The sequence below is a fragment of the Alteromonas sp. ALT199 genome (genome assembly GCF_018619335.1).
GTDB lineage: Bacteria > Pseudomonadota > Gammaproteobacteria > Enterobacterales > Alteromonadaceae > Alteromonas.
The window spans coordinates 1-57,671 of record NZ_JAHHDX010000117.1 but is presented as its reverse complement, the minus strand read 5'-3'; the positions used below and the strand labels follow the sequence as shown (position 1 = coordinate 57,671).

Sequence of the window (57,671 nt, the reverse complement as noted above, 5' to 3'; positions counted from 1 at the left end):
ATTGTAGTGCTTTTATTCGGAACTAAACGGCTTAAAGGCATTGGCACTGACTTAGGTGGTGCAATTAAAGGCTTCAAAAAAGCGGTCAGCGAAGAAGAAAAAGACGCAGACTTCGAACAAAAGAAGCAAGTTGAAGAAAAATCAGCTGCAGAGCCTGTTTCAACGCAGACGCAGAGCGACGTTAAAGAAAAATCCTAATGTTCGATATTGGCTTTTGGGAGCTATTGGTTATTGGCGTATTGGCCCTTCTTGTTTTGGGGCCAGAAAGATTGCCAGGTGCCATGCGCTCAACTATAAATACAATTCGTAGTGTACGAAATGTGGCAACGGGCTTTAAGCAAGAAGTTGAGCATCAGTTGCGCGTGCATGAATTGCATGACAACTTAAAGAAAGCTGAGCAACAAGGGCTTAAAGATCTTTCACCTGAACTTGAACAAAGTGTCGATGAGCTTAAAAAAGCTGCAGAGTCGGTTCAAGAACCTTACAAAAAGCAATAGATGTCTGACGCTAACAACTTAATTTCTCATTTGATTGAACTTCGCAGTCGTATTCTCAAAGCGCTTTTGAGTGTACTGATTGTATTTCTTTGTCTAGCTGCATTCGCTCAAGACCTCTACCAACTTTTGGCTATGCCACTGCTTGAAGCTTTACCTGAAAATTCAAGTATGATTGCAACCGACGTTGCATCGCCGTTTTTTGCACCGTTCAAGCTTACGCTGGTTCTGTCTTTTTTTATCGCCATTCCCTATGTTCTTTATCAAATCTGGGGCTTTGTTGCGCCAGGGCTCTACCGTAATGAAAAGCGTTTGGTTGCGCCACTTTTGCTTTCCAGCACCCTACTGTTCTACGCAGGCATGGCCTTCGCCTATTTTGTGGTTTTCCCAATTGCGTTTGCCTTCTTTACAAGCGTTGCTCCAGAAGGGGTTACGGTAAGTACTGATATTTCCAGCTACTTAAATTTTGTTTTGAAACTGTTTTTTGCTTTTGGGGTCTCATTTGAGATACCAATAGCCATCATTTTAATGTGTTGGACAGGTGTAACTGATGCGAAATCGCTACGAGCAAAGCGACCATACGTGGTTGTTGGCGCTTTCGTAGTAGGTATGCTGCTAACGCCACCAGATATCATTTCTCAAACTTTGTTAGCTATCCCAATGTGGATACTGTTTGAAGTTGGCGTTATCGTAGGCGGCTTCTATGCGGGCAAAAAGCCACAGGAAGAGACGTCAGCAGAAACGTCTGACAACACATAAAAGTTATAAAAAGAAAGGAATAACAATGAAAATACGACTGCTTTCTCTTGCCACTTTATTGTGTGCGTTTGGCGCAATGAACGCACAGGCTGAATCTATCGGCGATGCAATGGAGAAATGCCGAAATACAGATAACAGTTTAAAACGTCTAATGTGCTTCGACAAAGTAGCAAAGTCGCTTAGCCAGTACGATGGGGTAAACGCTGAAATCGGCCAGTTACAAACTTATAGAGGGGCGGCTAATAATAGCAAAGCGACACCTCCCGCGGCAAAGCCATCGCGTCTTACCTCTCAACCAGAAAATGAATTTGGTTTGGAGCACAAGCGAGACCTTACAAAAGAAGCGTCTGAAATTTTGGTTAGCATTAAGTCACTTAAGAAAAGTCTTCGTGATAAGTACGTTATTTCGTTTAGTGACGGTTCTGTATGGCAACAAACAGATGACACCTACATGAAGCTTAAGGAAGGCCAGCCTGTCGCTGTGGAACGAGGGCTGTTAGGGGCTTTCTTCTTAAGTGTAGAAGGTCTTAACAAGCGCATGAAAGTGAAGCGCGTTAAGTAAGTGCCATGGTTTGATGCGGGCGTCAATTTGCTTGATAAGCGTTTTGACGCCGACGATGTTATAAGCCGTGCGCAAGAAGCCGGCGTTGAAAAGCTATGCATTATCACTACTCATCCTAACGAGTGGGACGAAGCAATTGCACTTTATAAAAAGTACCCCAGCCAATGTTGTTTCACTATTGGTGTACATCCGCACAATGCTAAAGATGTTACTGAGAGCGACTACCTTCGACTAAATGAACTTGCACAACACCAGGGGTGTGTAGCCATTGGTGAATGTGGTTTGGACTTCAATCGCAACTTTTCACCCCAAGACGTTCAATTAGCGGTGTTCGAAGCGCAGTTGAAAATAGCCGCTTCGTTGCATTTGCCCGTGTACTTACATGAAAGAGATGCGTTTAACCAACAGATTGAGTTATTAAGCCAATACATGCCTCGTTTAAAAGGTGGAATTGCTCACTGCTTTACAGGTACCAGTGAACAGGTGAAGCAGTATTTATCGCTAGGGCTTTATATCGGCATCACAGGGTGGGTATGTGACGATAAGCGCGGTGAAGATTTACGCGAAGCTGTGAAACATATTCCGTTAGAGCGACTTATTCTTGAAACTGATGCGCCGTATTTATTTCCAAAAACATTACGTCCTCGAAAGCGCAACAACGAGCCTGCTTTTCTACCGCATATAGCTCAGCAATTAGGCGAATATCTGCAAGTAGAGACTGATAAATTGTGTATTAGCAGTTATGCTAATAGCTGTGAGTTGTTTTCTCTTAGCTAAACATAGGTTTGTATGCAGACGAATTTGAAAGCGATACGCAATTATGATGCGGGTCTAATCCTTATCACAGTGCTTGCTGTTGTTGCATTTATCTTTGTTTTACTTAACCTTTCTTCAACGACAAATCTTTCGACTCGTTTTTCGCAGTTAACCTATTTAAAAGAAACTGAAGGGGCATCACTCGACTTCAATAGTGTTATTGAAATCCCGGCAAGTGAGTGGGCTCATATATCTTCCCCAGTAAATTTAGGAATGGAAACTGACGTTTATTGGTTTTCAATGATGATTGAACCGACACAAAGCAACCAAAGTCGGTTTCTCTTACACATAGATTACCCACTTTTAGACAATCTTGATGTAGCTGTTTATAACCACGTTGGCAGCAAACCTGTTGTTACCTATTTTAGCGGTGATCGCCGTAACTTTGGCGATTGGCCCGTCGCGCATGTTGAGCCTTTATTTCCTTTACCCGTAAGTGCACAGTCACAGCGTGTCATTATAAGGTTGCAAACGTCTGGGAGTATCCGCCTTCCAATTCGAATTTGGGAGGAAACAGAGTTTATTGAATACACAGCCAGTAGAAACTTAGCGCTAGGTATCTTTTTCGGAATTTTGGTTGCGATGGGCGTAAGTAATGCGTTTTTGACAGTAACAACTAAAAGTGTGTCCTTTCTGTTTTATTCTGGTTATGTCATTAACCTAGCCCTTATCTTAATGACCTTGCACGGTTATGGCTTTTCCCACATTTGGCCTGGAAGCACGTGGTTTCAAAGTAAGGCTATTATCGTTTTTGCGAACGCTACCATTATGTTTGCGGCATTATTTACTCGCAGCCTTTTGCCTATAAAGCGTTACAGTAAAAAGCTAGATAAAGTGACGAAGTCTATTAGCTGGATTTGTGGCCTAAGCATCATCGTTGGTCTCTTTGTACCTTATTGGCTAATGATAAAAGCCCTTCTTTTGCTGTTGAGCCTAGTTGTTATTTTTATTTTATCCCTTGGCGTTTGGTTATCACTTAAAGGTGAGGTGGTGGCGCGCTATTTCACTATTGCTTGGGGTTTTTTACTCGTCAGTGGCTTATGTGCAAGCCTTGATAACGTGAACATTATCCAATTAAACATATCATCTAATAATTTATTAGTGATTGGTGGAGCGGTAGAGACATTAATATTAGCACTTATTCTCGCCATTAATTACAGTCACAGTCGAGACGATTTAATTGATGCGCAACACTTCGCACTTGAGCAAGAGAAGCAAGCTAGCACAGCTAAAGAACGTTTGTTGGAAGTGCAAAAGCGCTACCAAGATGATTTAGAATACAAAGTTCAGGAGCGAACGCTCGAATTAGAGATAACCCTGCGTGAACTCTCTGAAGTGAATCAAGAGCTAGAGAGGCTTAACGCTATAGACCCGCTCACAGGGGCGCATAACCGTCGCCACTTCGATAAGCGGTTGCGCTCAGAAGGAAGACGAAGCCGCCGTGAGCAAACGCCGTTATCACTCATAATTGTTGACGTGGATCATTTCAAGAAAGTTAACGATGAATACGGGCATGATGGCGGAGATGCGTGCCTAATCCACGTGACAAATGTGTTTCAAAAGCTCATCCACCGCCCAACAGATGATTTGTGTCGCATAGGTGGTGAAGAGTTTGCCATTATATTGCCTAATACTGCCTTAGACGGCGCTTATCACGTTGCAGATAGTATGCGCCATCACTTAGAGGTTAATCCCCTTGAATATGAAGGGCAAAACATTAAGCTAACCGTAAGTGCAGGTGTGTCTTCAGCTATTGTTACTGATGAAAACCACGCACAGAGCTTATTTAAACAAGCTGATGAGTGCCTTTATGAAGCCAAGGCTTTGGGGCGTAACACAGTAATACACAAACATTTACAGGAAAAACTATGACGTCTTCACCTTTCCCTCATCGTCGTATGCGTCGACTGCGTTATAAAGATGCGTTAAGAGGGCTTGTGGCAGAGCACCATTTAACAACAGACGACCTAATCTATCCAGTATTCGTACTGCCAGGTGAAAACATGCGTGAAGCTGTTCCTTCCATGCCTGGTGTTGAAAGGCTTTCTGTCGATTTACTTGTGCATGAAACGGCGAAATGGGTAGAGTTAGGCATTAAAACCATCGCGCTTTTCCCTGTTACACCGATGTCGCTTAAAACTGAATGCGCTAGTGAAGCATTTAACAGCGAAGGGCTTGCCCAGCAGGCTATGAGAGCGCTAAAAAAGGCATTTCCTGAAGTGATGCTGATGTCTGATATAGCATTAGATCCTTTCACATCTCATGGGCAGGATGGCCTTTTAGACGACACTGGCTATGTGATGAACGACGAGACTGTAGAGGTACTTATTAAGCAAGCGCTTTCTCATGCTGAAGCTGGGGCAGATATCGTAGCGCCTTCAGACATGATGGATGGTCGTATTGGCAGCATTCGTAAGGCGCTAGAGGAAGCGGGGCACATCAACACGTGCATTATGGCCTATTCAGCGAAGTACGCATCGGCATACTATGGTCCATTTCGTGACGCAGTTGGCTCTGCTGCAAACATCAAAGGAGGCAACAAGAAAACGTACCAGATGGATCCTGCAAATACCAACGAGGCGCTTCATGAAATTGCCCTTGATATTGAAGAGGGTGCGGACATGGTAATGGTGAAGCCAGGAATGCCGTATTTAGATGTTGTTCGCCGCTGTAAGGATGAGTTTAAAGTACCAACATTTGCTTATCAGGTAAGTGGTGAGTATGCGATGCACCAAGCTGCCTTCGCTAACGGATGGCTTAACGAAGAAGCGGTGATCTTAGAGTCTTTACTTGCGTTTAAACGTGCTGGCGCAGATGGGATTTTAACCTACTTTGCGCCTAAAGCCGCTGAGTTGCTAATAAAGCAAAATGGTAAATCGTCGTCTTAACTATGGGAAAGTGAGTTGTCATCCACAGTAAAAAAGCCGTGCTAAGCACGGCTTTTTTAGTCTTCGCTAAAAAATTGGTGTGAGTACTTACACACATACAAGTTCGCATCCGGCCTTATGTTGTAACCAGCACTCATTAGCTAGCTCTGCATTAATCAATGGATGTGACTTTAGCCATCCATCAGGAAATGTAAGTGTCCACTTGCTATCTTCACAGCTCAATGATACTTCAGGTATATGCTTGTTTTGGCGTCTCAGACATAAAACCACGGCAATCCTCAACACTCGAAGTAAGCCTTTTAGCATTGGCCTGTAGTCTTCGTGATACTTTTCCAGAATTTGCGTATCAATAGTTAAACGATGTTGCGCTACTAGATCGCGAATTGCAGAACGTTGTAAACGAGTGAAGCCGGGTAAATCTATATGACTTAAAATATATTCACCGTGCTCGTGGTGGCGCTTGTATTCGATATGCAGGCCAATTTCATGTAACTGTGCAGCTGCTCCTAAAATGGTTTCCGTATCTAGGTGGCAAATGTTTTGTTGTGCACAAAGTTGGTGGCATAAAGCTAGTGCGACATGGCGAACCGAGTTCGCGTGATTTTTGTCAATATGATAACGCTGTTTTGCTTGATTAAGCGTTTGCTGACGACGGTCGTTTTCTGTGACGTTATCTAACATACCGTAGATAAGTCCCTCACGCAGGGCTCCACCAGAAATATTCATGTGCTTAATACTTAGCGCTTCAAACAAGCTGATCAGAATAGCCAAGCCAGAAGGGAAAATAGCTTTTCTATTATCTTCTAAGCCATCGATATCAAGGGTTTTGATGCTCCCGCATTCGATACACTGCTTTTTTAAGTGATAGAGGTAATCTAAGCGAATAGCATCGCTTATACCTTGTGCGACTAGAATTTCGGTAATTGCTTGTGGTGTACCTGAAGCACCTAAACAATTTTCCCAGTCAAAGCACAAAAAGGCGTTCGATACGTCGGCAATCAGCGTATGTGCCGCTTGTTTGGCGTTTTCGAAATTTTCTTCGGTAATTTTGCCACCGGTGAAGTAGCGCTCCATAAAGGTAACGCAACCCATATCCAAACTTTTAAGGTGGATAGGCTGCATGTCATTGCCAATAATGATTTCGGTACTAGCACCGCCAATATCTATAACCAAGCTATTACCTTGGTTAGCTGACGTATAAGCTACGCCAAGATAGATTTGTCGTGCTTCTTCTTCACCGCTTATTACATCAAGCTTGTGATTGAGAATTTCTTCCGCTTTGCGAATGAAAATATGAGCATTGGTTGCTAGGCGTAGTGTAGCGGTGGCAACAATTTTAATATTTGACGGAGGAATATCCTGCAGGCGCTCTGAGAAAACTTGCAGGCACTGCCAGCCGCGTTCCATACTTACGTCATCAAGTGCGAAATCATCATTTAAACCTGCTGCTAAGCGCACTTTCTGTTTAATTTTCCCTATTATTTGCACACTGCCGTTAACAACGTGAACAATCACCATGTGAAAGCTGTTAGAGCCTAAGTCTACGGCGGCGTAATATTCGCCGTAGGTTTGTGCGTCGTGCTGGAGTTCTGCCTGCATAAAATCTCGATTCTTATTAAATATCTTTACGCCTTATTATTTCGCTGCTGCGGCTTGCCGCGGCCTCTAGTATTTCCACGTCGTGAACTATTACGGTTGTTCGGTGTGCGTCTTCTGCGAGGCTTTGGAGGCGTCACATCGTCAATTAACGCACTACTGTCATAGTCTGTAACCGGAATTGCTTGTTGAATGTACTGTTCGATAGCAGGTAGGTTTAGCGCGTATTTCTCGCAGGCAAAGCTAATGGCAACGCCGCTTTGTCCAGCACGCCCAGTACGACCAATACGATGTACATAGTCTTCCGCATCATCTGGCAAATCGTAGTTAAATACGTGTGTTACTGCATCAATGTGGAGACCCCGAGCAGCTACATCAGTAGCAACTAAAATATCCAGTTTACCCTTAGTAAAGTCTTCTAATATACCCAAGCGTTTCTTCTGGGGTACATCGCCACTTAGCAAGCCCACACGATGACCATCGGCGGTTAGCCAATCAGTGACTCTTTCACAGCTGTTCTTTGTATTTGCAAAAACAATCGCTTTTTCAGGCCATTCTTCTTCAAGTAAGGTGAGAAGCAGCAGCATTTTGTCATCGTCGGAAGGGTAGAACAGCTCCTGGCTAACACGCGTAGCCGTTGTTTGTTCTGGTGCTACTTGAACATGGGTTGGATTATTCATGTGTTCGTAGGCAAGTTCCTGCACGCGGTAGCTAAGCGTTGCAGAGAACAACATGCTCAAGCGTTCGCTCGCAGGGGGCAAACGGCGAAATAAGAAGCGGATATCTTTTATGAAACCTAAATCGAACATGCGATCGGCTTCATCAAGTACGGCAACCTGAATATTCTTCAGTGTGAACACATTTTGCTTATAGTAATCAAGAATGCGTCCTGTCGTACCAATTATAATATCTACCCCTTCTTCCAAAGTTTCACGTTGACTTTGGTAACCTTCGCCCCCATAAATCAAACCAAGCGACAATCCAGTATGCTCACTAAGCAGTTTGGCGTCGTTAAAGATTTGAACGGCAAGCTCTCTGGTTGGCGCCATAATAATTGCGCGAGGGCCATTTGATTTGCTGTTATCTGCATTTTCTGCTTTGCTTAGCAAATAGTGAAATGTAGCCACCAAAAAAGCAATGGTTTTACCGGTACCGGTTTGAGCCTGACCTGCAATGTCGTGACCTTCCAATAATGGAGGCAGTGCAAGTGCTTGAATTGGTGTACAATGTGAAAAATTAGCTGCCGTTAAGGCGTCAACAACCTTACCGTTAATCGGTAGGTCGGAAAAGTGAGTATCAGTTAAGTGAGTAGGCATAGCTTATAGCTTATCAGTGCTTGCATTAAAAAACAGTTTCTATATAACACTTATGGTCGGGCTGAGACAAATCAGCGACAGACCAATAATGGAGAAAAGAATGAGCGACAAAATTATCCAGTTATCTGACGATAAATTCGAAGCAGATGTTATCAATGCTGAAGGTCCTGTACTGGTTGACTTCTGGGCCGAATGGTGTGGCCCGTGTAAAATGATCGCACCAATCTTAGAAGAAGTTGCGACCGAGTTTGATGGCAAGTTAACAGTTGGCAAGTTGAATGTCGATGAAAATAACGAAACTCCGCCTAAATATGGCATTCGTGGTATTCCTACATTGCTACTTTTCAAAAACGGTAGCGTTGCAGCAACTAAAGTTGGCGCGTTATCAAAAGCTCAATTGACAGAGTTTCTTAACGAAAATCTTTAATTGAAAAAAGAGTAAAAGCCGGTGCGAATTAAGCGCCGGTTTTTATTTGCATCTCAGGTACTTGCATTTAGTTTTAGAGAAGGGCGCAACATTTTATTTAACATTTCGGTGGTAAAACGCTGGACGTTGGTTAAATATAGTGCTAACTTTTCCTCAGCGCTCATCCGAGCAGCATTCTGCCTACACCCATATCCGGGTGATATCAAATCTAAACTAGAACAGAGTGACAATAAGTCCTGTAAGCGAAGTTCAAGCACAAAGACCCACCAGTATGAATTTAACTGAATTAAAGAACAAACCAATAAGCGAGTTGGTTAACCTGGCCGAGGAAATGGGCCTGGAAAACATGGCGCGCGCCAGAAAACAAGACATCATTTTCTCAATCCTTAAGACTCACGCCAAAAGCGGTGAAGACATCTTTGGGGATGGGGTACTAGAAATTTTACAGGACGGTTTCGGCTTTTTACGCTCAGCTGATTCATCGTATCTAGCTGGTCCTGACGACATATATGTGTCGCCAAGCCAAATCCGACGCTTTAATCTGCGTACCGGTGATACGATTGCCGGAAAAATTCGTCCACCGAAAGACAGTGAACGATATTTCGCCCTATTAAAAATTCGCGAAGTAAACTTCGACAAGCCTGAAAACTCACGTAATAAGATTCTTTTCGAAAACCTGACACCGCTACACGCCGCAGACCGTTTGCGCATGGAACGTGGTAATGGGTCTACTGAAGACATTACGGCCCGTGTACTAGACCTTGCCTCTCCAATAGGTAAAGGTCAGCGTGGTCTAATTGTTGCGCCACCTAAAGCAGGTAAAACACTACTTCTTCAAAATATCGCCCAGTCTATTGCCGCTAACCACCCTGATTGTGAGTTAATGGTGTTACTTATCGACGAACGTCCAGAAGAAGTAACCGAGATGCATCGCCTAGTTCAGGGTGAAGTGGTTGCATCAACATTTGATGAGCCAGCAAGTCGTCACGTACAAGTGGCTGAAATGGTTATCGAGAAAGCTAAGCGTCTTGTAGAACACAAAAAAGACGTGGTTATTTTGCTAGATTCGATTACCCGTCTTGCTCGTGCATACAACACGGTAATTCCTTCATCTGGTAAAGTACTTACCGGTGGTGTTGATGCTAATGCGCTGCATAAGCCTAAACGCTTCTTTGGTGCTGCTCGTAATGTTGAGGAAGGCGGAAGCTTAACAATTATTGCAACAGCGCTAATTGATACTGGCTCTAAGATGGATGAGGTTATCTACGAAGAGTTTAAAGGTACAGGTAACATGGAATTACACCTTAATCGCAAGATTGCGGAAAAGCGTGTATTCCCAGCTATCGACTTTAACCGCTCTGGTACACGTCGTGAAGAGTTGCTTACTGCGCAAGACGAACTACAGAAAATGTGGATCCTTCGCAAAATTGTCCACGAAATGTCAGAAATTGACGCGATGGAATTCCTTATTAGTAAGCTATCGATGACCAAGACTAACAACGAATTCTTTGACGCAATGCGCAGACAAAAGAGCTAGTTAAAAGTACTATCGTATATCTGTAAGGCGCCAAATGGCGCCTTTTTTATTGTATCTCTCGCATATGTTATTTTTCTTATACTTCCGTCTAGTATTCATGCGCTGATTAATCAGGTATTTTCAAAACTTATCGCCTATTTAGTTTTGATTGCAATTGTTCATTCAGTGGTGTGTTCTTCCCCGAGATGATTTATTCTGTTTAAAAAACATCAAAGGAAATAATTATTATGTACCGGAAGTTGCTGTCGTTTACTTTTGCAGGGTTAGTATCTGTTTCTACCGCCTACGCTGCTCAAACTAATGTGAATGAGCTTGCCAATTGGGTTGAGCCAGATGTTATTAAATGGCGCCACCACTTCCATAAATTTCCTGAGCTATCTAACCGCGAATTCAAAACCGCTGAATATGTTGCTAACTATCTTGAAAGTTTGGGGTTAGATGTGCAAACCGGTGTAGCAAAAACCGGTGTGGTAGCTATTTTAGATTCGGGTAAGCCCGGTCCAGTGGTTGCGTTACGCGCTGATATGGATGGCCTTCCTGTAAAAGAACAAAATGACTTAGTTTATCGTTCAACCCAAAAAGGCGAGTATAATGGTAAAGAAGTACCGATTATGCACGCATGCGGTCACGATACTCACATGGCCATGCTCATGGGCGCAGCAAAAATTCTCACCCAGATAAAAGGCGAATTGAAAGGTAAAGTGAAATTTATTTTTCAGCCAGCAGAAGAAGGGGCGCCGGCCGGAGAAAAAGGCGGTGCTGAAGTTATGGTTGCTGAAGGCGTATTGAAGAACCCTGAAGTAGACGCCATTTTCGGCTTACATATCAACGCCAACACCGACGTAGGTAAAGTACGTTATAACGCTGGTGGCACCATGGCCGCAGTAGACCCGTTTAAAATTGTGATCCATGGAAAGCAGGCACACGGCGCCTATCCGTGGAAGAGCGTAGATCCAGTAGTTACTGCTGCACAAATGATCATGTCTATTCAAACCATTGTAAGTCGTGAATTGAAATTGATTGACGATGCAGCTGTGGTCTCTATCGGCTCGATTCATGGTGGCAACCGTTCTAATATCATTCCAAACGAAGTAGAAATGGTAGGCACGATCCGTACACTTAATGAAGCCGCCCGTGATCATATCTATGAGTCGTTACCGCGTAAAGTGAAAGCCATAGCACAGAGCATGGGCGCAGAAGCGGAGCTTACTTTGCCCCTAGACTATTACTACCCCATTACTTACAACGACCCAGAGCTTACTAGAGCAATGCTGCCTACTATGCAGCGTACCGCTGGCGAAGAGAACACATTACTCTCAAAGCCGGTTACTGGAGCAGAAGATTTTTCATTTTTCCAAGAGCAAATACCTGGTTTGTATGTTTGGGTCGGCGGCAAGCCCCTCGATGTATCAGAAGAAGATAGTCCCGCTCATCACACGCCAGAGTTTTACGTTGACGACGAGGGAATGAAACTGGGCGTGAAGCTTCTTACTAATTTTACTTTAGACTACATGGCGCAACATTAATGTTGGCAGCTGGAGACATGCGTTGAAAATTGGCAGTTTTTCATTTTCCTTTTCGTGGTCTCTGGCCTTTCAAGCGTTAGTTGTATGTGTATTAGGTGCTGGGCTAAATGCACTCAATCCACCTTTTGATAGTACGGGCATTGCTACCTTTGGCATAGGCGCAGCGGTTTACGCTTCCCTACGCTTTTCGCCTTTTATATCCATTCCCATTGCCCTGTTGATAAGCCTTCCATTGTGGCTTAGTGACGGAAGTATTGTAGGTAAAGAAAGTCTCACTCTACTGCCAATAGTGCTAAGCTTATTTGGCTATGACAAATCACTAAGGCAAGTAATAAAAGTCGGCGCAGGTTTTTGGTCTATCGTCTTTTTGCCCATTTTGATGTTAGAGCATTCTCTTTACGATGACGATAACGTAAATATGCTTTTCTCAGGGGTTTTGGTTACCTGGGTAAGCGGAGTGTTTGGTCTGATCACTGGTCATTTCGCGTATTTAGCCTTACATGGGCTAAAGCGGCAGACTTCCAGTAAGGCCGAAAAGGTCACATTGCATTTTCTTTTCGGTTACTTTTTTGCCGGTTGTTTCTTCGTTGCTTCAACGGCGGTAATTTATTTATCAGTAAATTTATTTCAGCAGCAGCAAGAACAACAAATTCACAGCTATATGGCGCAACGTGTAAATGTGCTGGAGTTTCAGCTTTCAAATTTTATGCGCTATCATCAAAGTGCGATCATCAGTACAGCGCAAGTCATTTCTAACAGTATATCGAGTAGCAACTTAGAAAAAGCGGCTGCCGCAAATCTACAGATAGTGGCCTCTCATAATCCAGAATTTCTAACGTTCCTTGTCGCTAATGAAAGTGGCGACATTACCCATGCCTATCCGCCAAGTATGCTGGAAAAGGCAAAGCAAAATGGCTTACCTAATGTAGCTTACCGTCCTTACTTTTACGAAGTGATGCAGTCAGGCACGCCATTTTTGTCTAATGTGTTTCAAGGTCGTGGTTTTGGCAACGACCCGATTGTCGCTTTATCTGCGCCAATTTTAGATAGTGAGGGAGTACCAAAAGGTATTGTTGAAGGCTCGTTATCTCTGAAGAGTTTTAATGCTATCGATAGCCTGAGTATTGGCGGTTTTTCAATGCTTATTGAAGATCAAAAAGGCGAAGTGATTTATGCATCCGATGCGTTAACTATGAAGCCGTTAACTAAAGCGCCATTTTATTCCTGTGAACCTAATTGTGCCATTGAGGTGAAAAACGGGCCTCATGGTAAAACGTGGTTGAGGTTCACCGAAAATATGTCCTTTGCCAATTGGAAGGTTAGCTATTACTTCGACAAGCGTCTTTTACTGGCATTGATGAGCAATTATTTGCTAAAAGATTTACTCTTATTGTTAGCGTTATCTGCTTTTGGAAGTTTTACAGGATATGTGGTGGCCAAAATGGTTGGAGCACCTATTCGAAGACTCGTTCGCTATATTGCTGAATTCGACCCCACCCAAAAAGACGTTAATAAGACGCCGCAAAGAGCACTTCATATTCAAGAGCTATCTGCTTTAAGCGATGAGTTTATGAGTCTTGAGACACGTTTACTAAACGCGTTTGATGAACTCAAAGAAGCAAGGGAAGTAGAGCAAGTACTAAACGTAGAACTTAATGAGTTAAATAGCTCTCTAGAGAAACGGATAGAGGAAAAAACAGAACACTTAGCTTTTGCTTTAAAAGAGGCAGAAGCCGCGAATGTCGCTAAAACTCAATTTCTTGCCAATATGAGCCACGAGATAAGAACACCAATGAACGGCATTGTTGGTTCCTGTGACTTAATGCTCGAGAACAACCTACCCGAAAATGTTGCTGTGAGGGCTAAGACTATTTCCCGTTCAGCTACTAATCTACTTATTATTTTAGACAGCATCTTGGATTGGTCGAAAATCGAATCTGGAAAAATGCTATGTGATATTCAGCACTGTGACATTCGCGAGTTACTTGTTGCGTCCTGTGAGCTTTATAGACACACATCGCAAATAAAAGGCTACGACATTGAACTTAACGTTAGCAGCGATGTGCCAACGACTCTTGATGTTGATGCTGGAAAAATTGCTCAGGTTACCAATAATCTTCTTAGCAACGCGATTAAGTTTACCAACGAAGGTAAGGTATCGGTAAACGTAAGTTACACACAGGCAAAGCTTAAAGTTTCGATTATTGATACAGGTATTGGCATTTCCGCTGATAAAGTACACCTAATTTTTGAAAAATTTGAGCAAGCTGATGCATCTACAACGCGACACTTTGGGGGAACAGGGCTGGGCTTGGCAATATCGAAAGGGTTAGTTGAGTTACTTGACGGCGAACTCTACGTAGAAAGTGAGTTGGGAAAAGGTACTAACTTTACTTTTCTTATCCCTGCTGCAATAAGTGAAGGCGTCATTAAAGACAAAAGTGAGATCGCTCCTACGCTTCCTAGTGATTTACGCATACTGCTTGCAGAAGACAATGATATTAACGCTGACATTGTTATGGATATGCTTAAATCGGCCAACATAAAATGTATTCGAACAAAAAATGGGCGTGATGCCGTATCTGCAGAACAAAAACATGACTTCGATGTTGTGCTAATGGATTGTCAGATGCCAATCATGGATGGCCATACTGCTTCTAGGCTTATTCGTAAAGAAGGCAGAAACAAAGATAAGGTTAAAATAATAGCCTTAACTGCCAACGCTTTTAATGAAGACATTCAAGCCTGCTTAGCCGCAGGTATGAATGCCCATTTAAGTAAGCCTATTCGCAAGCAGATACTATTTAACTGTATTGCCAGTGAACTTACTAGCGTTTGAAGCGACGTCGGTGTCGTCACTCGGTGCTTCGCTAACGAGTCTCAACACTATGTAGCCCAAGCACGCAGATACGATTGAGCCTGCTAATATACCCACTCGCTCATCAAATATCTGATTAATGCCCGTTTGTGCGAAGGCAAGCCCGCCAATAAATAAGCTCATTGTGAAGCCAACGCCACAAAGCAGCGCGCAGCCATAGATATGCTTGAAATTAAGGTCGTCAGGTAATTTCGCCAGTTTTAGCTTTACCATTAGATAGCAAAACCCAAATACACCAATTTGCTTACCGAGAACTAAGCCAAGAAAAATACCAAAAGTCACAGGGTGAAAAATACCTTCTGGAGAGATATTTCCGAAACTAATCCCCGCATTTGCAAAGGCAAATAAAGGCAAAATTGCAAAACTCACAGAACCATTCAATCCGTGCTCAAGTCGTGTTACCGGAGAGTATGACTTGTCTTTTTCATCGCGCATAGGAATAAACGCAGCAAGCACTACACCCGCTAAAGTCGCGTGGACACCCGATTTGAGCATAGCAACCCATAATATAGCACCCACGAAAACATAAGCGGGAATATCTACCACGTTACGCTTATTCATTTGCCAAAGTAGCAATAAACAGCCCGCTGCAACATAAAGCGCACCAGCGGTGATATTTTCGGTGTAAAACAACGCAATAATTACTATGGCGCCGATATCGTCAATAATAGCGAGGGTTACAAGAAAGACCTTAAGGCTGGTTGGAACACGGCTACCTAACAAGGCAAGAATACCTAGTGCGAAGGCAATATCTGTAGCAGCTGGTATAGCCCAACCCGCTATAGCGACAGGGTTGTCCCAATTAATGCCTACATAGATTAAAGCGGGCAGGACCATGCCGCCAACTGCACCTGCTGCGGGTAATATTATATCCTTAGGGTTGGCGAGTTCGCCTTCGCATACCTCCCGCTTGAGTTCTAAACCAACATGAAAAAAGAACACAGCCATCAAGCCGTCGTTAATCCAAAGCAGCAAGGGTTTGTCTATTTCCCAACTGCCAGCAGATACTTGCACAGGCATACTTATAAGTTGATCATAAAAACGATCTAAAGGGGAGTTAGCCACAACCAGAGCGAGTATGGTGGCAGCCATTAGAAGAATACCGGGAGCGGCTTCGCGATTTAAGAAGTCAGAGACCACGTCTTGTACTTCTTCTATCACCTCGTCAAGTACGTCGGGTTCATGCTTATCTGTCATCAATAACCTCTTACGCCATTTAACCATTAACGTTACTAAGTTCTAAGAATAGCGGTCGTTAATCCGTGTTATGAGGCAGTATTTTTACTCAAATTAATTATAGTTAATACGGACTAGAATGATTAGATAGATCACCTGCTAAGGAAAGCGTCATGTACAGGAACTTAGCTGTCGGCGCTATTTTCAACAGCATTTACGGTGGGATTTTAAACGGTTTTACGCTACAATCGCGGCCTTTCCAAGGTTGTCCATTTTACCTACCCCGAGGATCTCTAGATGGCAAAAGTCGCGATTGTAATGGGTTCAACTTCAGACTGGCCTACTATGCAGCAGGCCGCAAAAATGCTGAAGTCGTTTGGTGTTGAATTTGAAGCGAAGGTTGTGTCGGCGCACCGCACACCTATCTTGCTAGTAGAGTTCGCAGAAGCCGCTGCCGATAAAGGTTTTAGCGCAATAATTGCTGGCGCAGGTGGCGCGGCACACTTACCCGGTATGATTGCCGCGCACACACATTTACCTGTGTTCGGTTGCCCGGTTAAATCAAAAGCACTTAACGGCTTAGATTCACTGCTCTCTATTGTTCAGATGCCAAAAGGCGTAGCGGTTGGCACACTGGCAATTGGCGAGGCTGGTGCAGCAAATGCCGGTCTTTTAGCTGCACAAGTGGTTGCACTGCAAGACGAAAGTGTACGCGATGCCGTTATCGCTTTTAGAAAGTCTCAAACCGACACAGTACTTGCTTCAAGCAACACGTTGGAGCTAGATGAATGAGAGTAGTTGTTTACGGCGCAGGCCAACTTGCTCAAATGATGTACCTAGCAGGAAGCCCGCTAGGTATTGACGTACAAGCTGTGGACGTAAACAACGATACCGTTGTGCATCCAGTTAGCAAAACCCCACTTGAAATTTCGCTTGCTGAAGCGGTTGAAGGCGCTGATGCGCTAACAGTAGAATTCGAGCATGTGCCCGAGGGGCTTCTAGAAGAGGCGGCGAAAACTAACAAATTGATGCCGAATATTGAAAGCATTCTTGTTGGTGCCGACCGCGTACGCGAAAAAAAACTACTTGAAAGCATGCAGGTTGCAAACTGCGACCACCAAATAGTTACTGACCTTTCCCAGTTAGATGATTGCGTTAAGCTACTTGGCAATAAGCTAATTCTAAAAGCCAGTCGCGATGGCTATGACGGCTACGGTCAATGGCGCTTAAGCGATGAAGCTGATTTGCCAGCATTAAAAAGCTCACTTCAAGGTTTAGACCTAAAAAACGTACCTTTGGTAGTTGAGAAAATGGTCGCCTTCGACAGGGAGTTGTCATTAATTGGCGTGCGTAACGCTAATGGCGATATAAGAACCTATCCGCTTGCTGAGAACCTTCACCATCAAGGCCAACTTCACGTGTCGGTAGCGCCAGCGACTAACATTGATGACGCACTTCAGGCTCAAGCTCACGATATTTTTGTGAAACTGGCTGAGGGTATGAACTATGTAGGTGTGTTAGCGGTTGAGTTGTTCCAAGTGGGCGACAAGCTGCTTGTAAACGAACTTGCTCCGCGCGTACATAATTCTGGTCACTGGAGCCAGTCGGGTGCTGTAACCAGCCAGTTCGAAAATCATTTACGTGCAGTGTGCGGCTTACCCCTTGGTGATACATCAGCCATTGGCCCAAGCGCTATGGTAAACATCATTGGGTGCAGCAGTTTTTCACGAGATTTGCTGAGTATTGATGGTAGTCACCTTCACTGGTACGGAAAATCTGTTCGCGAAAAGCGTAAGATGGGGCATATTAATGTCACCACTAACAGTTATGAAAGCCTAGGTGAAAAGCTCATGGCATTGAGCAAATATTTACCACTTGAGTACTTTCCGAAATTAGTTGCTGAAGCAACGCGATTAAAAGGTTGACACCCCCGCGTTTATCGCTAGAATACGCATCCGCTGTCTAGGCAGCGGTTTTTAAAGTGTGCCGACTTAGCTCAGTTGGTAGAGCAACTGACTTGTAATCAGTAGGTCGCCAGTTCGATTCCGGCAGTCGGCACCATTTTTCTTTTTTCCTATGCCAATCTTACGTACACTGTTTCTGAATATTCATTCGGAGCAGACTGTATGTCATTTTTTTCCAAATCGCTAAAACCATTGTTTATCGCCACAAGCTTATTTTCTTTAAGCCTATCGGCACTTGTTACTGCCCACGCTAGTGAACATGAAAATAAGCACCAGAGTAAAGAACATCCCAAGGGTGCAAACACGCAAACTGGCGTCATGGTTATGGGCGGTTACGCTAGAGCGACCTTTGCCTTGGCGAAAACCGGCGCAGTGTACTTTACTTTACACAATAACAGTGACCGCGATACAAAACTGACGTCTGTTTCAGTATCGAGCAATTTAGCAAGTGAAGCGCAAATTCACACGACGGTAATGGAAGCAGACATGATGAAAATGCGTGAGTTAACGGAAGGTGTCGAAATAAAGGCGGGCGAGATGGTTTCGTTTGAACCCGGTGGCCGTCACATTATGCTGATGGGGCTGTCTAACGGATTGGAAGCAGGCAGTGAAATAACGCTAACTTTAGTATTTAGTGATTCCAGCGAGCTAAAGACGACGTTACCTGTTAAAAAAGAGGCAGGCGAAGTACACCACCACCATTAATTCACCGATTTGGATAAAATGTATTGAGCTATCGATTAATGCGATGAAAGCAATCAACTAAACCGTTAATCTAAATCAAAAAATCTAGTGTATTATTAAGTTATATTTGCAAACCAAGGTTTTATTGGAAGCTAATGAGTTGGCCGAATAAAAATCTAAAAAGGTTTTAACGTTAAGGAGTGTGACATGAGCAAGATTGATATTGGTATTTCTGAGAGCGATCGTAACGCAGTAGCAGAAGGCCTTAAAAAGCTATTGGCCGACTCTTACACATTGTACCTTCAAACGCATAACTTTCATTGGAACGTAGAAGGTCCTCAGTTCCGTGAATTGCACCTGATGTTTGAAGAGCACTACACTGAGCTTGCAGAAGCGGTTGATGAAATTGCAGAGCGTATTCGTACATTAGGCGTTTCAGCACCTGGAACATATAAGTCATTCGCTCAGCTTAGTTCAATTGAAGAAGTTGAGGGCGTGCCTGAAGCTACCGAAATGGTACGTTTGCTTACTCATGGTCATGAGCAAGTAGTTAAAACGTGCCGTGAGTCATTAAAAATAGCGCAAGACGCTGACGACGAGTCATCTGCAGCGTTGATTGGTGATCGTATGCGCGTTCACGAGAAAACAGCGTGGATGCTTCGCGCAACATTGCCAAGATAAATACGCTACCCTAATAACAACGGTTAGCGTAAAACTATGACTGCGCAACAATGAGCGCTAGAGGCTAGCTTTGTTTGTGTGAAAAGCCGACTTTACCGCATGGGCAAGAAAATCTAACAAAAGGGTACAGCAGCGCTGTGCCCTTTTTTGTATACTGCTTTGAGACAAAAACAAAACAGTAAAAGAAGATTGTGGATTAAAGCACATCCTTTCTTCTAATGAGGCTCTTAGCGATGAAACTATTAACCGCACCATTTAAACCCATTAATATGCTAGCGCACTCGTTAGCTTGCGTATTAGCGCTTACGGTAAGTCCATTGGCAATGGCGCACGGAGGCCACGAGCATGGTGAATCCCATGAAATCACCGAAAGCGATATTACCGTAACCACGCTTGCTGAAGGTTTAGTGCATCCATGGGGCATGGTGTTTTTACCTGATGGCGACTTGCTGGTAACCGAACGAGCGGGTGGTATCCAACGTTTGTCAAAAGACGGTAAATTGTCAGGGCGCCTAAATAACGTACCTGAAGTGGTCGCGCAGAACCAGGGTGGCATGTTAGACATCACCATCGACCCAGATTTCGCCAGCAACAATACGATTTACTTTTGCTTCAGCAAAGCGAGTGACACAGAAGGCAAACCTGGCAGCAGTAGTAGTGTTGCAAAAGCCACACTTACTGATTTAGGCCTTGAAAATGTTGATGTTATCTTCAGTGCCGACTCTATTGTGGATAACGGCTTTCACTTTGGCTGCCGCTTAGCGTTTGATGCTAAAAAGCACTTGTACGTCACCATGGGCGATCGCTATAAGTACATGAAAGAAGCGCAAAACACCAATAACCACTTTGGTAAAATTGTGCGTATCAACCGTGACGGCAGTGCAGTAAAAGATAACCCCTTCACCGATGGCAATGCCCCTGAAATATTCAGCTATGGTCACCGCAATGTCCAGGGCGTAACCATTCACCCTGAAACCGGCGCAGTATGGGCAATGGAGCACGGACCTAAAGGCGGTGATGAAATTAATATCCTAGAGCGCGGTGCGAACTACGGTTGGCCAGAGATTACTTATGGCGTTGACTACAGCGGCGACATTATCAGCGATAAAACCCATATGGATGGTATGAAGCAGCCTTGGTTGTACTGGGACCCGTCTATTGCACCAAGCGGCCTAACCTTCTACCAAGGCGACATGTTTAAAGAGTGGAACGGCGATATATTAGTGGGTTCTTTGAAATTTACCCACCTTCGCCGTATCAAGGTAGAAGATGGAAAGCCGGGAGAGCAGTTCGAATATGTACGCGACAATCACGACCGTATCCGCGACGTAGAAGTGGGTCCAGATGGTGCTATTTACTTATTGACCGACGCCCCTAATGGAAAAGTACTAAAGCTCACCAAATAGGGTAAATGTTGAAGAAAAGAAAGGCGTCACTTCATTTACTGAAGGGCGCCTTTTTTCTTAAATAGAGCTAAGAATTTAATCCGCCTTACTCGCTGTCTTTGTCTTTCTTGTAGCGTTCAAACCACGCCACAATATTTCCCACTTTTTGAATCAAACGAGAAGGGCGGCTTGCGATGCCATGTGAAGCCCCAGGAATGCGTACCATCGCCGCATCCACACCTTGCAGTCTCAAGGCTTGATAGTATTGCTCGGTTTCACTAATAGGGGTGCGGTGATCGGCTTCGCCGGTTAGCAGCATGGTTGGCGTTACTACGTTACCCACTAAACTTAGCGGGCTGCGCTTCCATAGCTTATCGGCAATGTTCCACGGCATATCAGCCATCCAATATTGGCTAAAGTAAGGATACGCATCGGCCGTCAACGAAAAGCTCATCCAGTTGATAACGGGTTTTGCCACTACAGCTGCACTAAAGCGCTCAGTTTTACCAATAGACCAAGCGGTAAGTGTACCGCCGCCTGAGCCACCGGTAATAAATAAGTTCTCAGAATCAACATAACCTTGCTTAACAACCGCATCTACTACGTCCATCAGGTCGTTATAGTCTTCAGACGGGTAGTTATGGTGAATCAAGTTACCGAAGTCTTCACCGTAGGAACTACTACCCCTTGGGTTAGACCACACAACCACATAACCTTGGGCTGCCATCAGCTGAATTTCCATGGCAAAATGAGGGCCGTAGGCTGCGTGTGGACCGCCGTGAATTTCTAATATCAGCGGGTATTTTTTGCTGCTATCGAATCCTGGCGGCAATGCAATCCAAGCGTCGATAGGTAGCTCATCAACACTTGAAACTACCGAAAGGTCTTGCACTTCTGCCAACGTCTTATGGCCAAGTGCGTCGTTATTTAAATCGGTAAGCTGTATATCATCTTTACCTTTTCTGTAAAGCGCTAAGTCGCCCGGCATGGTGCGACTGGCAGTAGTATAAACGATGTCCCCTTTTTCACTAACTGCAAAGTCACCTGACGTGTAAGGGCGTCCAAAGGCCTGACCGCCAATGCTCACGTTGATAGTTTTTACATCACCTTTAAGGTTCACTGCAGCAAGCTTAGTCTCTCCATGATCAAGGTAAGAGAAAATTAATCCGCGACTGTCTTTACGCCACGTGAACTTACCTAAGCTTCTATCTAACGATGTAGTTAAGCGAGTAATATCACCACTTTTAAGTTCTAGTACAACGATGTCACCGTTTTGATATGAAAGCTTTCTGTCGTTAAGTTGGGTAAACGCAAGGTATTTACCGTCGGGGCTTAAAGTTGGTCTGCCTTCAGGCCCTTCAATATTGGTAACTTGTTCAACTGACGCTGTGCTTACGTTCACTTTGTAAATATCGCTGAACAAAGGATGTAGCGCGTAGTCTTCTCGTTGTGGCGTGGCAAAATAAATCCAATCATTGTCTTTAGAAAATGAAAGGGTGCCGCCGCTGGGGAATTTCCCTGTGGTTAGCTGACGAGGCGTACCGCCTTCAACAGGCAAAACAAAAATCTGATCGAAGCCCTCACGCAAGTAGCCTCTGCCGTCGCCTCTGTACTGCACCGCATCAATATATGTGCCTTGATCCGCCCATTTGGCCCCTTTAGGTTTACTTGGCATGTCGGTAAATAAAGGCTTTTGCTTTTGTTCGGTAAACTGCGTAAACGCTAAGGTCTTGCTGTCATTAGACCAGGTTAACTGACGAGGTGTTTCGGTGGTGTTGGTCAAACGGACAGACTGCATGGTATCTAGGTAATAAAGATGAATTTGTGCGCGCCCGTTTACCGATTTTGTATATGCCACCATTTTACCGTTGGGCGATAAGGTAGCCTGCGACAAGTTTTCGTCTACACCAATAAACGGGCGATGTTCACCGGATTTAATGTTTACTTGCCATAGTCGACTTTGTCTACCGTCAGTCATGACATCCATGCTCTGACGAGAATAAACTACCGTATCCTTGTCAAGAAACTGTGGGTTTGTCACAAACTCTAAGTTGAAGGTGTCATTGTACGTTAGCGCATTTAAGCTAGCTGAATCAGAGCCAGATTCTTGCAAGGCATTGGCCTGGCTAATACCTAGTACTAATAGTGATAATGCTGTCGAGGCAACAGATAAGCCTTTTCGCGAAGGGCGAAAGGCGAAACGAGACGCAAACATGTTTGTTCCTTTTGTTATTGTTTTTGCGCTAAGCGCGATAGGTAAAATGTTCGCTGTCATGCGTGTAGCGTAAATCCTAACGCAAATGTAGTAAGCTGCGAACGTTGTTTCCAACCATATCGCTTTCGTTTCTTATATGTAAAGCGTGTGCGGTGAAGAGGCAGGATTGTCCGTTAAAAACACATATCGCAGCACACATCAACTTAAGGTGGTAGCAACAAGGGTTATCGGCACTAATTTGGAGCTTACCATCGTTTAACCCTTATTAGCTTTATTCACCCTTGAGGCTAATTTTGCCCACAAGAATATCTTTAAACATAACCCAATCGCCCATCAAGCTGTAAAGCGGGTGTTTAAATGTAGCAGGGCGGTTATTTTCAAAAAAGAAATGTCCTACCCAAGCAAAGCCATAACCTACTAACGGAATAAGCCACAGTAGTGACCAGCTAGCCAAAAATATCGCTAGCGCGATAACCCCAAGTACAAGCCAAGAGCCAATAAAATGAAGTGTGCGGCATGTACACATCTTTGTGTTCATTTAAATAAAACGGGTAAAACTCTTTGAATGAAGAAAAATGTGTGTCAGTGCTAGTTTGTGTAGTCATAAAACCCTCTCGGCCGGAATCTAGTAGTAGAGTGGCTTTGCAGTGTAAGTTTACACTACATTAACATTTTGTGTGGGCTTAGATTGTCGTGTAAACGACAAATTCTGATTGATCAGTCGAGGCGGGCAAGATGCTTTTACAACGAGCTCAAACCTGCGAAATTGCTTTGCTTAGCAAAACATCAACTAGGACCTGTGCTTAAAGCCTTCTTCTCAAGGGTAAAGATAACTGCTCTTAGCCTTGTAATTTTAGGTCGTCTGCCCCATATTCCTCTCAATACAAGAAATTAAAGGCCTGCGTTATGGAAAATCTCGTTGCAAATAGCCAAGCAACCATCGTAGACATTACGGTAGAAAACTTTCAGCAAATCATTGTAGAAGCATCACAAGAAAAATTGGTGCTTATCGATTTTTGGGCTGATTGGTGCGAACCCTGTAAAGACCTAATGCCTATTTTAGAGAAACTGGCGGGTGAATACAGTCAGCATCTGATTTTGGCCAAAGTAGATTGCGAAGCCCAGCAGGAAGTGGCTGCGCAGTTTGGCATTAGAAGTTTGCCAACAGTTATGGTTGTACAAAACGGTCAGCCTGTTGATGGTTTTGCAGGTGTACAGCCAGAGAAGCAAATTAGAGAAATGCTTGCTAAATATTTACCTAACCCAGAAGACGATTTACTTGCCACAGCAGGTAAAGCGATTCAGCAGGGTGAATATGCAGAGGCACTGCCAGCGGCGAAAGAAGCCCTAGCGCTTAACCCTGACAATGTTAACGCTAAGTACATGCTAATTGATTGCTACGTTGAGACCGGCTCAATCGATGCAGCGAAAGCGTTACTGGAAGAAATAAAGCTGGTTGATCAGGACTCTCGTTATAAGAGTTTAGCGGGGAAAATTGAACTAGCAGAACAAGCGGCCGATACGCCTGAAATTCGCCAGCTTCAAGCGGCAGTTGAGGCGAACCCTGATGACTTGCAGCTTAAAGTGGACTTAGCGGTACAGTTGCAGCAAGCAAACAAAGCACAAGATGCACTAGAGCTTCTTTATAGTGTGTTAAAGAAAGAGCTTGGCTTTGGCGATGCCAGAAAGTTAATGATGGATATGATGAACGCTTTAGCAGATGGCGACCCGCTCAAATCTGAGTTTCGTCGAAAAATGTACAGCTTGTTATATTAGTTGCCGCTAAAAACAAACGTAAGATAAGCATTTACGTTAACTTCTTTTAGGCTTTGAAAAAATGTTATTCCCCTGTAATAGGGGAAAAACCTTCTTTATGCAGCCAGTTTAGCGCTTCAAAGTAATGCATAAAATATTCACGTTTATAGTGTTTACTATCAAAGCCCTTTTCGTTAGACGGGTGGGTTCGCTCTAACTGAGCACGCTTAACCATCCCGCTATCTAAAACATAGCTGAACACGTTAGTCCTCGAGAAATGTTCACCTTGATTGCTTCAGCTAGACGGGTTTGGCATTCAGGCGTAGATAACACCCAGCGCCGGCCGTCCATTAACGCTGCCCAGGGCTTACCTTCAAACCTAGCAATAAGCTCGTTCATTTCTTCGATAAGAAATTCCGTCGTTTTTAGGTTCCACGCTCCAGTAGCAAATACCTCAAGTACGTTACCTGAGACATCCAATGAATAATTTCCGTATTTAGGGAAACGCATAAAATACCTTTAATGTGTGTCTGCATGGAACAGATGGAGCTTGCAATTCGACTAACAAAAGCAACGCCTCTTTATAGGTTATAGCAGAGTTCTTCAATTTTGCAGTGGGCGTTTGTATATAAGAAGTATCATTAAGCGCGACGATTTGGGCAAAACTATTTACACCTAATTTGTAAATAAATGTTTTGCCGTAGGCGCAGATTCATGCGAAATACGCTGAAGTTTGATAGGGTTTAAGCGGTTTTTATATTAGGCAATAAAGCATGGCATATCAGCAGTTTTATACGGGCTTTCTCAACGCGAATAAAGGTAAACAGCATTATGCGTGTCACAGTCATTATTTTTGGCCAGACTGCACACGCGAAGCAATGCTCAACTACTGGGATGATAGCGCTAAATACGTAGACGAAAAGTGGGGATATTTTTTTCAAACTTTAGTGCCAGAACTGCAGCAGCGAATTAGCAAAATACTGAATACTGGCGCGCCACAGCAAATCGTTTTTGCGCCAAATACTCATGAGTTGCTTTATCGTATTATGAGCTGTATCGACAGCGCTGCACCTTATAAAGTGGTATCGACAGATAGCGAGTTTCACAGTTTTCAGCGCCAAGCGAGCAGACTAGAAGAACTGGGGGCGATAGAACTTATAACCGTACCTACCAAGCCCCATAATACATTTGCTTCGCGTTTTAAGGCCGCTATTGCCAAGCATGATCCTAAGCTAGTTTTCTTTAGTCAGGTATTCTTTAATTCCGGATACGTGGTGAACAATGTTGCCGATATCGTAAATAGCGTAACTAACGACAATACCCTTATTGTGGTTGATGGCTACCATGGATTTATGGCAAAGCCTACCGACATAGCGGAGATTGCCCATCGTGCCTTTTATCTTGCCGGTAGTTATAAGTATGCACAAGCGGGAGAGGGCGCGTGCTTTGCGCACGTTCCGGTAGGCTGCGAGCTAAGACCATCGTACACGGGCTGGTTTGCCGAGTTTGGCGAGCTAGATAAGCCACGCAAAGGGGTAGGTAAAGATAGCGTGCAATATAGTTTAGATGGAATGCGCTTTGCCGGGGCGACTATGGACTTTACGGCGCTCTACAGGTTAAGAGCCGTGCTTCGCATGTTTGAAGAAAATAGTATTGATGTAGCGGCAGTCAATGACTATGTAATGAGCATGCAGCGCACATTTTTAAAAAAGCTTGCTGCCTGTAATCATCACTTGCTAAACGAAAAACATTTAGCCGTAAGTAATGAGGCGAATCGAGGGCACTTCCTTACCTTTGAATTAGATAATGCCGATGTGACAAAGGCACTAGCTTCAGAACTTAAAAAACACCATATTCTTACTGATTTTAGAGGTAGCTGCTTACGGTTTGGCTTTGGTCTGTACCACACCCCCGACTACGTTGATTTGTCTGCGCTGACCCAGAAAGTGTAATTGCTGCGTGAAGACAGCGTAAGTATTAACGTCATATTTATTAAAGGATAGTTTTATGGAGTGGCTATTACCCGCTTTAGCTCTGGTACTTATTATTGAGGGAATAGGGCCGTTGCTATTTCCTAATAAATGGCGCAATTACCTAATGCAGATTAGCCAGCAGCCCAGCAATCAATTGCGCCAAGTCGGCGGAACCCTTGTAATAATAGGTGCGCTGCTGCTGTTTTACTTTAGTTAATTTGTACGAAATTGTAGTTATAGGAATGAACGACAAACCGTTACGTGCGTTATTACCACCATCATTACAATTCCAATCACATAATAGAGATTAAGACTTTACCGTTGAGCAAAAAGCGTGCTGGTTAATGTGCAAATAAAGAGTGACACTGCGTTCTAATTTCATTAAATATCTAATTAGGCAAGATGTGTTTACACATTGACAATTAGATACATGAAAATACATGAATACGCTTGGTGCAAAACACAAGTGGACTATCTGTTCAGGTTTTGCGCTAATCAATGTTTAGAATGCTATAAAAATTAGCGTCTTAGAAAGTATGTTTCGAAAACTAAGTTTATATGCCTTATTCCCAGAAGGCTTGAAAGGCAATGGAGCTTCTTTAATATTTCTGAAATAAAAACAAAATAGTCGTATTTTTGTTCGAAAAAGGGGTGATCCTTGCCCTAGAATTTTGTAGAATCCCCGCCTAATTTTCTTACACATATGATTCATGGCAAAGAACGTTGTGGTACTCGGCACTCAATGGGGTGACGAGGGTAAAGGCAAGGTCGTAGACCTACTCACTGATCGCGCAAAATATGTTGTTCGCTACCAAGGCGGACACAATGCAGGTCACACTCTAGTAATCGACGGTGAAAAAACCGTACTTCACTTAATCCCATCAGGCATCCTACGCGATAATGTTACCTGTATTATTGGTAACGGTGTTGTGCTTAGCCCTGACGCACTAATGAAAGAAATGACTATGCTTGAAGAGCGTGGCGTTCCAGTGCGCGAGCGATTAAAGATTAGTGAAGCTTGTCCGCTAATTCTTCCTTATCACATTGCACTAGACGTGGCGCGCGAAAAAGCCCGTGGCGCAAAAGCAATTGGTACAACTGGTCGTGGTATCGGTCCTGCTTATGAAGATAAGGTAGCCCGTCGCGGTTTACGCGTAGGCGACTTATTTAATGCCGAAGACTTCTCAGCAAAGCTGAAAGAAGTGCTAGATGTGCATAACTTCACGCTTACGCAATACTATGGCGAAGAAGCAGTAGACTTTGATGAAACCTTAAAAGGTGCAATGGAAGTTGCTGACATTCTTAAAGCAATGGTTGTTGATGTAACTGACGAACTAGACAAAGCGCACAATGCTGGCTTGCCTATTATGTTTGAAGGTGCCCAAGGCACACTTCTAGACATCGACCACGGTACATACCCTTATGTAACGTCGTCTAACACTACCGTTGGTGGTGTAGCAACCGGTGCTGGTTTTGGCCCGCTTAAGCTAGATTACGTGTTGGGTATCGTAAAAGCATACACCACGCGTGTAGGCTCTGGTCCTTTCCCTACTGAACTAGATTGTGAAGTAGGCCAACACTTAGGTGTTAAAGGCCATGAGTTTGGCGCAACTACAGGTCGTAAGCGCCGTACGGGTTGGTTCGATGCTGTTGCAATGAAACGCGCAGTACAAATTAACTCTATTACCGGGTTCTGCTTAACCAAGCTAGACGTGTTAGACGGTCTTGAAAGCCTTCAAATTTGTGTGGGCTACAAAGATGCAGACGGCAATGTGAAAGACGTTCCACCTATGGCCGCTGACGGTTACGAAAAAGTAACGCCAGTATATGAAGAAATGCCAGGTTGGACAGACAACACTTTTGGTGTAACTGAGTTTGAAGCCCTTCCACAAGCGGCGAAAAATTACATTAAGCGCCTTGAAGAGCTAACAGGTGTACCGGTTGATATTGTTTCAACAGGCCCTGACAGAAACGAAACTATCGTTCTGCGCAGCCCTTACGACGCGTAATAGCGCCGCATTAAATACGTTTAAAAGCCCAGTGTTTACTGGGCTTTTTTGTTGCTGACAAACTTTATCTATTTTTAATTTTCCTCTATCACACCTCATTTTTTAGTACCTGCATTTCACGCATATAAAATCTACTTTTAGCCTCCAATATGTAGTCGCATTAAACATTAATTAACAATTTAGTTGCGTTGTCTTCGAACATCTCTATTAATATAAGATAGTATCAGTTAATTATCGCGCTGCTTTAGCCGTCAACAATCTTAAGGTGAGCCATAAAATTGTTGTAGCGGGAGTTATGCTTTCGGAGCCTTCTTATGCCAAATAGACCTTCTCTTCACGCAGTGGAAACCGGTGTGTGTTTCGTTGACGTTGTTCACAAACTTAATGACAGTTTCGATACTGGGAAAACCCAGTCCCTGGAATGGCGCAAAAACCAGTTAAAGGCGTTAGAAACGTTGCTTAAAGATAATCAGCACGACATTTTACAGGCCCTTAAAAATGACTTGGGCAAATGTAAGACCGAAGCCATGGTGGCCGAACAAGGGTTCTTGCTTTCTGATATCAAGCATACGCTAAAGCATTTGGATAAATGGGTAAAACCGCGCAAAGTGTCGACGCCTATGGTGGCATGGCCAGGGAAAAGCTTTCGCAAGCCTGAGCCACTTGGCACTGTGCTTGTTATAGGAGCGTGGAATTATCCGCTCCAGTTATTGCTTGCCCCTTATATCGCCGCTATAGCTGCGGGCAACTGTGCGGTATTGAAACCCTCTGAACTGGCTGAAGAAACCTCTTCGCTGGTGGCTAAGCTTATCCCCCAATATATGGATAATTCATGCGTGGCCGTAGTAGAAGGCGGTAAAGACGAAGCCACAGCGTTACTTGCCTGCAAGTGGGACCACATTTTCTACACTGGCGGGGAAGTGGTAGGTAAAGTTGTTATGAGTGCAGCGGCAAAGCACTTAACACCAGTAACTTTGGAGCTTGGCGGCAAGAGCCCCTGCTTTGTTGATAAGAATACAAACCTAACAGTAACCGCGCGCCGTCTAGTATGGGGCAAATGGATGAATGCTGGGCAAACCTGTATTGCGCCTGACTATGTCATTGTAGAAAAGGGCTTTGAGCAAAAACTTATTGAAGCTGTTAAAAAAGAGCTTAAAAAACAATACGGCAAAGCCCCTTTATCTTCACGAGACTACGGCAATATAGTCAATCATCGCCACTTAAAGCGTCTTGAAAGTTACCTCGAAAATGTCAATGTGGTGTATGGCGGCGAACTGGATGAGTCCCGACCAGCAATGGTACCTACCCTTGTACTAGAGCCTTCGTTAGATAGCCCGCTGATGAAAGAAGAAATCTTTGGTCCAATACTGCCTATTATCACTGTCGACAACATGGACGCTGGCATCAAGCTTGTTAATAGCAGACCAAAACCTCTCGCCCTTTACGCATTTAGCGATAAAGATGACGTGCTTGATAACATTATCAGTAAAACCAGTTCAGGTAGCGCTTGTACTAACGACACTATGCTGTTTATGACCAATCCTGAATTGCCGTTTGGTGGCGTGGGAAATAGCGGTATGGGTAGCTACCATGGGCAAGCAGGTTTTGATACATTTAGTCATATTAGAACGGTGATGAAGCGTTCTTTTGCATTAGACGTGTTCTTTCGCTACGCGCCGTTTTCAAAATTGAAGCTATCGTTACTTAACAAGTTCTTATAACAGGAGTGTTCATGGTTCAGCCTTTTCACCTTGCCATACCGGTCACTAATTTAACTGATGCAGAAGCCTTCTACGGCGAACTATTGGGGTGTGAAAAAGGGCGCAGTGATACTCAGTGGATTGACTGGGATTTCTTCGGTCATCAATTGGTCACACACTGTGTAGAGGCCATGCCGTCGCCGCCTGCCTATAACGGGGTAGATGATCATGCCGTGCCTGTACCGCACTTTGGCGTTGTGTTAACTATGAGCGATTGGCAAGCGCTGGCAAGTAAGCTAGAGGCTTCAAGAATCGAGTTTGTTATCGAACCTTACATTCGCTTTAAGGGAAAGCCCGGTGAACAAGCCACTATGTTTTTCAAAGACCCTTTTGGTAACGCGTTAGAATTTAAAGCGTTTGCAGAAATCAACCAGTTGTTTGCCAAGCAATAGTTAGGGTCTGTACATCAAAGAACTACAGGCCTTGGGCTAGCGAGTTTTCCATTTCGGTTTAAAGTGCTGATATAACAGCGCAATGCCTGTGAGGGTAAATAGAAAGGCACTGCCAGAGAAAGCAATAAGCCAAGGCGTATTAAAGTTACTTCTGTTTTTATAATCCATGATGTGCAGCATCCACATAAAATCAAATAGCCGCCAGGTGTCGGTACGCACGCGCGAGACGCTGCCAGTATTCGGGTCGATGTAAAACCGGGTATTGAGCTCGTCGTTAAAGCTGACCTGCCACAAAGGGGCTAACAAGTTTTGTACTTCTTGCGGTAGCTCATCTAACCGCTGTGCCGCAACAATTTCACCATTACCTGCATATTGCTCTGTTGCTGCTTTTCGCACAGTACTTTCCTGCAGGGCGTCTAATCGTTCACCTGTTATGGCGCTATAGCGATAATTATTATCGCCATCCACGACATAATAAACAGGGATGGCATCAAGCGAAGATTGTGAGGTATTAACGCGATAGGTGAGAGAAAGCGACGCTGAGCTACTGTGCTCACTTAATATATCTGAAGGGGAGAACGCTGCTTTGTGCCAGGAAGTGGTGATACTGTTCTTTAAGTGGTTACCTCTTACTTCATCTATGGGTAACAAGGCCATGAATAAGCCACTTAAAAACCATAGACCTATTTGCACAAACAAAATTAAGCCCAGGTAATTGTGCGCTTTGCGCATAAATTTCATCATCAGGTTTTTTGGTTTTACTAGCAAAAGGCTATAACATCAGAAAACATTAACTGAGTAAATCGATAAAGAGAGTGGTTTTGAAAAAAGCTTTAGTGCTTGTAGACGTACAAAACGTATATTACACCTGTCGTCAGGCGTACAAACGTAACTTTAATTACAACCAGTTTTGGCGTGAACTTAGCTACAACTTAGATATAACCCATGCTTTTGCATACGCCATCGACCGGGGCGACAGCAAACAGCGTGAATTTCAAAACATTCTTCGCGCCATTGGTTTTGAGGTGAAATTAAAGCCTTTCATTCAGCGCGCCGACGGGTCGGCTAAAGGCGACTGGGATGTAGGTATTACGGTGGATGCGCTAGAACACGCCAATCAGGTTGATGAAATTATCCTGGTGTCAGGTGATGGTGATTTCGATATTTTGGTAAACGCGCTTAAAGAAAAAGGGAAAACTGTAACTGTGTACGGCGTTCCCGCGTTAACGGCTGAAAGTATTCAAAAAGTGGCGTCGAAGTATGTGCCTATCGACACCGCTCTGTTGCTGTAGTTACTAGTTTTTACCTTGCTGAATGCCGAAACCTTAAGGCAGAGCCAATACGGCTCGCCTATAGATTTAAGTTCATGACTACAAGCTAATAATGCTGTGCTAGTACGGCTGTGCTAATAAGGTTGTACTAGGCTTTTACCCCGTCCGCTTTTTTCAGACGCCGCTTCCACCCCGTTCTTAGTGCGTTTAATTAAGTGCACATCACCAAAACGACGGTTATCGATGGTATAGCCCATGGCTTTCAGTTCATTAACGGTAGCCTCAGTAAACCCGTCATGCATACGAATGGTGTCTTTTGGCAGCAACTGGTGATGAAAACGCGGTGAGTTCACGGCTTCTTCTGCACTCATATCGTAAAGCAGGGCGTTCAGTAGCGACTGTGCAACTGACGAGATAATGGTGGTTCCGCCCGGAGAGCCTGTTACCAGAACCACTTGGTCGTTTTTAGTAACAAGCGTTGGTGTCATAGAAGACAACATACGCTTGTAGGGCTCAATCGCATTCGCTTCGCCACCTACAGCGCCAAAAAAGTTAGGCACACCAGGCTTGGCGCTAAAGTCGTCCATTTCATCGTTCAACAAGAAGCCGGCGCCAGTTACAACAACGCCACTACCAAAAGTAAGGTTTATGGTAGTGGTATTGGCAACGGCGTTACCCCATCTGTCCATTATTGAGAAGTGAGTTGTATCTTCGCTCTCTTTCAAGCCAGGCTTCACGGTTGGCGTATCAGAAATGCTGGCGGGCTGAATCTCTGCTGCGCGTTCAGTAATGTAGTTAGCGGCTGTGAGCGCTTTTACCGGAACACTGACAAAGTCAGGGTCGCCCATGTATTGGGCGCGATCGGCAAACACACGTTTGCCTATTTCAGACATAACGTGAATATATTCAGTGCTGTTTTGTGCGGGTAGGTCATGGGTTACATCATAAGCTTCTAGCATGCCAATCCACTGTGCCACAGCAACGCCACCCGAACTTGGAGGAGGGGCGGTAACTAGCTCGTAGCCCTGCCAGTTTAAGTGAAGAGGCGCACGCCACACGGCTTTGTAAGCCAGCAAATCTTCATAGGTAATAAGACCGCCATTTTGCTGCATAAAATCAATAATGTGCTTTGCTATTTCGCCTTTATAAAAGCCGTCTTCTCCCTGTTGCTGAATAGCTTTAAGAGTCTTCGCTAGCTCAGGCTGCTTAAAAGTAGTGCCCGCTTTCGCTTCTTCAAAATACTCACTGAAATTGTTTTTAATGTCTTTTTCTTGAGTACGTGCAATATAGCGTGCAATGTTATTTGCTAGCTTCTCATGCACCACGAAACCCTGCTCGGCTAACTCTACAGCAGGGGCGAGAAGGCGCTCCCACTTTAAGGTCCCGTATTTTTTGTGCGCGGCCCACATACCTGCAACGGTACCAGGAATACCTGACGCCTTAGCGCCAAACAAAGATTCATAGGGCTTTACATTACCTTTGTCATCAAGGTACATGTCGCGATGGGCACTCTCCGGTGCCATTTCGCGGTAATCAAGAAAGTCGGTGCTATCTTCAAACTTTATTGTCATAAAGCCGCCACCGCCTACGTTGCCCGCCTCTGGCAGCGTTACGGCCAAAACAAACTGAGCCGTAATTGCAGCGTCAATGGCGTTGCCGCCTTCCTGAAGTACCTGCATTGCGGCATCGGCACTGTAGCTATCTGGCATAGCGACAGCTTGTTGGCTAAGCCCTACTGAATTACTGTTAGCACTATCAACAGTGTTATTTGGCGCTTGGGAACACGCTGCTACTACCGATATACATGCCACTATCACCGCGATAAACCCGACGTTAGCTATCCGTTTTTTCATTACAAAACTCCTTGCTACAGAAATTACTAGACCTTTGCGATTAGCAACTGACTACCGACAAACTTCAGCCTGTAGAATTAACCAAGCATGACCAAACTTGCTACAAAATAGGCAATAAGCGTAAGTGCGCCCGCAAATAATGCGTAGGGGAACTGGGTTTTAACATGGGTTAATACGTCAGTACCCGCAGCTAGCGAAGATACGGCTGTAGTGTCGGAAATAGGTGAACAGTGATCGCCAAATATGCCGCCACCTAATATAGCGCCAATTACCAGTGAAGGGGGTAACCCCAAACTTTGAATTAGCGGAACACCAATGGGGACAAGAATAGCGAACGTGCCCCATGACGTGCCAGTAGTAAACGACATGATAGCCCCGGCAATAAACAGCATGGGAACAATCAGCACCAATGGAAGATATTCACCCACTATTCCTGCCACAAAAACGCCTGTACCAAGCACCTTAAGGCTATTGCCCAAGGTTAATGAAAGTAACACTATAGTAACTAGGGGAAGTAGTTCACCCATCCCTTTAAAACCGATTTCTACCGCTTCTTTATGGGTAAAGCGTTTGTGGATTAAAAGCAGACCGTAGGCTATGGCGGTGGCAAGGGCAGTGGCATAAAGTACAGACTTACTGCCGCTACCTTCAGATAATACGCCATTACCTGTCCAGAACATGAATCCAACCATACTGAATACCATTACCAATAGTGGTACAAGCATGAATCGGGCTTTAGTGGCAGGTTCAGTAGTCTGATTTACCTCGACATGAGTTAGCGCCTTCTCTTCTTCAGCCATGGGGCCGTGCACTTTATCAGCGGAAATAGTGTAGGCCACTATAAGTAAGGTGAAGATAGCGTAAAAATTAAAAAATACGCTGCCCCATAAAATTGAGGCCGACGAAGCGGGTAGTTCGTACGCATCTAGTAGGCTGAGTATAAAGGCCCCCCAGCCATTTAATAAAATCAAAATACAAACAGGCGCGCTGGTGGAATCAATTATGTAAGCTAAACGTGCGCGGCTCATGCCAAAACGGTCAAATAACCCTCGGGCAAATATGCCGGCAGTAAGTACACTTAGGTTCGACTCTATAAACACGGCAATGCCAGTGAACATGGTCAAACTACCCACTTGTTTGCGGGTTTTGGCCACGCCCTTGTTCACTAGATAGTCAACCGTTGCCGTTACTCCACCTGAATCACGAATGAAAGCGAGTAATGCGCCTACAAGTACCGAGAAAATAAGTACCCTCGTATTGCCTGGGCTAGAAGCGGTATCAACTACACGCTCTATGGCATTAATAGGGGCCATGTAACTGCTAGTGAAATCAGCATTGACCAAAATTAACGCTTCCGCGCACAAAACAGCCAGTGCCAATGCTAATATAACTTCTTTTTTCCAAAAGACGACGACAATAGCCACAAGAGGGGGGATGACTGACATCCAATCCATACTTCTTTCCAAACTTAAATTCATGTGTGCTTAGGACGTGTGATCTTCGCTGTACAACAAAGGTAAGCATGCCCTAAAGGTATATTTCTGCGTAAGAAAACGCGTAAGAAAAAGTAAAAGAGAATGTGTGTATACAGTTCAAAGTTGGCGAACAAGATTCTCTCATTTATGCTAGCGTACCGTATTGTGCGTCGTGTTACCAAGGATTAGATAAACATTGTTATTCCAGCAAGTTATTTGTAAAAAGCGCGTTCCTGTATTGGGCCTAAACTTTATTTTTTTGGGCATGTTAGTTTTATTTAGTGTCAGTTTTTATGCTGTTGGCGCAAGTACTCAATCTTTAAACGCAGATTCTTCAACATCGAGTACTACGAAAACAGGGTTGTCCAAGGTCAGCGTTAAGAGGGCTAGCGCAGAAACAATTAGCGCAACAAAAGACATGCTAGGGCAAAAAATCATCTTAGATTTTCGCTATTTTTGTGAAGACAACACGCCGTCATCACACTGCCGCACACCGATGACCGTAATCCCAGCGTCACTTTTAAATGTGCTTAGTACGCACAACATAGGCGGTGTGATTTTGTTTTCAGAGAACATCCAAAACACCGAGCAATTAATTACGCTTAATTACACCATGCAACAGCATATGGTAAAAGCAGGTCGTCAGCCCTTGTTCATTGCTGTCGATCAAGAAGGGGGCAGGGTCGCAAGGTTGCCTTCAGAAATGCTCTCGCCGTTTGCGGGTAACATGGCCATTGGCGCCACCTTTCATCAGCGAGGCAGTGCATTTGCGCAAAGTGTAGCATCGCATATTGGCCAAGCGCTTTTACCGCTGGGTATTAACACCAATTTTGCGCCGTCGGTTGATGTGAATAGCGAGCCTAAAAACCCCGTTATAAACGTACGCAGCTTTTCTGAAAAACCAGAACAGGTAGCCGCACTCGGACTGGCATTTGTTAGTGCTATGCAAAGCACAGGTGTTATGAGCGCTATCAAACATTTTCCAGGCCACGGTGATACCCATGTAGATAGCCACAGCGGCTTGCCGCAAGTAACGCACACCGAAGCGCAAGCTATGGAAGGAGATATCCTTCCTTTTGCTAACATTATCAATAGTGCAACGCCTCCAGCAATGGTAATGAGTGCACACATTCAGTACCCGTCTTTGGACGATACTACAATTATTGATAAGCATGGTATGTCGCAAATTGTTCCTGCTACCTTGTCAAAGAAGATACTAAGCAATTTGCTTCGCAACCAATTGGGGTATCAAGGTCTAATCGTTACTGACGCGTTAGACATGGCTGGAATTACTCAGTTTTTCTCACATGAAGAAGCTTTAGTTAGCGCATTCAGTGCTGGCGCTGATATAGCGCTAATGCCTTTCACCATAAGAAATCAAGACGACATAAAAAAGTTCGCGTTACTTTTAGATAACGCGGCAAGACGAGTCTCAGAAAGCGCTTTCTTAAGGGCGTCTCATAATCGTATTCTCAAGGCAAAACAACGCTTTGCTCTGCAAAATTTCCTTTCCCAGCCTATGTCATGGTGGCTTAATGAAGCAAAAGAAAATGCTTCAATGGATAATCATAACAGTTTGAAAAATAGAGGGATTGAAGTTGAGAAAGCGCTTTCTAAATCATCGGTAACTGTACTCTATGGAAAGGATAAGCTACCAATAACTACAAGCCGCTGGTTGGCACTTATGCCAGATGCGGCAAGATGTTTAGCGTTTGAAGCAGCGCTTACACGCCCTCGTTTTACGGACACCAATAAACCACTAGAGTTTGCTTGTTTACCTTTAACGGCATTACCGGAAACCCAATTAGCAATAAACCTATTGAAACAAGCCGATGTGCTGGTAGTTGGAAATATTAGTCCTCTTCACGCTAACTACGAGTTAGGTGGGTTCGATTTACCTGAGCATATAACAAGACGCGCAAGCGAAAACGATGTGATGGCATTTAGCAAAAAGATAATGAGAACTGCGAAAACACAAAGTAAAACCGTTATTTTTACACCGCTGCGCATGCCTTACAAAGCACAAGACGTGAAAGAGTTGGCTGATGTTGCTATTGCTACATTCAGTTATGCAGTTAATATTACCAAACAAAGTGATAAAGCAAATCAGCAGGTTACTAGTTATAGCCTTAACGCATTGGCCGATGTGCTAATGGGCAATGCGCTTGTTGAAGGCCGCTCACCGGTTTCATTAAATTAATTGTCATCGTAAAAGTTAAAATAGTTTAAGAGCCAATTTAAAAGGAATAAATGTGGATACCGAAAACACGCCAGGCACTGCACAAACATCATTTGTCGATACTGTGTTAAATGCGCTGCTTCCTTTTGCTCCACTACTTATTGCTATTGTATTGGTACTAAGTGCGCTTATCGCACTACATTACCTTTTGCTAGCAAAGCAGAGCCACCTTACCAGTGAGCAAAAATTGCCACGTCAAGTCGGTATGTTGGTACTTACTATCGTTGGTGCGGTAGTGATAGCAATTTCCCTCCCAGTAAGTGAAAGCACAAGAAACCAGGTTATTGCGCTCATTGGTGTACTGATTTCAGGTGTGATTGCGTTTTCTTCCACCACTATGGTTGGAAATTTGATGGCGGGGATCGTACTTCGTGTAAACCGACCGTTTAAAGTGGGTGATTTTATAAAAGTAGAAGGTTATAGCGGTCGTGTTACCGAAATGGGCTTGCTTGATGTTGAAATTCAGACCGAGAGCAGAGAACTTATTGCGTTTGCTAATACCCTAATGGTGAACTCGCCCGTTTCAGTAACCCGAGCCTCTGGCGCAATCGTTAGTGTGGATATTAGTTTAGGTTACGATATCCATCACAGTATTATCGAAAAGCACTTAATTGTTGCTGCTGAAAATGCTCAATTGTCAGAGCCATTTGTACAAGTGGTCGGGTTAGGCGACTTCTCAGTAAGCTATCGTATTTCAGGTCTCCTCACCGAAGTGAAGAGTTTGCTCAGCGCGCGTTCACGACTTCACAAAGCCGTACTCGACGCGTTGCATAATGCCGATATTGAAATTGTTTCACCTAGCTTTATGAACCAACGTCCACAGCCTGACGGTTTGAAGATGATAGCTAAATCTCCAGGTCAAACTAAGCAAGAAGAAGCGTCCCCTGAAGACGTTATTTTTGACAAGGCAGAAGAGGCTGAGCAAAAAGAAAAGAGTAAAGAAACACTGATGCAGACGATTGCCGATATTGATGCAAAGCTCGCAGAAAGTGACGGCGAAAGTAGGGATGAGTTTAAACATCAAAAAGCCACCGCCGAAGCTCAGCTTGCAACCTTGGTAAAATCAAAAGATGAAGAAGGTTAGCTTTTACTAACTTTTTTTGGTTTATTCTTTTATGGCACCCTTTGAGTGTGAGTGTTTACTTACATATTGAGGGTGTGAATTTAGCTCACTAATACTACCCAATTTCGCCTTCAAATGCTTAAAGCTAAATATGCTAATTTGAACCTTAATCCATATCTTCGTAAAGAAGATACACCTTTCTTTTTTCTCTAAATTTGCTTAAGTTTTTCTGCCAACTTTTGCGAATTTCTGTAGGTGTTTTGCCGGTTTGAATTTGAGTTCGTAGCGCATCAGTACCCGCTAATTTGTCGAAGAAATCTGGGCGAGTGAAGAAGGTTTCTTCAGAGCTACCATTGGCGCCGACCATGTTGTTATATTCAGAAAAACGTGAATAGGCATCTATCAGGGTGTCGATATCTAAGCCATTAATAGGTAAGTATTCTTGAAGTGCTTGCCTAGGGCCTGGGCTTTCCAAGTTCGTAGGATCAGCGAAAGTAAATACGTGTGCCTTTAGTATGGAATTTTCATGTTTAGGGTGGGGCGCTGCACTATTTGCCTTTACCGGTACCTTGGTGTTACCAAACTCAACAAAAGGGTGACCAATAAGCTGGAATGGAAAATCAGTGCCGCGACCAATACTCACATCGGTACCCTCAAAAAAACATAGCGTGGGGTAAAGGCGTATCGATAAATCGTTTGGCAGGTTAGGGCTAGGCGCAACTGGTAATGAATAATGCTCAGTACGTTGATAGTTTTGTACCGGAATAACGGTAAGCTTAGCGTTGTTATAACTACTTTCGTCAATATCTACCCAGCGCTCTCCCACGATCATTTGAGCAAGTTCACCTAATGTCATGCCGTGCAAAACGGGAATAGGATGCATGCCAATGAAAGACGAAAATTCAGATTTTAGTACCGGGCCGTCAATATAGCGGCCGTTAGGGTTTGGTCTATCTAGCACCACAACCTGAATACCTTGAGCAAAGGCGGCTTCCATTACATAGTGCAAGGTACTTAAATAGGTGTAAAAACGTACGCCCACATCCTGAATATCGAAAACAATCACATCGATGTTTTCAAGCATGTCCGTTGTCGGCTTTTTAGTTGCCCCGTAAAGCGAATGAATAGGTAAGCCCGTTTTAGCATCAATATCGCTATTTACCTTTTCGCCAGCGCCTTTATCCCCTCTAAATCCGTGTTCGGGTGACATAATGCTTACTAGGTCAACGTTACGTTGTGATAAGGCATCCACCAAATGCTGATAGGGTTGGTTTGCTTTTGTCGGTTTTGAATGAGCAGTTAAGTAGTTATTTTTAACCAAATCATTTCTAACCAACGAACTTTGGTTCACTACCAAACTAACTCGCTTACCTTCTAACAAAGGGAGGTATGTTGAAAAGCGCTCAGCACCTACAGCAAGTTGATTGGCGTTTAAATCTTCATTAGTCAGCCCACTTTGTTTTGCTTTTAAACTGTCATTATTAGTTGTATATACATGTGTAGATAAGCTGTTTTGTGCACATGAGGTCAAGAAGGAAAAACTGACCAGCAAGGTAAACGCGATGATTAATGCGCTCTTTGTATAACGTGTAATATTTATGCTCATATTGGCTAAACCGGACCCCCTTATTGCAGTCCCTTATTGCAGAGAAGCGCCTTAGCTATTCTCTTTCTTCTACGGCTTTACGTAAGTAACCATCTTTGGTACTTAGTTGTGCTACGGCCTGCTCTGCGGTTTGCCCTGTTAGCACCATCAAAATAGCCACTTTAGCTTTGTTATTGCACGCATTTAGCGCAGCCAGGGCCGCGTCTTCACTACAATCTGTAGCCTGCATAACAATGCGAAGGGCGCGTGCCTTCAGTTTTTCGTTAGTGGCATTCACATCAACCATTAAATTTTGATAGGTTTTTCCCAGCTTAATCATAGTGCTGGTGCTAATCATATTAAGAACAAGCTTCTGGGCCGTACCAGACTTCATGCGAGTACTGCCAGTCAGGGCTTCAGGGCCAACAACTGGACATATAGCGACGTCAGCATTCTCAAAAATAGCGGCGTTAGGGCTGCAAGCAATTGCACCAGTAAAGCACCCTAGAGAACGAGCATAGTCCAGTGCACCACTTACATAGGGCGTGCGACCGCTAGCTGAAATACCAATAACCGTATCGGTTTGGGTTAAAGATAAATTTTCAAGATCAGTGCGACCTGCATCAAAATTGTCCTCCGCGCCTTCCACTGCGTGCTGAACGGCCTTCTCTCCGCCCGCTATTACACCCACAACCATTTCATCGGGTACGCTAAAGGTAGGGCGACACTCAACTGCGTCCAGAATGCCTAACCTACCGCTGGTACCTGCACCGATATAAATAAGCCTTCCGCCGTTTTTAATGCTAACAGTTGCGGCATCAACCGCTTTCGTTATTTGGGGTATTTGAAGTGCTACCGCGCTTGCGACTTTAGCATCCTCGTTGTTAAGGCGGGTTAGAATGCCTTGGGTACTTAACGTATCTATATCCAACGTATCGGGATTTCTGCCTTCAGAGACAACTTTATTCAGTGATTTAGCTAATTCGTTCACGGTGGGAGCATCATCTGCCGCGTTGTTTTTAATACGAGTGGTTGCGGGCGAATCTGAAGTAGAGGGGGTGTGCGAAGACATGTTAAACCTTGAAGCAACGAAATGATTAAAATAAGCGAGCGCAAAGCATAACGGTATTTCAAACTATAAGAAACCTTGCGTTAGACAGTAGGTTTTTCAATACTAATCCTGCGCCTTAAGCGAGCTTCTCGTGGTACACTTCGGCTTTATATTTTTTTTCCTGTTAAACATTTAAGGAACGTGTTTTTCTGTGAGCCGACAAACGCAAGCTATTATTCATGCTGACGCCATTTTACATAACTTCAAAGCCCTTGCTGCTTTAGCGCCGATAAGCCAATCTATGGCGGTGGTAAAAGCAGATGCCTATGGTCATGGGGCCGTAAACGTTGCACGTATTCTTCAGCATGTTTCTTCGCGTTTTGCCGTTGCTATCATCGAAGAGGCTATTGCCCTTCGCGATGCTGGAATTACAGCACCAATAGTTGTTTTAGAAGGGGCTCATCAGGCGAAGGAATGCCAAATGGCGTTTCAGCATAACTGCATTTTAGTTATGCATTGTGAAGAACAGCTTGGCTGGCTAGAAAGCTGCCCTAAACAACAGCGCCCCCATATTTGGTTGAAAGTAGATAGCGGTATGCATCGCTTAGGCTTTGCCCTTTCAGACATCGAAGATATTACTGTTAAATACCGTCATTTGCTTAGCGAAAAAACGGTAATTGCCACGCATTTTGCGTGTGCAGACGACATAGATAATAGCTTTACCAATGCTCAAACGGATGCGTTTAACCAGATAGTTGGAAAACTGGGCTTTCCAACTAGCGTGGCTAATTCGCCGGCTACGGTAAATTGGCCTGCAAGTCGAAATGCTTGGAATCGTTTGGGTGTGGGCATTTACGGAGGTGCCGTTTCAACTTCGCAAAACATAGATATTGAAATCTATCCCGCCATGACACTTCGCTCAAGTGTACTAGCCGTGCGAACTATATCGGCAGGCGAGGGAGTTGGGTACGGGCAAACTTGGGTAGCAAGTAAGCTAAGCAAAATTGCAACCGTAGGAATTGGTTACGCCGACGGCTATCCAAGGCACTGTAAAAACGGTACGCCTGTAATGATTCGGGGTAAGCGCGCCTATTTAGCTGGCCGGGTATCTATGGACATGATCACCATTGATGTAACTCATATCGATAACGTAGCGGTGGGCGATGAAGTCGAACTGTGGGGGCAAAATGTGTCTATTCAGGAAGTTGCAGCTAATGCCGACACCATCGACTACGAATTAATGACCCGCGTTTCTCAGCGTGTACCGCGCATTGTGAAATACCTTTAGTTATCAACGCAGTGCCAGTTTGAGCAATCTTTATATAAGTTTTAATAAAGCACTATTCATTAAAAGAATGAGACTTTTACCCCTAATTTGAGCTTTACTGTTGTAGCTTAGTTATGGGATTGCGGCGAATATATCGCCTCCAACTGTTCTGAGCACCAACTCATAAGTGAGGTTTGTATGCGTACTTCGTTTTCTCGTCCGAGAGTGAATCGTGGAGTAGTTAGTCGACCGTCAAGACCAGTTCAAAAGAAGCAATAGGTTTGTTGTAGGCGTCAAGGAATACAAATAAAAGATACAATAAAGCCCGGTTAGGTAGCGCCTAACCGGGCTTTTTATTTATTGGTGATGAGAGCCGTTGTCTACTTCTACTTGCCGTCATCTGCTTTCACGCTTAATCGCAGAACAATAGAGGACTGACTGCGTCCATTTAGCCATTTTGTGCGCGAAGTTCGCTTTCTAAGCTGCTACTTAAGTTGCATTCTTCACTGTTATTCACGCGCTTCGCTTGCGCTTTTTTTGATTTTGGTTCGCCCTTGCTTGAGCCTGCTTCACTCTTTTTAGATCCAGCTTCGCCTTGCGCGGGGAAGTAACGTTCAGGTCTGTGGTTAAGCGAAATAACCATGTTCAAACAAAATGCCGCTAAAATTGAAATCAGCACTAATGGCCACGAGATAAAAAACAGCGCGCTAAGCAATATGCAGCTATCTACGGTTAGTTGGAAAGTACCAGCTCTGATATTAAAACGCTGCTGTAAGTAGAACGCCATAATGCCAACGCCACCAAGACTTGAGCTATGACGAAACATCATTAGCATGCCCACACCAATTAAAATACCGCCAAATACCGCAGCGAAAAACGGGTTAACGTGGCTAATATCTACAAACGCCGGAATTTGCTCGGTCAATACAGAAACCGTGGTAACAGAGATAAAAGTGTTAATGGTGAAACGCTTACTAATTTGCGTCCACGCAAGGGTATAGAAGGGTAGGTTAATCAAAAAGAATAACAAGCCGAAGTCCATATCAACCGCATAAGTACCCAACAGTGCAAGACCTGCTGCGCCACCTACCATTAAATCTTGAGACTGAAACAAATATACGCCAAAAGCAACAAACAAGCCGGCGCTTATCAGGGCGAAAACATCCTCGATGACACTGTGTTTTGTTTTTTGCATAAGAGAAATTTTGCGTTAAGAAGACACAGCGTAATTATACGTTTACAGCACAATAGGTTACAGCGGGATAGAAAGTTAACTTGGTGCGACAAATGGCAGAGGGTAAGTTTGCCTTTACGACTTTTAGCGTACCGGTGAATAGGGTGTTGCGGCAATGTAAATGTTGCACCAAGGTGGTTCAGTTTTATGGCTAAAAGTGCTCAGTGTTCTCACGAATATCTGAAGAGTGTCTGATTACTCAACAGTAGAAAACACCACAATATCTTGCTTATTAAATTGTACACTGCACTTCATAATACCTAAGTGCAGTGGACTATACGCTTCAATCTTGCTGCCATTTGCAACAAACTCAGTATCCCAGATCAACAAGTCTGCAGTATTTAACTGGCGTTCAACGCTTTTTTTCGACACGCCAGGCGTAAAGTTGTCGCATAAAATAATGACCTCACGTCTAGCTTCAATCCAGTAAAATGTAGTGGTGATCAACAGTGCTATCGCCGCTATTGCAACAACATCAGCAATAATAGAACGTTTCATAGCCTGCACGTTTTACTTCTCCTCTACGTCTTTACTGAGTGCGATTAAACTTTGCGACACTAAACACGCCGTTGGCAAGGCGTATTTATATAAAGCGCTATTCAGCGGTTTGGATCAAGTCCCACTTATTGCCAAACTTATCTTTAAAGATGGCTACGGTACCATAAACTTCTTCACGTGGAGTTTCTAAAAACACCACCCCTTTACTTTGCATGTCGTCAAAGTCACGCCAAAAGTCATCGGTATTTAAAATTAAAAACACTTTGTCTGCGGCTTGGTTACCAATAAGTGTTAATTCAATATCGTTTTTAGCTTGCGCAAGTAGCAAGCTGGTGGCGCTGTTCGGTGGCGTTACTAACACAAAGCGCGAGTCTTCTCCGGTCACTTTGTCTTCAGTTAAGGTGAAATTTAAAACCGAGGTAAAATATTCAATTGCGCTGTCGTAATTGTCTACAAAAAACGTAATAGCCGAGAGGTGTTGTGTCATAAATATGGTGCGGTTCAAAAATATTAGAGTTAACTCGGCATACTACCTAAAAGCTGACCGAGCTGAAATGAGGATTATCGGTTATTGCATGTAGTTGGGCGATTTCATTAAGCGCAATGTTTTCTTTAATGCCGTTAATGCGCATTTGTATACATTCTGTAGGTTCGTCGCCGCGCTTATCAATCACTGTGTTCAGTGCTTTACCACTTTTCATTTCGCCGTCTTTTAAAAAAGCGCTTACTTCAAGTTTATACATACAGGCAATTTCTATGTAGTCATAAAGCTGACAGGCTATATTCACACAACCTCCTATTCTTTGTTTATGTGCATTGAAAACGTTGTTTAACTTTTAGATAGGACCTGAAGTTTACGGTGAAAATTCCCACAATCACTTTGCATTTATAACACTTCTTTTTTTACATTTTATTTTCCATATCATACGGCCAGTACTTAATTGCGACCGCCCAACGGGGCGTTATTTTTTAAGGGGAGACACAGAAGTCAGACCTTAAAAAATGATCTTTTTTTAAGGTTTGCTCAGTATTGTTAGTACTGAAGGATTTATTTTGGTGCGCGAGGCTCCTAAGCGTTTATACACCCCTTTATTCTATTAGAGGCAATTTTTAGCAAAGGGTTCCCGCCAAAAATTCAATACAGGAACAGTAATGAACAAGCTACTATCCGCATTTTCTTTAGTTTCAATTGCTACATGCACGTCGAGCGTCGTAAAAGCCGACGAACTCCCCTTAAAGTTAAGCGGTCACGTAAGGGTTAATTACGGGCATCAAGACTGGCAACTCCCCGAGTTTAGAGATGGTTTTGAGTTCGAATCATTCAAACTTGGCGTATCTGGTGAGTCGGACCAGTTTAGCTATAAAGCAGAGTACCGTTGGTACGAAAACACTGATTTTGATACCGTTCGCTTCGCTGACCTTACGTATCATTTTGATGATCAAACCGAAATAACCGCAGGCATAACGCAAACGCCGTTTGGCCTGCAGCCCTTTGCCAGTAACAACTTTTGGTTTTCGGTTAACTACTACCTTGGCTTTGAGGACGATTACGACGCTGGGGTTAAAATAAATCACGATTGGGGTAACTGGGACTTTCAAGCCGCTTACTTTATGAATGATGAGTACAATGACGCCGCGGAGTTTGGCCGCTACTCATTTGATGTGGCAGATGACGGAGAATACCGAAATAAAGAAGATGGGCAATACAACCTGCGCGCTAACTACTCAGGTAACTTCATTCGCGGTGCAACTACCGATATTGGCGTGTCGTATCAATACGGTAACATTCTAAACTTAGATACGTTAGATGATGGTGATATGAATGCTTATGCCGTTCACATGCGTCATACCCAAGGCGACGTGAAAGTAGAGCTCCAATACATCGATTACGAATACGACTTGGCAGCACCTGAAGGACAGGCTGACGACCGTATAGCGCTATCGTCTTTTACCTTTCCTTTCTTGGCGGCTGCTGACGGTAAAACTTATTCAGCGAACCTCGTGTATTCGGTGCCCTATAAGTTTACGCACATAGAATCACTTACCTGCTATTCCGAATACAGCGTTGCTAAAGGCGAAGGAAATGAAGGGAAAAACTCTTCACAGTGGATTAACGGCTGTAGTTTTGGCTGGGATAAATTGTTTGTTTATGTAGATAGTATCCAAGGTAAAAACATGTGGTTTTCAGGTGGCCCTGGCGTTGGGCTAGATTTAGGCGGTAGACAAGAAACTACACACCGTTTGAACATAAACCTTGGCATTTACTTCTAATCAATAACAGGACTTTGACATGCGATCATTACTTATAGCGACATTTATACTAGCGCTAATTCCAATGCAAAGTTTTGCCCATTCATGGATGAAACTGCGCATAGCGACCACAGAATACGCGCCTTACACGTCAACCGACATGCAGCACGAAGGTTATATAAACCATGTTATTGCCAGTGCGTTTTTAGAGACTGGCGTTGTGGTGGAGTTTGTATCATTACCTTGGGAAGAAGCCTTGGAAGCGACGTTAAAAGGTGAATACGATGCGATTTCTTACGGTAACTTTGTACGATCGCGTGAAAGTGAGTTTTTTCACAGCAATCCGATAAGCGCAGAAAGCCTGGTGTTCTACGTAAACGCCGAAAAAGGCCCCGATAGCTGGAGTAATCTTAGCGATATGGAAGGCTTAAAAGTGGGGATCACAGAAGGGTATTTATATAATGATGAGCTTGCTGCCTTTATAAAAGATAACGAAAGTGTGGTTGAGCGCGAGACTGATAAAGCTAACCTAGAAGCTTTAATAAACGGTGATATTGATGTTTTTCCCATTGACGAACTTACCGGTTGGTATTTACTGCAGCGCGACTTTAACCGCGGCGACCGTCGAGATGTTATACCTATCAAACCGTTTATTTCTACCGTAACCACGCATTTGTTAGTTCCCAAAGGACAAGGCGATAGCCAGCTTATTTTGTCTTTATTTAATAAAGGGCTAGAAGAGTTAACGCTGGAAGGTAAACTAACCCGCTTCAAGCGACTGCTAAAAGAAGGCTATTATCAGCATCCGCAGAAGAAGGTAAATTTCGACCGACGCTAATTCTCGACTTTTCAAATCGAAAAACAGGTTGCGAACCCAAAGCGGCTCGCAACCTTTATTAGTGCTACCTTCCCATCGCTTAGTGTCTTTTCTGCTGATTATTAAACTGATATGGTTAACGGCTATTTTCTAATGCCCATTTAGAGGTTGCCTTGTCGTACTCAGCTGAAACACCCTTCCTTGCCCGCGTTATCGCCTTACTAAAATTACTCGGTCCTGGTGTACTTATGGCAACGGCGGCGGTAGGTGGAAGCCATTTAGTGGCCTCAACACAGGCTGGAGCAAAGTTCGGATGGCAGTTAGCGCTTCTCATATTGGTGGTAAACCTACTTAAATACCCGTTTTTCAGGGCTGGCGTAAGCTATACCATCAGCACGAAACAAACCCTGCAGCAAGGCTACTTAGGCATGGGTAAACGCTACCTAGCCATCGCCTTGTGCCTAAATACTATCGCGTCGGTAGTTAATGCAGCGGCACTGTTACTGTTTGCTGCAAGTTTATTGTCGTACTTCATTCCGTTTGATATGGCTATAGCGGTGTCTGCTTCAGTGGTTTTAGCGCTCATATTACTGATTTTACTGGCAGGGCATTTTGAAGGGTTAGACAATATAGCCAAAGGCATAATGGGCGTCCTTGTGGTGGCAACCGTCGCCGTATTTATAGTCGCCCTTAGTAATTATACCGCGCCAGAGGTGCCAGTTGAGTCTCAACCATCGCCGTGGACGCTCGCCACGTTAGGTTTTTTAGTGGTAACCATGGGTTGGATGCCTGCACCTATCGAAATATCGTCTATTACTTCTCTTTGGTTAAAGCGACAGTGCAAAGGTCAAGCGGTAACGCCGAAGTCGGCCCTTTTCGATTTTAACTTGGGCTATGCGGTAACCGTATTACTTGCCTTGTTGTTTTTGGGGCTAGGTGCGTTAATTCTGTATGGCAGCGGCACAAAACTCAGCACTAGTGGTATTGGCTTTTCCCATCAACTTATCAGCATGTACTCGTCAACCATCGGGCAGTGGGCGCATCTGCTTATCGCTATAGTGGCGTTTTTATGTATATTCGGCTCGGCGTTAACCGTATACGATGGCTATGCGCGAGTGGTTGCAGAAGCAATTGCGCTATTGTTTAACAAGGATAAAGCCGCCCGTAATACCCTTGTAACGCCAGTATTGCTGTTTATGGCAGTATTCAGTTTTACTATTGTACTATTCTTCAAGTCTGCACTTTTAGCCATGCTAGGCTTCGCGATGACGTTAGCTTTTGTAACCACGCCCATGTTTGCTTGGCTTAACCATAAGCTGGTGGCGCAAACTAAGCTGCACCCAGATGCAGCACCCAATAAGGTGGTAAAGTTACTTAGCTTGCTAGGCTTGGTTTACCTGTTCGGGTTTCTTTTGGTATTTGTTTGGTGGAAGTGGTTTAGCTAACGGTTTCCCCCAGAACATAGCGTCAAATGCCCCAACCTTTGCCAGCCGGTTACTGCTATTGCTAACCGGCCCACTTCAGCAATTTAATACGAATCTTTTAAAAAGCGCCTAAAGACATGAGAGCCCTCAGTTGGTGCTTTATTTCTTCGAGCAGTAGTAAGCACTTAACTAAGTATTCATTTAAGACTCACCTATACTAAAAGCGTCGCTGGTAAAGGAGAGCCGAATTCGGTGCGCAAAGTAAAATTATTTCCATCACTACATTTAGGTAAATACATTAGCGTTGTATTGCTTTGCTTCGTGTGTATGGCGATGTGGGGATGCACAAAAGATGCACCAAAATCCATACAATGGAACAATGCTTACGATATAGAAAGGGAGCTCCATATTCTAGGGCAGCAGGATGACCCGCGAGAAATTTATCAGCGCTTGCAAGGAATGAAACAGCAAGCATCGCTTCAACTATTACAGCTTCGCAAAACAGGGCGGCACGACCCGCTATTCACGAAATGGCTAGAGTCGATAAGAATCAGTTTGTCGTTAGCGCCCCTGTATGGCAACACAATCGAAACCTGCGACGTGTGGAAAAACGCAATGGAAGAAGCGTGGGGCGTTCAAATTTTTAAGTTTAACGAACGAGCTAAACTCGTGTGGCGGGTGATGGTAGCTACCTGCAACGCACGAGTTCGCTCTTTGTAAGCCAGTAGGTTTACTTAGTGTAAACCGGGCGGGCAGCAGTTAGCGTAGCCACTTTATCTTTAACTTGCTGAACAAGATTACTGTCTTCAGGTTCTGATAGCACATCGCAAATCCAGTTGGCTAACTGGGCACAATCGTCTTCACTAAAATTACGAGAAGTCACCGCTGGCGTACCTATTCGAATGCCACTTGTTACAAATGGCGACTGTGGGTCGTTGGGCACAGTATTCTTATTAACAGTAATGTTCACGCTATTTAAAATAGCATCGGCCTCTTTCCCCGTCATTCCTTTACTAACCAGACTTAGTAGGAACATATGGTTGTCAGTACCGTTAGATACCACATCAAATCCGCGCTTCGTAAATACGTCTGCCATAGTGCGAGCATTGGTAACTACTTGCTTTTGATACGCTTTAAACTCGGCTGTCATGGCTTCTTTAAACGCCACAGCTTTAGCGGCGATAACGTGCATAAGCGGCCCACCCTGAATACCCGGGAATATAAGTGAGTTAAATTTCTTCTCAAGTTCAGGGTTAGACTTACACATAATGAGCCCGCCACGAGGGCCACGTAGTGTTTTGTGAGTAGTGGTGGTGACCACGTGCGCGGCGCTAATTGGTGAGGGATAAACTCCCGCTGCGACAAGACCTGCTACGTGCGCCATATCTACCAGCAAATACGCGCCTACACTATCAGCAATCTCTCTAAACTTTTGCCAATCGACAACGCGAGAATAAGCCGAAAACCCTGCCACGATCATCTTTGGGTTGTGCTCTTTAGCTAAAGCTTCTACTTGGTCGTAGTCAATCTCGCCGGTTTCGGTGTTTAGCCCATATTGAATGGCGTTGTAAAGCTTGCCTGAAAAATTAGGTTTTGCACCATGGGTTAGGTGACCGCCGTGATCTAGGCTTAACCCGAGTATGGTATCGCCAGGGCTTAGCAGTGCCATGTAAACCGCAGTATTTGCTTGTGAGCCAGAATGGGGCTGTACATTTACATAATCAACTTCAAACAGGGCTTTAGCTCTGTCGATGGCCAGCTGCTCAACTTTATCCACGGCTTCACAGCCGCCGTAATAACGCTTACCTGGATAGCCTTCTGCATATTTGTTCGTTAACTGACTCCCCTGCGCCTGCATAACAGCTTTACTGGTGTAGTTCTCTGATGCAATCAGCTCGATGTGATGTTCTTGGCGCTCGTCTTCTTGCGCAATAAATTGGGCAATATCTGGGTCTTGTTGGAGAAGGTGTTGATTTAGCGTATTCATGCAGGCTCCTAATTGTCATTGTTGTTTATTTGATACTAGGAGGGTAAAAAGAATAAATAAAATTAATAAAAAATATGGCATTATAATTTTATTAAATGCTGGCTTTGTATTTTTGGCACGATATGAACCGGTAGGGCATGGAATGGCGCGTTTGTGTTTTGTCTGTAGTAGAGCGGCTAACTAAATGAGTCTCTAAACTATACCGGTGAAAGGTATGTGCTTGGTTGAAGATAGAAATAAGGTGTGAAGCAAAATAATGAAAAACTTGTCGATAGATTTTTTGCGTTCGTTCGTGCTTATTGCACAGACGGGAAGCTACACACAATGCGCCGAGCAGCTGCAACGTACTCAGCCTGCTATTAGCCTACAAATAAAAAAGCTAGAAGAAATGATTGGGGAAAAGTTGTTTTCTCGTGATAAAAATCGGCTAGCGCTTACTGGCGCTGGTAGCCGTTTATTGTCATATGGTGAGAAGATCGTAGCGCTCAATGACCAAGCTATGGCTGAGTTCGGGAAGCCTCAGGTGACGGGAAATATTAGGCTAGGCATTCCCAGTGAATTTAGCACCACACTCATGCCCAAAATCATTCGTCGATTCACACAAACTTACCCAGAGATATCGTTGGAAGTGCATTGTGCGCTAAGCAAGGATTTGTTGAGTGAACCGTTAAAAAGTCAGTTCGATTTAATTCTGTCACTACAGGAAACACCGAACCCACAGCAGGACGGTTTCATCATTTCAGATCAGCTGGTATGGGTAGGAAGTCAGCGCTTTGTAAACAGCGTGCCCGCTAAGCTTCCTATTATTGCTGCCCCTTCGCCCTGTATTTATCGCAAGCGCGCCACCAATCTGTTATCGGCAATCAAAAAACCGTGGCAGGTGGTATACACCATTGCAGACTTAAACGGCATTAAAACTGCCATTAATGAAGGACTAGGTATTACTGTACTGGCAAAAAGTTCTGTACCGACAGGGCTACACGTTTTGTCTAATTCGGAAAGCTTGCCCGAACTTGGACATGTAGGCGTATGCTTAGTTAACCCTCAAAAAGTGTCATCTAAAGCGATTAGCTTACTCACTGAAACCATTACTAACGAGGTTGCTAACTTCTAAAGTACTATTTAGCTAGTGTAGCTAGCGCGCCCCGTATGCGCTTAGAAAGAAAAGCGCGCTAAAAGATAAGCGCGCTAGGAGGTGAGGGACTTTAAAAACGTGCTGACTATGCTTTTTTTACAAACTGTGCGGTAAGCATCATTTCACCGGCGCCATCTACTTTGCAGTCTAGCTGGTGGTCTTTGGCATCTTTCACGTGGCGGATAACCGCTTTGGTGCCAATTTTAAGTACTAGTGAGCTGCCTTTTACTTTTAAATCTTTTGCCAGCGTGATTTTGTCACCGGCAACTAGCGGCGTACCGTTGTAGTCTTTGGCAGAAATTTCATCTTCAACCTCGTTCGGGTTCCACTCATAACCACATTCGGGGCAAATGAGTAAAGACTGGTCTTCATATACATACTCAGATTGACAGCTTGGGCAAGGAGGTAGTGACATGTGCAATTCTCTTAAAATACTAAACTAAAGCGCTCGGGTCATAAAGTGACTGTTGGGGTCTAGTGAATAGCTACCAAAAGGGCCGCAGTCGATAAAACCGAACTTTTTATAAAGCGTTCTTGCCGCCAAAAAGTAATCTTGCGTACCCGTTTCTAGACTTATTGAACTAAACCCTTTTATTTTCGCATGTTCTAAGGCAAAAAGTAATAACTGGGAAGCTACACCACATCCTCTGAAGGGCTTTGCCGTTCGCATAGATTTTAGCTCGGCGCTATGTGTATCAAGGGCTTTAATAGCAACACACCCCGCAAGCTGTTGCTGCTTCCAACCACTAAAAAAAGTAATGTTAGGCGCTTTTAGTGCATCAACATCTAATGCGTGTACGCACTCTGGCGGCGACGTGGCATACATATCCGACAAATGCTCTTCTAAAAGCGCTAGCACCGCTCCCCCAGTGAGATCATCCATAATAATATTCATACATTTTGGCCTTTAGTTATATTTAGAATGAACGGCTATTAAAAACCAGTTGGTTTAACACCTAGGGGTTTAGTCATGTTAAAAAAGCGGTCGTCTTCACTATCAATAACAAAGCCCACTTTCTTATAGAGCAAAACTGCAGGGCTAATTTTGAAAACCCGTAAGGTAAGCGAACTAGCCTTGGCCTTTAGAGCGAGTTTTTCTGCTTCTGCAATAGCGACAGTGCCTATGCCTTTGTTTTGTGCCATTGGTATAACTTGAAGATCGCGTAAGAGGCAGTTGCTCTTTTCAAATTGTAGACGCATAACTCCCACTGTCTGGTTTTCTAATTGAATGTCGTAGTTAATTAGATTTGCCGTAGCCTCAAGCACTTTTGCAGCGTTCCACTCAGGAGCGAACTTAGCGTAATATGCGTGCATGTTCTCAAAAGTAAATTCAGCTGCCCGCTGTAGGTTTGAACTGGGTGCAAAGGTGATCTTCATTGTGTTTTCTTTGTCATTTTTAAAAAAATGTTTTTGATTAGGTCTGTCTTGGAGCGAACATAATAATAGCCATTCCAAGCAAAGCGACACCTGTACCCACCAAATCCCATAATGTTGGCTTAATGCCATCAATCAGCCAAAGCCATATAATAGCCATAAATATGTAAACGCCTCCATAAGCTGCATACACTCGGCCAGCCGCAGTAGGGTGCAATGATAGCAGCCATGCAAAGAGTGCCAGTGATATTGCTGCGGGTATTAACAGCCAAATCGACTTGTCTTCCTTTAACCACAAATAGGGTAGATAGCACCCCACAATTTCAGCAAGTGCAGTAATGAAGAATAAACCAATGGTTTTTAATTCCAACACAAAGACCTCTTTTTAAAATACCGTTTGTTCATCAAGTTATTGCCGAAGTAGCATGTAAGGTCAATCTGAATCTCCACCATCACCACCTGTGCTATCGAGCTTTCGCCAGCCAAGTTGATAGCATCTAGCGCAGCATAAAACTAACCGTAATAAATACGTGTGCTACCCATTACGCTGAGCATAGAGACGATAAGCTGCCGCCATAATCAAACATATGCCCGCTGGAATAAAAAGTGCTTTAAACAATAATTGGGCGTAAAGCAATGCTCCAACCGTACCGCCAAGAACAAAGCCAGTAATTATAAATAGAAATAGCTTTGCTTTTCGTCTGTCAAGCGTCTGTCCTCTGAATACAGAACCCAACATTATGCCTAAATCGGTAAAAATGCCCGTAACATGCGTTGTTCTGATAATTGCACCGCTATATGTTGTGGCAAGCGCGTTTTGAAGGCCACACGCAGCCGAAGCGAGGAAGTGGCCATAAAATGACCCTGATATTAAAAGCCATGAAGACAAGCACAATAATGCGAATTCAATGAATAAAGCAGTATCGTAATGCCTGCCCAATTTTAATGTTGAGCCATGTAGTAAGAAGCCAGCAACGCAAGCTCCACTTAAAAATGACAACAAAATACCTAGAAGATGAAATATCTTTTGGAATGTCAGGCCTAGCAGTTCAGTGCCGAGTAAAGTAGCTGTGCCAGATAAGTGAGACACAGATTGGTGTTCAAACCCGAGAAGACCAATTGCATTCACACAACCAGCAATTAAAGCCAAAAAGAAGGCTCCAAACTCTACCCACTTTGGTAGTTGTGAGATCAATCTTTTAATCCTTGTGTGCAGTTAATTTCAGAATAAACTTATTGCGTACAGGTAACTAGGCCCATTTCCTTAGGCGTTATATACGTTTATAAATTTCAACTTTACGTCAAAAGCGCCAGATTAACGGATACTGAGCTAAACCGTTTTTCTTATTTTTTCTTTTACTTCGTTCTTATTGCCTTTTAAATTGCTTTTGACGCACGTTTTCTGCCTTTATTCGCTCATAATCTAGTTGGTGATTCTGAATAACCTTTTTGTGGCAAGACTTATAGGCCGATTTGGATTTTGACCAGCATTTTAGGTCATCGTCGTTAAGACACAACTCAAGGACAGAAACAGCCATCTTCTTACAAGAAATAAATTCATTAGACGTAGGCGAGGCATTACCCGAACTGCTGACAACAGAACTGATAACAAAAAGACATATTACTCTTACATTCAAACTAGAACCTCTGAATAGATCATACTTTACCATCTAATCGATTTTTAAATTTACCCTAAGTAACGGTTAAACAAGTGGGCTAAGGTTTGGTGCGAAGCGATTGAGCACGCATGTTAATGCCTCAAGGAGTTTACGACCGGCTAAATGTGATTGTTAGCTGCCGGTTTCATTTTTTTATGTTTGGCATTTCTCTGTGCAATTTTGGTGTACATAAAGATGCCTGTCTTGTTTAGTCGAGAGTATAAACCGCCGCATTTAGAATAAATTGACCATTTTACTAACATGACGATTAAACGGTTTTGATAGGAAAACGTCAGTTTCGCTAACCCCGTACCCAATATTTACAAAATACTGCCGATACCACTGACCACTATAATAAGTAAAGCGACCATTTATATGGAAGCTAGCCGTTTCACCTTCAGATAGGTTTATAATATTACGGCGAACCCCCCCCCTATTTGGCGTACCATGTTCGTGGTAACTATAGCTAAAGAATACACTTAACCTATTATCAGACTCTGTAAACTCAAACGACCAGTATTTCTTTGGGTTTGGAATAGCCACAGTTTCACTTTCCAGGTTAAAACCATTATCTTCGGTTGCTTTGACCTCATGAACAAAAATGGCTGCATCATTTTCAATATGAGGTAACTCTAGCATCCTTGGGACAGAGTTTCTTAGTTTTGCGTTTGGCATCCCTCTTGAGGCTTTAGTCCAATGTGTTTGTATTTTTTGTATTATAATCATGACTTAACGTGTCCCAGTCGCGCTTTTTAGCGGCGACTTGATGCGTTTGTATGGATAATTCTCTAAAACATCCAAGTTGCAATGGACTAAATCTGCGCCTTCTAGGTTAGCGCACTCTGTAAAACCATGTTTTTTCAAAGACTCAATGACGGCGTTATTGGTACTGTAGGTTCCGGTACTTAAACCAAAGTCATTTTTATAGATATCTCTTAGCCGAATATCGTCACGAAACATGAGCGACACTGCAAGAATATACTGAAATTTCGCTGCTTCTTTGTCCTGCAATGAGGCCTCATATAAAATAGTAAGAAGCTGGATTTCATTCCAACGATCGGAAGACAAATTGACAGTCGTAACTAACGCATCTATGTAATCTAGGTCAAATAAGTATTCGAATTGCTCTGCATTGGAAACCATTGACCATAGTGATGCGTCATGCCACCCCATCACTTTAAAGTTAGCTTCAGACCAAACTTCCTTTTCTAAATCGTATGCACTCACTCGACTGATGCCTTATAACGCCCCCATCAAACGGCGCAAACTTGCTAGCTAAAATTGCGAAGCCGCCCCACTTGTATGCGTCCCAGCGAACGCAGTGAGTGTGTTTATTGATTTGTTATCTTCTTTCCTTGATTGCCCAAAAGTAGACCATTAACACTTAAGTCCTCGTCCAATTGAGGCCAGTGAATACCTTCGCCATCACCCAGAATCTCCCAATCTTTTAGTTGATCTGCAGTCGCAGATGAAAGCGATGGGAACCAAACTAAAGGAACGGAAAGAGTGCGGCCATCAATTAGACTGACAATAAGTGAGTCTGAGTCAAAACTAACTGAGTGAGCAAGAGGGTGATGTTCAACTGCTAAAATAGCCATTCCAAGCCTCCAAAAATGTTTCTTTATTTTCGACCACCAATTGCTCGAGTTTTCTTAACTCTTTCGGTGGAAAACGAGTAGAGCTAGCTAAAGCAACGGGCTTTAACCAGAATTTAGCAAGCATCTTCTCTCGCTGAATATGAATGTGTGCGGGTTCACCGTTTTCATTACTATAAAAGAAGAAACGATACGGCCCTAACTTTAATACTGTCGGCATACATTAAGATTATCGCAGAAGAGCACATATGCCAATTGGAAGATAACGCTAAGCTTTGGGGCGCTAGCACGTGGGCTAAAATCCGAACGAAGTGAGTCAGCCCACGTGTTAGCGTCCCAGCGACCGAAGGGAGTGCCAACAGCGTTTTGTTAGGCGTACAAATGAACGTACGCAGCTTTGCTGCCACCACTAGCCAATTAGGCCACGTGTTTAAATTGTTGAATTTAAGATAAAACAACCCTGTGCGAAATGCCAGATGTTAAGGACATTGCTGGATAAAAGAGCGAGTTTAGACAACTTGTAGTGTTGACTGTTGGCGTTGCTGTGTTGATAAAAACCGCGTTGCTAAAGTCATTTAGACAACTGAGAAAGCTAGCCACGAAGACAACCTAGTGAAACAACCTTGATGCTGAAATGTCACTGCTGAACTTACTTTTTAATGCTGTTAGTAAATGACGCCTAACGCTAAGCTTTGGGGCGCTAGCACGTGGGCTAAAATCCGAACGAAGTGAGTCAGCCCACGTGTTAGCGTCCCAGCGACCGGAGGGAGTGCCAACAGCGTTTTGTTAGGCGTACAACTGAAAGTACGCAGCTTTGCTGCCACCACTAGCCAATTAGACCGCGTGTTTAAATTGTTGAATTTAAGATAAAACAACCCTGTGCGAAAAGCTAGATGTTAACGGCAATGCTGGATAAAAGAGCGAGTTTAGAAAACTGGTGATGTTGAATGTTGGCGTTGCGATGTTGATGAAAAACGCGTTGCAAAAGCCGTTGAAACTACCGAAAAGCAAGCCGCAAAGACAACCAAGCGAAACAACCTTGAAGCCGGAATGTCACGGCTGAACCCACTTTTTAAAGCCGTATTTAAATGACGCCTAACTT

Annotated in this window: 56 protein-coding genes, 1 tRNA gene and 1 pseudogene (1 of these 58 running past the window's edge); 32 read left to right on the top strand and 26 right to left on the bottom strand. The window is 43.9% G+C overall.

The window, feature by feature from the left end:
- The 7 genes in view from tatA to hemB are tightly spaced (at most 25 nt apart) and all read left to right on the top strand, a layout consistent with a single transcriptional unit that may run on beyond the window.
- Positions 1-198: the 3' portion of a Sec-independent protein translocase subunit TatA gene (tatA, locus tag KL866_RS12695; RefSeq protein ID WP_025256747.1), read on the top strand. The gene continues 42 nt to the left of window position 1, outside the view; the window shows 198 of its 240 coding nt (coding positions 43-240); its start codon lies beyond the left edge, outside the window; the stop codon is at positions 196-198.
- Positions 198-497, top strand: coding sequence for a Sec-independent protein translocase protein TatB (tatB, locus tag KL866_RS12690; protein ID WP_025256746.1), 300 nt, complete (start codon positions 198-200; stop codon positions 495-497). The genes tatA and tatB overlap by 1 nt, the downstream gene beginning before the upstream one ends.
- The gene (gene tatC, locus KL866_RS12685; RefSeq protein ID WP_025256745.1) at positions 498-1,253 is read left to right on the top strand and encodes a twin-arginine translocase subunit TatC; all 756 of its coding nucleotides are present in this window, start codon (positions 498-500) and stop codon (positions 1,251-1,253) included. It abuts the gene before it with no gap.
- A 25-nt stretch (positions 1,254-1,278) separates the two neighbouring features.
- Positions 1,279-1,815: a hypothetical protein gene (locus KL866_RS12680; protein ID WP_214995302.1), complete on the top strand. Its 537-nt coding sequence runs from the start codon at positions 1,279-1,281 to the stop codon at positions 1,813-1,815.
- The gene (locus tag KL866_RS12675) at positions 1,816-2,592 is read left to right on the top strand and encodes a TatD family hydrolase (protein WP_025256743.1); all 777 of its coding nucleotides are present in this window, start codon (positions 1,816-1,818) and stop codon (positions 2,590-2,592) included. It begins immediately after the preceding gene.
- A 12-nt stretch (positions 2,593-2,604) separates the two neighbouring features.
- On the top strand, positions 2,605-4,503 hold the full coding sequence (locus tag KL866_RS12670; protein WP_025256742.1) for a diguanylate cyclase: 1,899 nt from the start codon (positions 2,605-2,607) through the stop codon (positions 4,501-4,503).
- On the top strand, positions 4,500-5,519 hold the full coding sequence (hemB, locus tag KL866_RS12665; RefSeq protein ID WP_025256741.1) for a porphobilinogen synthase: 1,020 nt from the start codon (positions 4,500-4,502) through the stop codon (positions 5,517-5,519). Before KL866_RS12670 ends, hemB begins: the two co-directional genes overlap by 4 nt.
- Before the next feature lie 87 nt (positions 5,520-5,606).
- Here the strand turns inward: hemB and KL866_RS12660 are convergent, their stop codons facing one another.
- Both KL866_RS12660 and rhlB read right to left on the bottom strand, forming a co-directional pair.
- Entirely contained in the window at positions 5,607-7,118 is a 1,512-nt protein-coding gene (locus KL866_RS12660; RefSeq protein ID WP_025256740.1) for a hypothetical protein, read from the bottom strand.
- Positions 7,119-7,144: 26 nt separating this feature from the next.
- Positions 7,145-8,431 (bottom strand): ATP-dependent RNA helicase RhlB, encoded by a 1,287-nt coding sequence (rhlB, locus tag KL866_RS12655; RefSeq protein ID WP_025256739.1) that lies wholly within the window; start codon positions 8,429-8,431, stop codon positions 7,145-7,147.
- A 100-nt stretch (positions 8,432-8,531) separates the two neighbouring features.
- On the opposite strand from rhlB, the gene trxA (KL866_RS12650) reads away from it, so the two are divergent.
- The 4 genes from trxA (KL866_RS12650) (at position 8,532) to KL866_RS12635 (ending at position 14,760) form a co-directional block, all read left to right on the top strand.
- Positions 8,532-8,858 (top strand): thioredoxin TrxA, encoded by a 327-nt coding sequence (trxA, locus tag KL866_RS12650; RefSeq protein WP_025256738.1) that lies wholly within the window; start codon positions 8,532-8,534, stop codon positions 8,856-8,858.
- Positions 8,859-9,129: 271 nt separating this feature from the next.
- Entirely contained in the window at positions 9,130-10,395 is a 1,266-nt protein-coding gene (rho, locus tag KL866_RS12645) for a transcription termination factor Rho (RefSeq protein WP_025256737.1), read from the top strand.
- 227 nt (positions 10,396-10,622) lie between these two features.
- The gene (locus KL866_RS12640) at positions 10,623-11,921 is read left to right on the top strand and encodes an amidohydrolase (protein ID WP_214995300.1); all 1,299 of its coding nucleotides are present in this window, start codon (positions 10,623-10,625) and stop codon (positions 11,919-11,921) included.
- Positions 11,922-11,943: 22 nt separating this feature from the next.
- Positions 11,944-14,760 (top strand): ATP-binding protein, encoded by a 2,817-nt coding sequence (locus KL866_RS12635; protein WP_025256735.1) that lies wholly within the window; start codon positions 11,944-11,946, stop codon positions 14,758-14,760.
- Here the strand turns inward: KL866_RS12635 and nhaA are convergent.
- Positions 14,722-15,996, bottom strand: a complete 1,275-nt coding sequence (nhaA, locus tag KL866_RS12630; RefSeq protein ID WP_025256734.1) for a Na+/H+ antiporter NhaA — start codon at positions 15,994-15,996, stop codon at positions 14,722-14,724. The genes KL866_RS12635 and nhaA overlap by 39 nt on opposite strands.
- A 276-nt stretch (positions 15,997-16,272) precedes the next feature.
- Here nhaA and purE point away from each other — a divergent pair, with 276 nt between their 5' ends.
- The 6 genes from purE to KL866_RS12600 all read left to right on the top strand — a co-directional run bounded on the left by purE (position 16,273) and on the right by KL866_RS12600 (position 20,710).
- Positions 16,273-16,767 (top strand): 5-(carboxyamino)imidazole ribonucleotide mutase, encoded by a 495-nt coding sequence (purE, locus tag KL866_RS12625; RefSeq protein ID WP_025256733.1) that lies wholly within the window; start codon positions 16,273-16,275, stop codon positions 16,765-16,767.
- Positions 16,764-17,900, top strand: a complete 1,137-nt coding sequence (locus KL866_RS12620) for a 5-(carboxyamino)imidazole ribonucleotide synthase (protein ID WP_025256732.1) — start codon at positions 16,764-16,766, stop codon at positions 17,898-17,900. Before purE ends, KL866_RS12620 begins: the two co-directional genes overlap by 4 nt.
- Before the next feature lie 60 nt (positions 17,901-17,960).
- Positions 17,961-18,036: transfer RNA gene (locus KL866_RS12615), tRNA-Thr, on the top strand.
- 65 nt (positions 18,037-18,101) lie between these two features.
- Complete coding sequence (locus KL866_RS12610; RefSeq protein ID WP_214995299.1) at positions 18,102-18,644, top strand: copper chaperone PCu(A)C; 543 nt, start codon at positions 18,102-18,104, stop codon at positions 18,642-18,644.
- A gap of 186 nt (positions 18,645-18,830) precedes the next feature.
- A complete protein-coding gene (locus KL866_RS12605) occupies positions 18,831-19,304 on the top strand; it encodes a Dps family protein (protein WP_214995297.1) in 474 nt (157 codons plus the stop codon).
- Positions 19,305-19,537: 233 nt separating this feature from the next.
- Positions 19,538-20,710, top strand: coding sequence for a PQQ-dependent sugar dehydrogenase (locus tag KL866_RS12600; RefSeq protein WP_214995296.1), 1,173 nt, complete (start codon positions 19,538-19,540; stop codon positions 20,708-20,710).
- An 85-nt stretch (positions 20,711-20,795) separates the two neighbouring features.
- On the opposite strand, the gene KL866_RS12595 is transcribed toward KL866_RS12600, so the two are convergent.
- The gene (locus KL866_RS12595; protein WP_214995294.1) at positions 20,796-22,904 is read right to left on the bottom strand and encodes a S9 family peptidase; all 2,109 of its coding nucleotides are present in this window, start codon (positions 22,902-22,904) and stop codon (positions 20,796-20,798) included.
- A 271-nt stretch (positions 22,905-23,175) separates the two neighbouring features.
- Positions 23,176-23,509: pseudogene (locus KL866_RS12590) on the bottom strand (Mpo1-like protein).
- Positions 23,510-23,810: 301 nt separating this feature from the next.
- Here KL866_RS12590 and trxA (KL866_RS12585) point away from each other — a divergent pair.
- A complete protein-coding gene (gene trxA, locus KL866_RS12585; protein ID WP_025256726.1) occupies positions 23,811-24,680 on the top strand; it encodes a thioredoxin in 870 nt (289 codons plus the stop codon).
- 64 nt (positions 24,681-24,744) lie between these two features.
- Here the strand turns inward: trxA (KL866_RS12585) and KL866_RS20295 are convergent, their stop codons facing one another.
- Both KL866_RS20295 and KL866_RS20290 read right to left on the bottom strand, forming a co-directional pair.
- Positions 24,745-24,921, bottom strand: coding sequence for a hypothetical protein (locus tag KL866_RS20295; protein WP_251140020.1), 177 nt, complete (start codon positions 24,919-24,921; stop codon positions 24,745-24,747).
- Positions 24,903-25,169, bottom strand: a complete 267-nt coding sequence (locus KL866_RS20290) for a hypothetical protein (RefSeq protein ID WP_251140019.1) — start codon at positions 25,167-25,169, stop codon at positions 24,903-24,905. The genes KL866_RS20295 and KL866_RS20290 overlap by 19 nt, the downstream gene beginning before the upstream one ends.
- Positions 25,170-25,432: 263 nt before the next feature.
- Between KL866_RS20290 and KL866_RS12575 the strand changes: the two genes are divergently transcribed.
- From KL866_RS12575 to KL866_RS12555, 5 genes are all read left to right on the top strand, one after another.
- Positions 25,433-26,611, top strand: coding sequence for an aminotransferase class V-fold PLP-dependent enzyme (locus KL866_RS12575; RefSeq protein ID WP_214995293.1), 1,179 nt, complete (start codon positions 25,433-25,435; stop codon positions 26,609-26,611).
- Positions 26,612-26,666: 55 nt separating this feature from the next.
- Entirely contained in the window at positions 26,667-26,849 is a 183-nt protein-coding gene (locus tag KL866_RS12570) for a DUF2065 domain-containing protein (protein ID WP_025256723.1), read from the top strand.
- Positions 26,850-27,342: 493 nt separating this feature from the next.
- Positions 27,343-28,641, top strand: coding sequence for an adenylosuccinate synthase (locus tag KL866_RS12565; RefSeq protein WP_214995292.1), 1,299 nt, complete (start codon positions 27,343-27,345; stop codon positions 28,639-28,641).
- Between the two features lie 314 nt (positions 28,642-28,955).
- Positions 28,956-30,362, top strand: coding sequence for an aldehyde dehydrogenase family protein (locus KL866_RS12560; protein WP_214995291.1), 1,407 nt, complete (start codon positions 28,956-28,958; stop codon positions 30,360-30,362).
- An 11-nt stretch (positions 30,363-30,373) separates the two neighbouring features.
- Positions 30,374-30,793, top strand: coding sequence for a VOC family protein (locus tag KL866_RS12555; RefSeq protein ID WP_214995289.1), 420 nt, complete (start codon positions 30,374-30,376; stop codon positions 30,791-30,793).
- Positions 30,794-30,829: 36 nt separating this feature from the next.
- Here KL866_RS12555 and KL866_RS12550 read toward each other — a convergent pair whose 3' ends face one another.
- Complete coding sequence (locus KL866_RS12550; protein ID WP_251140018.1) at positions 30,830-31,450, bottom strand: PepSY domain-containing protein; 621 nt, start codon at positions 31,448-31,450, stop codon at positions 30,830-30,832.
- 164 nt (positions 31,451-31,614) lie between these two features.
- Here KL866_RS12550 and KL866_RS12545 point away from each other — a divergent pair, with 164 nt between their 5' ends.
- Positions 31,615-32,085: an NYN domain-containing protein gene (locus KL866_RS12545; protein ID WP_025256717.1), complete on the top strand. Its 471-nt coding sequence runs from the start codon at positions 31,615-31,617 to the stop codon at positions 32,083-32,085.
- Positions 32,086-32,198: 113 nt separating this feature from the next.
- Here the strand turns inward: KL866_RS12545 and ggt are convergent, their stop codons facing one another.
- Together ggt and KL866_RS12535 are read right to left on the bottom strand one after the other, a co-directional pair.
- Entirely contained in the window at positions 32,199-33,917 is a 1,719-nt protein-coding gene (gene ggt, locus KL866_RS12540) for a gamma-glutamyltransferase (RefSeq protein WP_025256716.1), read from the bottom strand.
- Positions 33,918-33,994: 77 nt separating this feature from the next.
- A complete protein-coding gene (locus KL866_RS12535; RefSeq protein WP_025256715.1) occupies positions 33,995-35,371 on the bottom strand; it encodes a Na+/H+ antiporter NhaC family protein in 1,377 nt (458 codons plus the stop codon).
- Between the two features lie 217 nt (positions 35,372-35,588).
- Here KL866_RS12535 and KL866_RS12530 point away from each other — a divergent pair, with 217 nt between their 5' ends.
- Both KL866_RS12530 and KL866_RS12525 read left to right on the top strand, forming a co-directional pair.
- The gene (locus tag KL866_RS12530) at positions 35,589-37,592 is read left to right on the top strand and encodes a glycoside hydrolase family 3 N-terminal domain-containing protein (RefSeq protein ID WP_214995288.1); all 2,004 of its coding nucleotides are present in this window, start codon (positions 35,589-35,591) and stop codon (positions 37,590-37,592) included.
- A 52-nt stretch (positions 37,593-37,644) separates the two neighbouring features.
- Positions 37,645-38,715, top strand: a complete 1,071-nt coding sequence (locus KL866_RS12525; RefSeq protein ID WP_214995287.1) for a mechanosensitive ion channel family protein — start codon at positions 37,645-37,647, stop codon at positions 38,713-38,715.
- Between the two features lie 145 nt (positions 38,716-38,860).
- Here the strand turns inward: KL866_RS12525 and KL866_RS12520 are convergent, their stop codons facing one another.
- Together KL866_RS12520 and murQ are read right to left on the bottom strand one after the other, a co-directional pair.
- Positions 38,861-40,300, bottom strand: coding sequence for an exo-beta-N-acetylmuramidase NamZ domain-containing protein (locus KL866_RS12520; RefSeq protein ID WP_214995286.1), 1,440 nt, complete (start codon positions 40,298-40,300; stop codon positions 38,861-38,863).
- A gap of 55 nt (positions 40,301-40,355) precedes the next feature.
- A complete protein-coding gene (gene murQ / locus KL866_RS12515) occupies positions 40,356-41,351 on the bottom strand; it encodes an N-acetylmuramic acid 6-phosphate etherase (RefSeq protein ID WP_214995284.1) in 996 nt (331 codons plus the stop codon).
- Between the two features lie 190 nt (positions 41,352-41,541).
- On the opposite strand from murQ, the gene alr reads away from it, so the two are divergent.
- Positions 41,542-42,618 (top strand): alanine racemase, encoded by a 1,077-nt coding sequence (gene alr, locus KL866_RS12510; protein WP_214995282.1) that lies wholly within the window; start codon positions 41,542-41,544, stop codon positions 42,616-42,618.
- Positions 42,619-43,045: 427 nt separating this feature from the next.
- On the opposite strand, the gene KL866_RS12505 is transcribed toward alr, so the two are convergent.
- The 4 genes from KL866_RS12505 to KL866_RS12490 form a co-directional block, all read right to left on the bottom strand.
- Positions 43,046-43,792: a YitT family protein gene (locus KL866_RS12505; protein ID WP_025256709.1), complete on the bottom strand. Its 747-nt coding sequence runs from the start codon at positions 43,790-43,792 to the stop codon at positions 43,046-43,048.
- A 234-nt stretch (positions 43,793-44,026) separates the two neighbouring features.
- Complete coding sequence (locus tag KL866_RS12500; RefSeq protein ID WP_025256708.1) at positions 44,027-44,338, bottom strand: hypothetical protein; 312 nt, start codon at positions 44,336-44,338, stop codon at positions 44,027-44,029.
- Positions 44,339-44,426: 88 nt separating this feature from the next.
- Positions 44,427-44,816, bottom strand: coding sequence for a VOC family protein (locus KL866_RS12495; protein ID WP_214995280.1), 390 nt, complete (start codon positions 44,814-44,816; stop codon positions 44,427-44,429).
- Between the two features lie 46 nt (positions 44,817-44,862).
- Positions 44,863-45,117 carry a Rho-binding antiterminator gene (locus tag KL866_RS12490; RefSeq protein ID WP_025256706.1) on the bottom strand — a complete coding sequence of 85 codons (255 nt, stop codon included), beginning with the start codon at positions 45,115-45,117 and terminating at the stop codon, positions 44,863-44,865.
- A 364-nt stretch (positions 45,118-45,481) separates the two neighbouring features.
- Here KL866_RS12490 and KL866_RS12485 point away from each other — a divergent pair, with 364 nt between their 5' ends.
- The 4 genes from KL866_RS12485 (at position 45,482) to KL866_RS12470 (ending at position 49,540) form a co-directional block, all read left to right on the top strand.
- Positions 45,482-46,600, top strand: coding sequence for a porin (locus tag KL866_RS12485; RefSeq protein WP_214995278.1), 1,119 nt, complete (start codon positions 45,482-45,484; stop codon positions 46,598-46,600).
- A 19-nt stretch (positions 46,601-46,619) separates the two neighbouring features.
- Positions 46,620-47,417, top strand: a complete 798-nt coding sequence (locus KL866_RS12480; RefSeq protein ID WP_214995277.1) for an ABC transporter substrate-binding protein — start codon at positions 46,620-46,622, stop codon at positions 47,415-47,417.
- A 152-nt stretch (positions 47,418-47,569) separates the two neighbouring features.
- The gene (locus KL866_RS12475) at positions 47,570-48,841 is read left to right on the top strand and encodes an NRAMP family divalent metal transporter (RefSeq protein WP_214995275.1); all 1,272 of its coding nucleotides are present in this window, start codon (positions 47,570-47,572) and stop codon (positions 48,839-48,841) included.
- A gap of 231 nt (positions 48,842-49,072) precedes the next feature.
- Entirely contained in the window at positions 49,073-49,540 is a 468-nt protein-coding gene (locus KL866_RS12470; RefSeq protein WP_214995273.1) for a hypothetical protein, read from the top strand.
- A 10-nt stretch (positions 49,541-49,550) separates the two neighbouring features.
- Here the strand turns inward: KL866_RS12470 and glyA are convergent, their stop codons facing one another.
- Positions 49,551-50,807 carry a serine hydroxymethyltransferase gene (glyA, locus tag KL866_RS12465; RefSeq protein ID WP_025256701.1) on the bottom strand — a complete coding sequence of 419 codons (1,257 nt, stop codon included), beginning with the start codon at positions 50,805-50,807 and terminating at the stop codon, positions 49,551-49,553.
- Between the two features lie 256 nt (positions 50,808-51,063).
- On the opposite strand from glyA, the gene KL866_RS12460 reads away from it, so the two are divergent.
- Positions 51,064-51,921, top strand: coding sequence for a LysR family transcriptional regulator (locus KL866_RS12460; protein WP_025256700.1), 858 nt, complete (start codon positions 51,064-51,066; stop codon positions 51,919-51,921).
- 106 nt (positions 51,922-52,027) lie between these two features.
- On the opposite strand, the gene KL866_RS12455 is transcribed toward KL866_RS12460, so the two are convergent.
- The 9 genes from KL866_RS12455 to KL866_RS12415 all read right to left on the bottom strand — a co-directional run bounded on the left by KL866_RS12455 (position 52,028) and on the right by KL866_RS12415 (position 56,789).
- On the bottom strand, positions 52,028-52,357 hold the full coding sequence (locus tag KL866_RS12455) for a zinc ribbon domain-containing protein YjdM (RefSeq protein ID WP_025256699.1): 330 nt from the start codon (positions 52,355-52,357) through the stop codon (positions 52,028-52,030).
- 24 nt (positions 52,358-52,381) lie between these two features.
- Positions 52,382-52,837, bottom strand: coding sequence for a GNAT family N-acetyltransferase (locus tag KL866_RS12450; RefSeq protein WP_025256698.1), 456 nt, complete (start codon positions 52,835-52,837; stop codon positions 52,382-52,384).
- Positions 52,838-52,875: 38 nt separating this feature from the next.
- Complete coding sequence (locus tag KL866_RS12445; protein WP_214995272.1) at positions 52,876-53,319, bottom strand: N-acetyltransferase; 444 nt, start codon at positions 53,317-53,319, stop codon at positions 52,876-52,878.
- A gap of 37 nt (positions 53,320-53,356) precedes the next feature.
- Positions 53,357-53,689, bottom strand: coding sequence for a YnfA family protein (locus KL866_RS12440; protein ID WP_025256696.1), 333 nt, complete (start codon positions 53,687-53,689; stop codon positions 53,357-53,359).
- Between the two features lie 162 nt (positions 53,690-53,851).
- Positions 53,852-54,511, bottom strand: a complete 660-nt coding sequence (locus KL866_RS12435; protein ID WP_025256695.1) for a YoaK family protein — start codon at positions 54,509-54,511, stop codon at positions 53,852-53,854.
- A 697-nt stretch (positions 54,512-55,208) separates the two neighbouring features.
- Positions 55,209-55,700, bottom strand: coding sequence for a hypothetical protein (locus KL866_RS12430; protein ID WP_155852459.1), 492 nt, complete (start codon positions 55,698-55,700; stop codon positions 55,209-55,211).
- Positions 55,701-55,703: 3 nt separating this feature from the next.
- Positions 55,704-56,201, bottom strand: a complete 498-nt coding sequence (locus tag KL866_RS12425; protein WP_214995270.1) for a hypothetical protein — start codon at positions 56,199-56,201, stop codon at positions 55,704-55,706.
- 104 nt (positions 56,202-56,305) lie between these two features.
- The gene (locus tag KL866_RS12420) at positions 56,306-56,572 is read right to left on the bottom strand and encodes a DUF2442 domain-containing protein (RefSeq protein WP_214995269.1); all 267 of its coding nucleotides are present in this window, start codon (positions 56,570-56,572) and stop codon (positions 56,306-56,308) included.
- Positions 56,553-56,789 carry a DUF4160 domain-containing protein gene (locus tag KL866_RS12415; RefSeq protein ID WP_025256690.1) on the bottom strand — a complete coding sequence of 79 codons (237 nt, stop codon included), beginning with the start codon at positions 56,787-56,789 and terminating at the stop codon, positions 56,553-56,555. The genes KL866_RS12420 and KL866_RS12415 overlap by 20 nt, the downstream gene beginning before the upstream one ends.
- Positions 56,790-57,671: the final 882 nt, after the last annotated feature.

What these genes read in the sequence shown, in the direction of transcription:
- rho (WP_025256737.1), top strand. Translation starts at nt 9,130, where the DNA reads ATGAATTTAACTGAATTAAAGAACAAACCAATAAGCGAGTTGGTTAAC.
- hemB (WP_025256741.1), top strand. Translation starts at nt 4,500, where the DNA reads ATGACGTCTTCACCTTTCCCTCATCGTCGTATGCGTCGACTGCGTTAT.
- KL866_RS12610 (WP_214995299.1), top strand. Translation starts at nt 18,102, where the DNA reads ATGTCATTTTTTTCCAAATCGCTAAAACCATTGTTTATCGCCACAAGC.
- KL866_RS12420 (WP_214995269.1), bottom strand. Translation starts at nt 56,572, where the DNA reads ATGGCTATTTTAGCAGTTGAACATCACCCTCTTGCTCACTCAGTTAGT.
- KL866_RS12460 (WP_025256700.1), top strand. Translation starts at nt 51,064, where the DNA reads ATGAAAAACTTGTCGATAGATTTTTTGCGTTCGTTCGTGCTTATTGCA.
- ggt (WP_025256716.1), bottom strand. Translation starts at nt 33,917, where the DNA reads ATGAAAAAACGGATAGCTAACGTCGGGTTTATCGCGGTGATAGTGGCA.
- KL866_RS12495 (WP_214995280.1), bottom strand. Translation starts at nt 44,816, where the DNA reads ATGACACAACACCTCTCGGCTATTACGTTTTTTGTAGACAATTACGAC.
- rhlB (WP_025256739.1), bottom strand. Translation starts at nt 8,431, where the DNA reads ATGCCTACTCACTTAACTGATACTCACTTTTCCGACCTACCGATTAAC.
- KL866_RS12595 (WP_214995294.1), bottom strand. Translation starts at nt 22,904, where the DNA reads ATGTTTGCGTCTCGTTTCGCCTTTCGCCCTTCGCGAAAAGGCTTATCT.
- KL866_RS12415 (WP_025256690.1), bottom strand. Translation starts at nt 56,789, where the DNA reads ATGCCGACAGTATTAAAGTTAGGGCCGTATCGTTTCTTCTTTTATAGT.
- KL866_RS12455 (WP_025256699.1), bottom strand. Translation starts at nt 52,357, where the DNA reads ATGTCACTACCTCCTTGCCCAAGCTGTCAATCTGAGTATGTATATGAA.
- trxA (WP_025256738.1), top strand. Translation starts at nt 8,532, where the DNA reads ATGAGCGACAAAATTATCCAGTTATCTGACGATAAATTCGAAGCAGAT.
- KL866_RS12660 (WP_025256740.1), bottom strand. Translation starts at nt 7,118, where the DNA reads ATGCAGGCAGAACTCCAGCACGACGCACAAACCTACGGCGAATATTAC.
- KL866_RS12620 (WP_025256732.1), top strand. Translation starts at nt 16,764, where the DNA reads ATGAGAGTAGTTGTTTACGGCGCAGGCCAACTTGCTCAAATGATGTAC.
- KL866_RS12505 (WP_025256709.1), bottom strand. Translation starts at nt 43,792, where the DNA reads ATGCAAAAAACAAAACACAGTGTCATCGAGGATGTTTTCGCCCTGATA.
- KL866_RS12680 (WP_214995302.1), top strand. Translation starts at nt 1,279, where the DNA reads ATGAAAATACGACTGCTTTCTCTTGCCACTTTATTGTGTGCGTTTGGC.
- KL866_RS12600 (WP_214995296.1), top strand. Translation starts at nt 19,538, where the DNA reads ATGAAACTATTAACCGCACCATTTAAACCCATTAATATGCTAGCGCAC.
- KL866_RS12570 (WP_025256723.1), top strand. Translation starts at nt 26,667, where the DNA reads ATGGAGTGGCTATTACCCGCTTTAGCTCTGGTACTTATTATTGAGGGA.
- purE (WP_025256733.1), top strand. Translation starts at nt 16,273, where the DNA reads ATGGCAAAAGTCGCGATTGTAATGGGTTCAACTTCAGACTGGCCTACT.
- KL866_RS12485 (WP_214995278.1), top strand. Translation starts at nt 45,482, where the DNA reads ATGAACAAGCTACTATCCGCATTTTCTTTAGTTTCAATTGCTACATGC.
- KL866_RS12565 (WP_214995292.1), top strand. Translation starts at nt 27,343, where the DNA reads ATGGCAAAGAACGTTGTGGTACTCGGCACTCAATGGGGTGACGAGGGT.
- murQ (WP_214995284.1), bottom strand. Translation starts at nt 41,351, where the DNA reads ATGTCTTCGCACACCCCCTCTACTTCAGATTCGCCCGCAACCACTCGT.
- KL866_RS12520 (WP_214995286.1), bottom strand. Translation starts at nt 40,300, where the DNA reads ATGAGCATAAATATTACACGTTATACAAAGAGCGCATTAATCATCGCG.
- KL866_RS12430 (WP_155852459.1), bottom strand. Translation starts at nt 55,700, where the DNA reads ATGATTATAATACAAAAAATACAAACACATTGGACTAAAGCCTCAAGA.
- KL866_RS12640 (WP_214995300.1), top strand. Translation starts at nt 10,623, where the DNA reads ATGTACCGGAAGTTGCTGTCGTTTACTTTTGCAGGGTTAGTATCTGTT.
- KL866_RS12450 (WP_025256698.1), bottom strand. Translation starts at nt 52,837, where the DNA reads ATGAATATTATTATGGATGATCTCACTGGGGGAGCGGTGCTAGCGCTT.
- KL866_RS12480 (WP_214995277.1), top strand. Translation starts at nt 46,620, where the DNA reads ATGCGATCATTACTTATAGCGACATTTATACTAGCGCTAATTCCAATG.
- KL866_RS12560 (WP_214995291.1), top strand. Translation starts at nt 28,956, where the DNA reads ATGCCAAATAGACCTTCTCTTCACGCAGTGGAAACCGGTGTGTGTTTC.
- trxA (WP_025256726.1), top strand. Translation starts at nt 23,811, where the DNA reads ATGGAAAATCTCGTTGCAAATAGCCAAGCAACCATCGTAGACATTACG.
- KL866_RS12605 (WP_214995297.1), top strand. Translation starts at nt 18,831, where the DNA reads ATGAGCAAGATTGATATTGGTATTTCTGAGAGCGATCGTAACGCAGTA.
- nhaA (WP_025256734.1), bottom strand. Translation starts at nt 15,996, where the DNA reads ATGACAGATAAGCATGAACCCGACGTACTTGACGAGGTGATAGAAGAA.
- KL866_RS20290 (WP_251140019.1), bottom strand. Translation starts at nt 25,169, where the DNA reads ATGCGTTTCCCTAAATACGGAAATTATTCATTGGATGTCTCAGGTAAC.
- glyA (WP_025256701.1), bottom strand. Translation starts at nt 50,807, where the DNA reads ATGAATACGCTAAATCAACACCTTCTCCAACAAGACCCAGATATTGCC.
- KL866_RS12575 (WP_214995293.1), top strand. Translation starts at nt 25,433, where the DNA reads ATGGCATATCAGCAGTTTTATACGGGCTTTCTCAACGCGAATAAAGGT.
- KL866_RS12550 (WP_251140018.1), bottom strand. Translation starts at nt 31,450, where the DNA reads ATGGCCTTGTTACCCATAGATGAAGTAAGAGGTAACCACTTAAAGAAC.
- tatC (WP_025256745.1), top strand. Translation starts at nt 498, where the DNA reads ATGTCTGACGCTAACAACTTAATTTCTCATTTGATTGAACTTCGCAGT.
- KL866_RS12670 (WP_025256742.1), top strand. Translation starts at nt 2,605, where the DNA reads ATGCAGACGAATTTGAAAGCGATACGCAATTATGATGCGGGTCTAATC.
- KL866_RS12555 (WP_214995289.1), top strand. Translation starts at nt 30,374, where the DNA reads ATGGTTCAGCCTTTTCACCTTGCCATACCGGTCACTAATTTAACTGAT.
- KL866_RS12535 (WP_025256715.1), bottom strand. Translation starts at nt 35,371, where the DNA reads ATGGATTGGATGTCAGTCATCCCCCCTCTTGTGGCTATTGTCGTCGTC.
- KL866_RS12445 (WP_214995272.1), bottom strand. Translation starts at nt 53,319, where the DNA reads ATGAAGATCACCTTTGCACCCAGTTCAAACCTACAGCGGGCAGCTGAA.
- tatB (WP_025256746.1), top strand. Translation starts at nt 198, where the DNA reads ATGTTCGATATTGGCTTTTGGGAGCTATTGGTTATTGGCGTATTGGCC.